The organism is Pontibacterium sinense, assembly GCF_015209595.1.
Taxonomy (GTDB): domain Bacteria; phylum Pseudomonadota; class Gammaproteobacteria; order Pseudomonadales; family Balneatricaceae; genus Pontibacterium; species Pontibacterium sinense.
Window position 1 is genome coordinate 1 of the sequence record NZ_JADEYS010000028.1, and the last position, 54,071, is coordinate 54,071.

Genomic DNA, 54,071 nt, shown 5'->3' on the forward strand with positions numbered 1-54,071 from the left:
GGGTCGTTAGCTCAGTTGGTAGAGCAGTTGGCTTTTAACCAATTGGTCATAGGTTCGAATCCTATACGACCCACCATATTCAGAAAAAGGAGCGCTGCGGTGCTCCTTTTTCGTTTCTGTTTTAAACAAACTTTGTTGTCGTTTTTATCTCTATCCAGTCATTTTGCAGTGACCTGACTATGGTATAATCAGGCCAGCGGCCAGATGCCTTTGCGTCTGGAGTTTCAATACAGCCTATATAAAAAGAAACAGTTACTTACATGTTGAGCAAGCAGGAAATCTCCGACCGTATTCTGGTGCAAGAACACTTTGCGAAAGAACATCTTCCAACCGGTCATGATCGCAAAGAGATCGAAGAGTACAAAGAGCAGATTAAAAAACTGTTAAAAGAGAAGGATGCGTGTCTAGTCGCGCATTACTACACAGACGGCTTGATTCAGGAGTTGGCCGATGAAACAGGCGGATGTGTGTCTGATTCATTGGAGATGGCTCGTTTTGGTAGCGCTCATGAGGCAAGTACGCTGATTGTTGCGGGTGTCCGCTTCATGGGAGAAACAGCGAAAATCCTGAGCCCTGAGAAGCGCATCTTGATGCCGACGCTGGAAGCGACCTGCTCGTTGGATATCGGTTGTCCTATCGATGAATTCTCGGCCTTCTGTGACGCCCATCCTGATCATGAAGTGGTTGTGTATGCGAATACATCGGCGGCGGTGAAAGCGCGTGCTGACTGGGTCGTGACCTCTAGTATTGCGCTGCAGGTAGTTGAGCATCTGGCGGATGAAGGTAAGAAAATTATCTGGGCGCCAGACAAGCATCTGGGTGGTTATGTCCAGAAGCAGACCGGTATCGAAATGCTGATGTGGGATGGTGCCTGCATTGTGCATGAGGAGTTCAAAGCGAAGGGTATTCTGGAGCTGAAAAGCGTATATCCAGATGCTGCTGTTTTGGTGCACCCTGAATCCCCTGATTCTGTTGTTGAAATTGCCGATGCTGTTGGTTCAACTTCACAGTTGATTCAGGCGGCACGGGATTTGCCAAACCAGAAGTTTATTGTGGCCACCGATCGCGCGATTTTCTACAAGATGCAGCAAGCGGCTCCTGGTAAGGAGTTTATGGAAGCGCCAACGGGTGGTTCCGGGGCAACATGTCGCAGCTGTGCGCATTGTCCGTGGATGGCATTGAACGGATTGGATAATATCCTGCAATGTCTCCAGCAGGGGCAGGAAGAAGTGATTGTGGATGCTGCATTGATTGAAGACGCGCGCCGTCCTCTGCAGCGCATGCTAGATTTCTCCGCAGAATTGAATAAATAAACCGCTCTGGTAGCCGCTGTTGGCTATGGAAAATAAAAAGCCGCATTTAGATGCGGCTTTTTTTGTGGCAGAAAGTTATGAATGTCACATGACGCGTCGCATCTGTTGCCGCAGGTATTTTGCTTCCACTTCGAGGGTTTCCAAGCGGGCTCTTTCTTCGCTGCTCAGCTGAGGTGTGCGTAGTGCAAACTTCACCTGCCGGATGGCAAGGTCGATGTTGCCGGTTAGCATGAAGTACTCGATGCGGGCCATATGCACATCCAGTGTGTTTCCTGCGAGTCCCTGAACTTCCGCCAGGTTGTACCAAACGTTAACGTCAGTTGGACGTTGTGCGGCAAGTTGTTTGTAGACTGCAATTGCATGGCTGTTCTGGCCTTGGTGCAGCAATAGCTCCGCATATATTGCGTTGGTCGGATAGTTGTCAGGGAACAGTTTCAGAACGGATCTTAGCTGTTGTGACGCTTTATCATAGTGCTTTTGCGCGATGCTCAGCTCGGCCTTTGCCAATCGGACAGGAAGCTTTTGCAAGAAGGCTTTGCTCATTCCTGAGAATGCACGCTCAGCAACGTCGAACTTTTCTGCGTTTATTGCCGCCATCACTGTAGCGTAACGTAATGAATCGCTATCCTGACTTTTGCGTTGATCGGCCAGATTCGCTAAAAGCTGGTCGGCATTTTTGGAGTAATGGGCGATGATTCGAGACTGCACTAAATCATAATCGATAGCGTCTGCTCTTTTTTTCGGCGAAGGCAGATTCGCTGCCCGGTTAAGTGAGTCGGCTACGCGAGACTCTGTGACCGGATGGGTGAGCAGGAATTCTGGCGGTTTCTGGCCGTAGCGGGCATTGGCCTGGAGGCGAGAGAACATGTTGGGCATCGCTTTAGGGTCGAAGCCGGCTTCTGCCAGTGTCTGCATGCCGATATAGTCCGCCTCGCGTTCATTTTGGCGACTAAATGCCAGGCTCGAGGCTTGAGAGGCTGCAACCGTAGAGGATATGGCTGCTACCCCGCCTTGGCTATCTGCGGCGGCAACCAGCAGGCTGCCCAGCAATGCCGCAAGCATAAAGGGCCGGTTGCGTTTCTGATGGTCGACGTTCGCTGCATAGTGTCGTTGGCTTAAATGAGCCAGCTCGTGTGCGATAACGGAAGCGAGTTCATCTTCGCTTTGAGCGGCCTCCACCAAGCCGGTGTGGAGGCCAACAATACCACCGGGTACTGCAAATGCGTTCAGTGTCGGGTTGTCTAACACGACCAGTTCTAAGCGGCGATCAGTCAGTTGGCTGTGCTCAGTAACATCCCAAAGCAGGTCTTCCAGATACGCGACTACAATCGGATCTTCGTAGAGTTGAGCTGAACCACGTAGCATCCTCACCCAGGTTCGTCCCAGCATATATTCTTCTTGTGGTGTCGTAGAAAACCCACTTTCGCTGATTGAGGGCAGTCCAGAGTTGGCTGCGTATAGTGAATTAGTCTGAGATAACAGCATTAAAGATGTCATCAACGGGAGAAAAAAGCGATAAATATGCATGGGTTAGAATCCGTCTGAAAACGCGCTGCTAATACTGAATAAATTGTTATATAGTGCTGGGCCTGTGAATTCTACTCAACCCAGTACGCGGTAAAGATACGTTAATGACTAAACCTGTAATTGATGACACGCTGGACGCTTCAGGAATGAACTGTCCGTTGCCGCTTTTGAAAGCAAAACAGGCACTTAACCGATTAAATGTAGGGCAAGTGCTAAAGGTAATCGCGACTGATGCGGGTTCAATCCGTGACTTTAAAGCATACACTGATCAATCGGACCACGTGATGTTGGAATCGTTCACTGATCATGAGCCCTATGTTTATATTATCCGTCGCGGATAATTGTTTAATCTGAGAGTTGAGAGTAAAGATGCGTAAGATCTTCAGCAAGTGGATAGACCGCTATTTTTCCGACGAAGAGGCGGTTTTGCTATTTGTCCTGCTGGGGGGTGCTTTGCTGATCATCCTGACGCTGGGGCAGATGCTGACGCCGGTGTTTGCGGGGCTGATTTTAGCCTTTCTTATGCAGGGGGCCGTGAGCTGGCTGGAGTCGCGCAAGCTTTCCCACATATTGTCGGTATCGTTAGTTTTTATGCTGTTTGTCAGCGTCACGCTTGCATTGTTGTTGTTTGTCTTGCCGTTGGTTTGGCGTCAGGCGGGGAATCTCTTTAATGAATTGCCGCGTATCTTGTCTGAGGTTCAGCAGCTCGCATTGTTGTTGCCGAAGCAGTACCCAGACATGATTTCAGTCGCGCAGGTTAATGAGTTGATCAATTCTGCAGCTGCCGAGCTATCAAAAGTGGGGCAGTGGGTTGTAACTTTCTCTTTGAATTCTATTGGCAGTGTTGTTGCGCTGTTGATCTATTTTGTGCTCGTCCCCATTCTGGTGTTCTTCTTTTTGAAGGACGGCAAAGCGCTGTCATCCTGGTGGGCGTCTTTGCTGCCTGCGAAGCGAGAGATGATGACCAAAGTATGGGACGAGATGGACGATCAGATTGCCAATTATATTCGGGGCAAGGTGATAGAGATCTTAATCGTTGGTGTTGCAACCTATGTGGCATTTGCTGTGTTGGGCATCAACTATGCGGCATTGCTGGCTATCATGGTCGGATTGTCAGTCTTGATTCCCTATATTGGTGCGGCGTTAGTCACGTTGCCCGTTGCCTTGATTGCGTTCTTCCAATGGGGCTGGACCAATGAATTTATGGTCCTCATGGCGGCTTACGGCATTATTCAGGCGTTGGACGGCAATGTGCTGGTACCGTTGTTGTTCTCTGAGGCTGTTAACCTGCATCCAGTCTCTATTATTATTGCTGTCTTGTTGTTTGGTGGTTTATGGGGGTTCTGGGGGGTGTTTTTTGCGATCCCGCTAGCAACGTTGATTAAGGCAATACTCAGTGCTTGGCCAAAAGCACCTAAATTGTCGCAGGATGTGCCAGAGAGTTAATCTGCTGGCACGGAATGAGCCTGTAATTTGTGTTGGGTTACAGGCTTTTCACTGCTTCCAGTACTTCGTCAACATGGCCTTTTACTTTCACCGTACGCCATTCCTTACGCAGTACGCCTTCCTTATCGATCAGGAAAGTTGAGCGATCAATACCCATATATTCGCGTCCGTAGTTTTTCTTTAGCTTAATAACGTCAAAAAGATTGCAGAGTGTTTCATCTGGGTCGCTGATCAGTTCAAATGGAAAAGACTGCTTCGCTTTGAAGTTTTCATGGGCGCGCATACCATCGCGGGACACGCCAAAGATAACAGTATCAAGCTCGCTGAATTCTGCGTACAGGTCCCGAAAATTCTGGCCTTCAGTGGTGCAGCCGGGTGTGCTGTCTTTTGGATAAAAGTAGATAATTACATTTTTTTGGCGCAGTTCAGACAACGTAACAGTCTGTTCGCTGGTGGCGTTAGCGGTGAAATCTGGTACGGCTTGATCAAGTGCTACTGTGCTCATCTGCTTTCCCTATATTTTCAAATGGTTGGATGGCTACTCAAGAGTGTAGAAAATCGTATAGAATATCCAACCCTAATACGATGACAAGTGCGATCTGGATTTAAGTAGAGAGCAGATGTACTTGTTGTGGCGGCCGGTAACGGTCGTTACTATAACCTCTCTTACCTTATGGAGATAAAGATGATTACTGGCAGCATTGTTGCTCTTGTTACCCCGATGACATCCAATGGAGATATTGATTGGGACGCCCTGGATAAGGTCGTCGATCTCCATCTGGATAAGGGGACAGGCGCAATCGTCGCGGTGGGTACCACCGGCGAATCAGCAACGCTTGATTGTGACGAGCACTGCCAGGTAATTAAACGGGTGATTAAACGCGTTGCTGGCAAGATCCCTGTAATTGCAGGTACGGGTGCAAACTCGACCTCTGAGGCGATTGAGCTGACCCGTGAAGCGAAAGAAGCGGGTGCTGATGCCTGCCTGTTGGTGACGCCTTATTACAACAAGCCACCTCAGGAAGGTCTTTACCAGCATCACAAAGCGATTGCAGAAGCCGTTGATATCCCACAGATCCTGTATAACGTACCAGGCCGCACTGCGTGCGATATGTTGCCTGAGACGGTGTGCCGTTTGGCTGAGATCCCAAATATTGTGGGTATCAAAGAAGCGACCGGCGATCTGCAGCGTGCGAAAGAGCTGATTGACGCTGTCCCTGCCGATTTTGCAGTGTATTCCGGTGATGACGCGACTGCGCCGGAACTGATGTTACTGGGTGGTGTCGGAAATATCTCCGTGACCGCAAACGTGGCTCCGGGTGAGATGGCAGAACTGTGTCGTCTGGCGATGGCAGGTGATGCCGAGCAGACGCGTGATCTGCAGAACAAATTGATGCCACTACACAACAGCATGTTTGTTGAAGCTAACCCAATTCCTGTGAAGTGGGCGATGGCTGAAATGGGCCTGATGCAGCAGGGAATTCGACTGCCGCTGGTTGAGTTGAGCGATCAGTACCACGAAGAGGTACGCGGTGCGCTGCGTACTACCGGTATCATCTAAACGGCCATAACGATTATGAAAAAGGCAGTATCTCTGACGATTTTAGCCTGTGCCCTGCAAGCGGGGTGCAGTGTTGTGGAGAATAATCCGATCTATGGTGACAGCGGAATTATCCGTGACCGTAGCCAGGATTATGAAAAGGCCAGTGAAGGAAAAGCGTTGGAGGTGCCGCCTCATTTGCGTACCCGCGAAACCTCACAGGGCATGGCAATTCCTGATATCAGTCAGGTTGCTACGCAAAGAAATGGTGATTTCGAAATTCCGCGTCCGGAGTTTTTCTATACTGAGGCCTCCAGCGATAAGGTGAGCTTGTCGCGCGATGGTGCTGAAAAGCTGATTGTTGTTGAATCTCCAATCAACGAAGTGTGGCCGAAGCTGAAGGACTTTTGGGCGTATAACGGTATCGAGCTGGAAAAGGCCGATGCAAGAAACGCGCAAATGGAAACTGTCTGGATTGAGAATAACGATAGCCAGCTGAGTTTCGTGGATAGTTGGATTAAACGTCTGACTTTCCAAGACGTTGAAGGGCCTGCGAAAGATAAGCTGCGCTTGGAGTTGCGTCCTGATAAAGGCGATCTGACACGTACATCGATCAGCATGAAGCATGTACGTTTTGCTCAGAGTGACGAGATAGGGCAGATTGACTGGGAGCAGTCCGGACGCGATGTCGGTTACAAATCCGACATGATGTACGAGATGCTGCGATATCTGAGCAAGGCATCAGACAAAGAAGATGCGCCAACCCTGACCAAACTGGGGCAGGACACTGGCGGTCGTACTGAGCTGGGTCGCGATTCTCGTGGCAACCCCGTACTGAAAGTTGAAGATTCTACTGATAAAGCATGGGATTCGGTTGCAGCGGCGATGGCAACAGATCGTTTTGATCTGGGAACCGTCGACAAAGATGCGGGCATGTTCTATTTCTCGTATACCACCAGTATTCCGGTAGATGAAACTGAAAAGATGGGTTTCTTCGAATGGCTGCACTCGGATAAGGGGTCTATCTCCTTTAAGGCAACCGCACTGGGTGAGGCGTTAGGCGCAGGCCCGGATGAGAATGCTAAGAAGATCCGTTACACCTCTAAGACGCTGAGTGAAGACGATAGAGAACGTTTGAGCCAGATGAGCCAGGAAGAAATTGAGCAAGAAGCCCTGCAAAAAGAAGAGGGATTCAAGATCTGGTTCGCGGGTAAAGTCATCTACGTGTTTAATAATCAGGTCGACGGACCTGAAGGCACGTTCAACGAGCAAACCGAAGCGTACGATTTCGTCGGTCGCTATCAGCTTAAGTTGAATCGGGCTCGTAGCGGGGTTTATCTGACAGTGCTGACCGAGGACGGCTTATCCGCGCCGGCTCAGGTTGCTGAAGAAATATTGTGGGATGTGAAGGATAACCTGCCGAGAGGTTGATTTTCTTTACATATACCTGCAATTAATAAGGGGCCTTTTGGCCCCTTATTTGTCTCTGATAACGGGCGATATCAAAATAAGAAGGAACACCGATGAAAGCTGTAATTCTGGATTTAGAAAGTCTTGAGGATCTTGATCTGGGACCGATTCAGTCTGAAGTCAGTCAGCTGGATCTGCACATGGCCACCACTTTGGAGCAGGTTGAGGAGCGAATCGCCGGGTATGACATTGTTATTACCAACAAGGTGAAGATTGATCGTGCTGCGATGGATGCAACGCCCGACCTGAAACTGATCTGTGTGGTGGCGACCGGCACGAACAATATCGATCTGCTTGCTGCGGCTGAAAAATCGATCCCTGTGTGCAACTGTGTTGCTTACGGTGTTGATTCAGTTGCTCAGCATGTTCTGTCGATGATGTTGGCGTTACATACCAATATTATTCAGTATGATCGTGCGGTTAAAGCGGGAGACTGGGGTAAGGCAAGTCAGTTTTGCATGCTGGGTTTTCCTATACGAGAACTGTCTGGTCGTACACTGGGGATTGTGGGTTATGGCAACCTGGGTAGTGCGGTAGCGGAATTGGCTAAAGCATTTGGCATGAAGGTGGTGATTGCTCAGCGCCCGGGTGGGGAGCCTCAGGCCGGACGTATGCTGATGGATCAGTTTCTGGCAGAGGTTGATGTGCTGAGTTTGCATTGCCCGCTGACAGACGAAACCCTTAACCTGATTGATTCAGCGGCGTTGGCAAAGATGAAGCCGGGCAGTGTGTTAATCAATGCGGCGCGCGGCGGAGTGGTGAACGAGCAGGCATTGGCAGATGCATTGCGCTCTGGTCATCTGGCGGGAGCCGCAACGGATGTGTTGACGCAGGAGCCGCCTGTAAACGGTAATATTCTGCTGGCTGACGATATTCCAAATCTTATCATTACGCCTCACTCCGCGTGGGGAAGTCGTGAGGCGCGTCAGCGTATTATCGATCAGACCGTCGAAAATATTCAGGCATTCAAATCCGGGCAAAGCGTACGTGCCGTGAACGCATGATGTGATGGGTCCCGGTGTCGTCTTTAGAACGGCACCGGGGCGGTAAAGTCTTGCCAGTCTCCGCTGACCGGATGATTGAACCCGAGCTGTTCCGCATGAAGCAGCAAACGGTGGCTGAGGGCCTGTGCATCATCAGGCGCGTAAAAGCGGTCTCCGATGATTGGATGGCCTAAGAACTGCATATGAACACGCAGTTGATGGGAACGACCGGTAATCGGAGTGAGTTGCACCCGGCTGCCATTCGGCTCGTCCCTTAGTTTTTTCCAGCGCGTATGCGCGTTTTTCCCGTATTCGTAATCGACGATCTGCAGCGGGCGGTTATCCCAATCGCAGCGCAGGGGTTCGGTGACTTCACCCGTCTCCTCTTTGAGGGTCCCGTAAACGATCGCTTGATACGATTTTTGCGTGCGTCTCTCTTGAAACTCTGTGCTTAGACGTCGGTGGCTGTCGGCATTCAGGGCAAGCACCATCAGGCCGGAGGTTGCGTAGTCGAGTCGGTGTACGATACGCGCAGTGGGGAATGATTGCTGTACCCGTCGCCATACGCAGTCTTGTTTATCCTCTCCGCGTCCCGGTACGGACAGCAGGTCGGCGGGTTTGTTTACGATAACCAGTTGGTCATCGGAAAATATAATCTCAGGCATCGACGGTGTTACTTCTCTGGCTTCTCAAACAGGGCAAGGGATTCCACATGGGACGTTTGCGGGAACATATCCATCACGCAGAAACGGCTAAAGCGATAGCCCATCGCCACCAGTTCTGCAGCGTCACGCGCCAGTGCAGAAGGGTTGCACGATACGTACAGGATCTGATCGGCTTGATAGTGTTCCAGCTGTTTGATCGCTTCGAGCGCGCCTGTGCGGGGTGGATCCAGTACGATCTTGTTAAAACCTTGGTTGAACCAGCGATGGTGGCGCAGGTCGTTGCTCAGGTTGGCACGGTAAAAGGCGCAGTTCGCTAAGCCATTTGCTTCAGCATTGGCCGCCGCACGCTGTACCATCGTATCGCTACCCTCCACGCCAACCACTTCTCCGGCGTTAAGTGCCAGAGGAAGCGTGAAGTTTCCGATGCCCGAGAACAGGTCGAGAATACGATCGTCAGGTGTTGGCTGTAACCACTCCAGCGCACGGCTAATCATCTGCTCGTTAACACCGGCATTTACTTGCAGAAAATCACCCGGTTCAAAGCTGAGTTTTATATCTTGGTCTGGTAATCGGTAGTGTAGGTCTGCTGCATCCGTATAGGCTAGCGTGTTTTGACCATCATCCAGATACAGGCGGAGGTCCAGTTGATTTGCGGCCAGACTGATAGCGTCTAGCAGGGCGTCCGACGGGCGCTTCTTTATACGCAGCGTAAGAGCACCTTCTTGATCACCCATTGAGATCTCAGCGTGGGTAATATCACGCACCTGACCGGCTTGATCTAGTGCGTTTTGCAGCAGCTGAATCGTCTGGTTGAGCGTATCGTTTAACACCGGGCAGTGGTCTATACGGGTCAGCTTGTTGCTGGCGCGGCGACGAAATCCAACAACAACGGAGTTGTCACGCTGTAGCTGATTCACCCCAAGGCGGGCGCTGCGGCGATATTTAGAGGCGGGTGAATGTAGTGGCGATTCGGTGGCTTCCGGTTGTATTTTGCCCAAACGCTCGAGCTGATCCAGTACGATCCGCTGTTTCTCTTCGATTTGACGCGCGTGTGTCAGGTGTTGCAGGTCACAGCCACCGCATACGCCGTAGTGCTCGCAAATCGGTTCTGCGCGGTCTTCTGACGCCTGAATCACGTTGATGCATTGCGCCTCATCGAAGCGGCGGTGTGTCTTAGTGATACGCGCTTCAACTTCTTCACCGGGCAGGGCCCCGGCAACAAACAGCGTTTTGCCATTGTGGCGGGCGATACCACGCCCTTCGTGGCTGAGCCCCTCAATGGATAGCTGAATTGGAGCGCCATCGAGGGTAACGGGTTTCTTTTTGTTGGCGGAGTGACGCCGAGGTGCAGATCGTTTTCGCATGATTGCTTCACATTACGCAGAGATGCGCGGATTCTATCAGGCTGCCAATATAAAAGGCAGGCAGAAATAGAGATAAACGGTCAGCTCACAAAGCTGTTGAGTGGCGCCAAGGCAATCGCCGGTATAGCCGCCAATCCAGCGGCGAAAGAAATAAGATAACCAGTTACGCATCAGCCAGACAGGGATAATGACTAACCAGATTTTAGGGCCGAGAGGAATCAGACACAGCAATACCGGTATCGCGGCAATCATCAGCTCGCGTCGAGACATTCTGTTTGCGAGTGGCTTGGCTTTGCTTTGTTGATCCTCGCGCACGTAATCGTCGGAATAGATAAGTGTGATTGCGGCAAAGCGGCTGAGGGTATGTGCCAACAACAGCGCTGGAATCAGCTGCTCGATCAGGCTGAGTGTTTGAAACTTCATAAATAATGCAAACACTAAGCCTAAAGCGCCGTAGGTTCCCAGTCGCGAGTCTTTCATGATGGTCAGAATCTGGGTTTTCTTCCAGCCCCCGCCAAATCCATCGCAGACATCAGCCAGCCCGTCTTCATGGAACCCGCCCGTCAGCCAGACCGTTGCAACCATTGATAGAGTGATGGCGATTGCAGGGGGAAATAACATACAGGCAACTAAATATACCAACGCAGCTGTGGCGCCCACGATCAATCCGATCCAAGGGAAGTAACGGCTGGCGTGGTTGAGGTTTGAATCGGAGAACTCAACCCATGACGGAGCGGGTATGCGTGTAAAAAATGTCAGGGCGTTAAAAAACAGATGGACTTCTGGATGCCTGAGATTCATTCGAGCTACCGCTTAGGTGTATAGTGAAGGCCGATAACTTTAGAGCAATCCTCAAGGCAGGTCTATGAAGCAGGAACATCCTTTCGCGCAGTATGTACGTATCCTTGGTAAGGGAAAAACAGGCACTCGCTCGCTGACCCGTGAAGAAGCGGAAGCGGCGATGGGGATGATTCTGGATGGTCAGGCCGAGCCAGAACAGCTGGGCGCTTTTTTGATGCTGTTGCGTGTAAAGGAGGAATCACCTGAAGAGCTGGCGGGTTTCGCCGATGCAACGCGGCAGCGTTATGCTGCTCCGGCTGAGTTGCAGGTAGATTTGGACTGGTCGAGTTATGCAGGTAAGAAACGACGTCATCCCTGGTTTTTGCTAGCAGCTTTGTGTTTGGCGAGTCATGGCTATTGTATCTTTATGCATGGTGCGCGTGGGCATACGCCTGAGCGAATCTACACCGAGGATATGTTGTCACAGTTCGGGTTGAGCGCTTGTGATAGCTGGTTGCGTGTTGATGCAGAGTTGGCGCGTGCAAATTTTGCGTTTATGTCGATTGATCATATGTGTCCGCCTTTAGGGCGAATTATCCAGCTTCGGTCTGTTCTGGGTTTGCGATCTCCAGTGCATACGTTGGCGCGGATGCTGAATCCATTGCATGCCAAGTGCAGTGTTGATGGTGTTTTTCATCCGCCGTATGGCCCAATGCATCAGCAAACGGCACAGCTTTTGGGATTCGAACGAAACTTGACCGTGAAAGGCGATGGCGGTGAGGCAGAAGCGAAGCCGGACGGTGAAAGTATTTTGCAATGGGTGGTTGAGGGTGAGCTGGAAGAGAGCGAATGGCCGCGCATCGTGCCACGTCGTTTTGTTAAGGAGGGTGAGCTCGATCCCACAATGCTTGGGCAGGTCTGGCGCGGGGAGGCTGAGCATGAGTATGGTTTGTTGGCGATCAAATCGACAATCGCTATGTTGTTGAAGTTATTGGGTGAGGTCGGCGATCAGCAGGTATTGTTGGCGCGGGCAGAGAAAATGTGGGATTCACGAACGATCAATCAGTTTTCTGTCGGCTAAAAAATGTACAAACCGGATCGAGATATGCATAATGACGATCCGGTTGTTAATTGTCTGCTTTTTAGTCGAGTTATATGAATCTTATTAGTCGTCGGGGCTTTCTGAAAAGCCTCAGTGGAACGGCGCTGGGTTTGGCCAGCGCATCTGCATTGGGTGCTCGGGCGCCGCTTTTGGCCTCTCCTGAGCGTAAGTTAAGCTTCTATAATCTGCACACGGGTGAAAGCCTGGATGCGACTTATTGGGCTGAAGGCCACTACATTCCGGACGTAATGGCTGAAGTGAATCATCTGTTACGAGATCACCGCAGCGATACCAGCATCGCTATGGATCCGCGATTGTTTGATATGTTGCACCTGCTCCAGCAAGATCTTGGTATCCAGAAGCAGTTCCATGTCATATCAGGATACCGTTCTCCCGAAACCAACGCCAAACTGCGTAAGCAAAGCTCAAGTGTCGCAAAGCGCAGCTATCATATGCTGGGTAAGGCGATCGATATTCGTCTGCCGGGCGTGCCCTTGAAGCAGCTGGGTAGTCAGGCGCGCTCATTGCAAGTGGGTGGCGTGGGGTATTACCAGCGCAGTAACTTTATTCACGTAGATGTTGGCCCGGTTCGCGCCTGGGGCTAATCTTTGATAAAAAACGGGGCCGTTCTGGCCCCGTTTTTTTGTGCATTTCAGTCACCTGTTTCTAGGTGCTATCTATCTGCATTGCTTCCGTCTTATCGAATCTAATCACGGCGTAACTTGTCAGACACCGCGATCGGTGATGGGAAGTTAAATATCACCACGTAACTTGAAAGCAGGAACGTCAATATTGCCGTTGCTTGGATGACATGTGAGGCTTCCTGTCCAATCAACGCAGCGCTTGTTGCGATGTAAGCGATCAGCAGCGAAAACTCGCTAATCTGTCCGAGTCGAAAACCTACCTCCCAGGCCAGGCTCTTAGATTCGCTGATTTTGCTGAGCATAAAGCGGAATACGACCGGTTTCAGTGCAATCACCAGCACTGCGAGAATCACTGACGGCACTATGATCTCGTCGAGTAGCGATAGGTTGAAGCTGGCGCCAATCGAAAAGAAGAACAGAATCAGGAAGAAATCACGCAGCGGTTTCAGGCTCGTCGCAATATATTGTGCGATAGGGCTGGTGGCGATGGATACGCCCGCAACGAATGCACCGATCTCAGCCGACAGGCCGGACATCTGAGCAACCTCTGCCAGACCCAGACACCAGCCGATTGCCAATAGAAAGATATACTCATGAAAGCGATCAAAGCGCTGGATGAGCTTCAGCAAGACATATTTAACAAAGACAAATGCACCGGCAATCAGGGCAGGTAGCGCGGCGAGTGTTTTCAGATAGGTCCCCATACCGTTGTCGCCGGAGTCGCCGCTGTAAAGGAATAGCAGGACCATAATTGCGATAACGTCTTGCAGTAGCAAAAGGCCAACGACCAGCTCCCCGGTATGACGGTGATGCAACACGGTTGTCGGGAGCAGTTTGATACCGATAATCGTGCTGGAGAACATCAGCGCTGCGCCGATGATCGCCGCTTCAGTTTGCGTATAGCCAAATGCGACGCCGATACCATATCCTGTGGCGAAGAAAATAATCGAACTGCCGATGGCCACCAGTGTGGCTTTCTTCAGCATATGGATTAAGTGACTGGGCTGCATATCAAGCCCAAGCAGGAATAGCAGGAAAATAATGCCGATATGGGATATCTCCGACAGCATTTGAGTGTCGCTGACGTATCCCATGCCATAAGGACCTAGAACTGCCCCCAGCACAATATAGGCCACCAATAAGGGTTGGCGTGTGTAGAGAGCGGCGGAGGCTAGAATCGCTGCGCCTGTAAAAATAAGAAAGAACGAAAAGACGAGGTTGTGCTCTTCCATTTATTCCAGAGTCCTTAATAAAGCTGATCACGTTCAAGTCTAACAGATGCTGGGAGCGCCTTTATACAGCAATCTCCGCCCATTGCCGTTTTGACCACACATAGGAAAAAATAGCGGACGATAGGGCACGATGTATCAGTTGTACCAACCAGATGCCTAACAAGCCAAATCCCCAGTATGGGCCGATTAACCATGCCAGAGGCAGGTAAAACATCCATTGCCCTACTGTGCTGATGTAAAGTACTGAGCGGTTCGCTCCGGCGCCTAGCAGTGCTTGTGTTAAGACGATGGCCGCTGTGTCCAGGCAGATGGCGATTGCTGTAATTTGCAGCGGTAGCTCAGCCTGAAGCAGTAATGTGTCAGAGTGGATGAACAGTCCGAGTATGGCATCCGGGAACATCCATAGAGGCAGGCTCAGTAAAATGATTACCCCTAGCGCAGTTTTTATCGTATCCCAGCCCCATTGGCAGGCCTCTTCGGCGTTATTTTCGCCAAGTGAATGGCTGACCAGCGAGGTTGATGCAATACCGAAACCGACGCCGGGCAGGATCAGAAATAGCGCCAGATTAATCAATACATGGGCAATCGCCTGATCTTCTGTGCCCAGTTGGCCGATGATCCAGAACAGGGTGCAGATGCCGGCTGCAAAGAAAAACTGTTGCAGAGAGTGCGGTATGGATAGTGAAAGCAATTTGCCTATCGATGCAGGTCCCCGTCGATATTTCAGGAAACCATAGGGACGTGCGCTGCGCCACATAAGTACGCCATTCAGCAGGCAACCAAGGGTGAGGGCGATCGCTGTACCCAGTCCCGCTCCTGCTGCGCCCATCTCAGGTAATCCCAGTTTGCCGAAAATCAGGCCATAGCTAATGGCAACATTTAAAACGTGCATGACCAGCAAGGAGATAAGGTAAGTGCCGGGTTGTTTAATGCCGTTCCACCATCCGCGGAAAGATAGGTTGATGCCCACGGCCAGCATCGCCATCGTTCGGTAGTCAAAATATGACTGGCCGATGTCCTGAACCTCAGGGTCATCACTGATCAGCGCGATGATATCTGCGGAATGGCTGATGTAGATAAGACTGAGCGGTAGCGCAAAAAGTACAGATACAATCAGGCCCCAGTTGACCGGGCGGGCCATCTCTGCGAGTCGTCCCTGGCCACGTCGGCGTGCCACCATTGCCTGGACACCGGAAGAAAGCCCAAGAATAAGGCTCACGGCTACAAAGTTTGCGTAGCTACCGACACCTACGCCAGCCAGTGCCGCTTCTCCCAGACTGCCGACCATGGCGGCATCAACAAGGTTCAGAATGCTTTGTGACAGCATGCCGCCAATAATGGGCAGGCCAAGCATTAGAATGGTCTTGTAGCGTTGAGTTGCGGTCATTTTTGGAGGGTAGCCGGGTAAAAACCGCCAGTGTATCAGAAATCATCGTTGGTAGATTCTGGTTAATAGCTGACCAATTTACTCAGAATTAGAATCGGTGTATGCTTCAGCCACATAAGAGTACGCAAAAAGTTAAGTAACAGGATTAAGTATGAGCATCACGGTCACCGAAAGCGCTGAAAATTATCTGGCGGAACTGTTAGCTAAGCAGGAAGTTGAAGGTATTGCAGTACGGATGTTTGTAACCCAGCCGGGTACACCGTATGCAGAATCCTGTCTGGCCTATTGCCGCCCGGATGAGATCGTCGAAGATGACGAAATCATGGAGCTGAGCAAGTTTCGCGTTTATATCGAAAATAATAGTGTCGCCTATCTGGAAGATGGTCTGGTTGATTTTGCAGAAGACCGCATGGGAGGCCAGCTAACGATCAAAGCACCTAACTCAAAAGTGCCGATGGTTTCAGCTGACAGTCCAATGAATGAGCAAATCAATTACATTCTTTATGCTGATATCAATCCGGGTCTTGCTTCCCACGGTGGTGAAGTAAAGCTGGTTGAGTTGGTCGAAGAAGAGCAAGGTACAATCGCGATACTGCAATTTGGTGGTGGTTGCCAGGGTTGCAGTGCTGTCGATATGACATTGAAAGATGGTGTTGAAAAAACACTGGTTGAGCGTGTCGCCGGGTTGATAGGTGTACGCGATGTGACCGACCACTCGGTCACAGACAACGCATACTACAAATAATACAGAACTGGGGCGTAACAGCCCCTTTTTTGATTATGTCTTCTGCCTAATGTTGCTATATATTGAAAGCAGCTCCATTCATCTAAGAACCTGATTTTTTTATATCTATTGGTTGTAATTGCCGGATGGCACCCCCATCTAGCCAGTAACAGGTTTTTAAGTTCGTGTTTATAGCATCTGCCTCAGCAGGTGCCAGTTTCTGAGAGGGTAAGCTCATCATGGCGCAAACAGATGATAACAATGCACAGGTAACCACAGAGCTTCCGGTTCTTCCGTTGCGCGATGTGGTGGTTTACCCGCATATGGTAATACCGCTTTTTGTAGGTCGCGAAAAATCGATTCAGGCTCTGGAAGTTGCAATGAGCCAGGAAAAAGAGATTCTGTTGGTTGCGCAGAAGAACGCATCTGACGATGACCCGGCTGCGGATGAGCTGTTTGATGTAGGTACCGTGGCCAGCGTGCTGCAGATGCTCAAACTTCCTGATGGCACCGTGAAAGTGCTGGTGGAAGGCGATTACCGTGCGACGATCAAGTCGTTGAACGACGACCAAGAATATTTCATGGCAGAGACCGAGTCTCTGGCGATTGAAGATGTAACTGAAGCTGAAGCGGAACTGTATAAGCGTACGATGCTGGAACAGTTCGAACGTTTTGTGCAGGTGAACAAAAAGATTCCATCTGAAGTACTGGCGTCACTGCAGAATATCGACGATGCGGGCCGCTTGGCAGATACTATTGCGGCACACATGTCGCTGAAGCTGGAAGAAAAACAGAAAATTCTAGAGATGCTCAGCAATCGAGAGCGTCTTGAGCATCTGATGGCACTGATGGAAGGTGAAATCGACCTGGTTGAGGTCGAGAAGCGTATCCGTGGTCGTGTTAAGAAACAGATGGAAAAGAGCCAGCGCGAGTACTACCTGAATGAGCAGATGAAGGCTATTCAGAAAGAACTGGGCGATATGGACGAGACCGGTTCCAATGACATGGAGCAGCTCAAACAGCGTATCGAAGAAGCGGGCATGCCGCAGGAAGCGCTGGATAAAACCATGAGCGAATACAACAAGCTGAAGATGATGTCTCCGATGTCAGCTGAGGCAACCGTTGTCCGTGGTTATATCGATTGGATGCTGCTGATTCCATGGACTAAGCGCTCTAAAGTACGTCATGACATGAAGCGTGCGGAAAAGATCCTGAACGAAGACCACTACGGTCTGGAAGAGGTGAAAGACCGCATTCTGGAGTACTTGGCTGTTCAGCGCCGAGTGAAGAAGCTTAAAGGTCCGATTTTGTGTCTGGTTGGGCCTCCGGGTGTGGGTAAAACCTCACTGGGTCGTTCAATTGCACGTGCAACCAACCGTAAGTATGTACGTATGGCTTTGGGTGGTGTGCGTGATGAAGCGGAAATCCGTGGTCACCGTCGTACTTACATCGGCTCTATGCCTGGTAAGCTTGTGCAGAAGATGTCTAAAGTGGGTGTGAAAAACCCGCTGTTCCTGCTCGATGAGATCGACAAGATGGGTATGGATCATCGCGGTGATCCTGCGTCTGCACTGCTGGAAGTACTTGATCCGGAACAGAACAACACATTCAACGATCACTATCTGGAAGTCGATTATGATCTGTCTGATGTGATGTTTGTGTGTACCTCGAACTCTATGAATATTCCGGGTCCGTTGCTGGATCGAATGGAATTAATTCGTATTCCAGGCTACACCGAAGACGAAAAGCTGAATATTGCACGTAAATATCTGATTCCTAAGCAGCTTAAGAATAACGGTCTGAAGGAAAAAGAGGTTACAATCGAAGATTCTGCGGTTGAGGGACTGATTCGTTACTACACGCGTGAAGCGGGTGTGCGTGGCCTCGAACGTGAAATTGCTAAATTGTGTCGTAAAGTCGTTAAGAAGTTAGCTCTGGCAGACAAAGATGAGCTGCCAGTTGTTATTGGTCAGGATCAGCTCGAAGACTATTCCGGTGTTAAGAAGCACAAATTCGGAATGGCCGAAGAGGAAGATCTGGTAGGCCATGTAACAGGTCTTGCGTGGACACAGGTTGGTGGCGATATTCTGAGTATCGAAGGCGCGGTTGTACCGGGTAAAGGCCGACAAGTCACAACGGGTAGCCTGGGCGACGTGATGAAAGAGTCGATTCAGGCAGCCCTGACCGTTGTGCGTAATCGTGCTGATACGCTGGGTATTAAGCCGGACTTCCATGAGAAGAACGATATTCATATCCATGTGCCAGAAGGTGCGACACCTAAAGATGGTCCAAGTGCGGGTATTGGCATGTGCACGGCGCTGGTATCTGTACTCACAAATATTCCGGTACGCTCTGATGTGGCGATGACGGGTGAAATTACGTTGCGTGGACAAGTTCTGCCGATTGGCGGACTGAAGGAAAAACTGTTGGCGGCACACCGTGGTGGTATCAAGACCGTGGTTATTCCTGAAGAAAATGAACGTGATTTGAAAGAAATTCCGGCCAATATCAAAGCAGATCTTGATATTAAGCCGGTTAGATGGATCGACGAGGTTCTGGAGATTGCGCTTAAGTATCAGCCGGAACCTTTGCAGGGTGAAGCAGAAGAAGATGTTTCTGGCAAGAAGAAATCAGCAAAAAATGAGCATGGGCAAATAAAGGCACATTAGGTAAATCAAGGGGTAGAAAGGCGTTGAAGCTTGTTGACACCCCTTTCTGCCTGTTGGTATAAAATGCCAAGACCATCTTGCTGGACTGGATTTTTTAGATATAACAACTAGATCTTTTCGATAAAGGGGAACAATGTGAATAAGTCTGAACTGATCGACGCGATTGCGGCTTCTGCTGACATCTCTAAAGCTGCTGCGGGTCGTGCTCTGGACGCTACTCTGGAAGCTGTAACTGGTGCTCTGCAGGAAGGAGATTCTGTTGCGCTGGTAGGTTTTGGTACTTTTGCTGTGAAAGAGCGTGCTGCGCGTACGGGTCGTAACCCTCAGACCGGTAAGCCAATCGAGATTGCTGCAGCTACACTGCCTACCTTCAAACCAGGTAAGGCTCTGAAAGACGCAGTAAACAAGTAAAACCCGGTAGCGTCGGGGTTTTACTATAGGTTCGGACCAGAAAAGGCACATTGCTATTCTGACCGCTCCGCCAATGTTCTCGTGGAAGGGGGCATCAAGGAATGCAGAGGTACTACAAATTGTGTATTACACCCTGCGTTCCTTTAAACCGGTTGGTATCATTGCGACATTTGCCGGTTTCAAAATTGTAGAAAAGGCGCATTCCTGTTTTAGGGGTGCGCCTTTTTTGTTTGTTACATGATTTGCCAGGATTCTTAAAGCACCATGCTGCAATCGATTCGGAATAACTCTCAAGGCATTATCGCAAAGGTGATTGTTGGCCTGATCGCTGTTACTTTTGCTCTGTTCGGTGTTGAGTCACTTGTTAGCCTGACAAGTGGCAGCAATGCGCCAGCGACAGTCAACGGAGAAGAGGTCAGTGAGCGACAGTTGCTGCAGGGCGTAGAGCTACAGCGTCGCCAGCTACTTAATCAAATGGGAGAGAACGCCGATCCAACTCTGTTGGACGATAACGTTATCAGCAAAATGGTGCTGGACGGTTTGATCGAACAGGCGGTGCTGACTCAGGCTGCAGGTGCTCAGGACATGGTGTTTAGTGATCGTATGATCGACCAGATGCTGGTCAGCACACCAAGCTTTCAGGTAGACGGAAAATTTGACCGTGTACAGTTTGAGTCCGTGCTGCGTAACGCCGGCCTGTCTCCGCTGATGTATCGCGATCTGGTGCGCAAAGAGAAAGTGGTTGAGCAGCTGCGTACCGGTTACCTGTTGTCTTCGTTCTCTCTGGAATCTGATCTGACACGTGTTATAGAGCTAGATCAGCAGACTCGAGATCTGAGCTACTTCGAGCTGGATGCAGATAAAGTACAGGCAGGTATCCAGATTGATGAGCAGGATGCTAAGCAGTACTTTGATGATAACCGCGCGTCATACAAGACTGAAGAGCAGGTGGTTGTAGAATACCTGTTGCTGGATAAAGTCAAAATGCTGGACGAAGTGAAGGTCGATGACGACGAGATTCAGCAGAAATATCAGGCGTTGGTTGATAACTTCGAAGGACAGGAGGAGCGTCAGGCGTCTCATATCCTGATCGAAATCTCCGATAGCCGCGATGCCGGTGATGCAGAAACAAAAGCGCAAGATATCGCCCAGCGGATCGCAGCAGGTGAAGACTTCGCCGAGCTGGCAAAAGCAGAATCCGACGATCCGGGTTCAGCTGAAAATGGCGGTGATCTGGGCTTCAACGGCAAAGGGCTGTTTGTACCGGAATTCGATGAAGCATTGTTTGCCCTGGAGAAAGGACAGGTTTCAGAGCCTGTGCTCACTGATTTCGGTTATCACATTATCAAGCTGATCGATGTGAAAGCGACTGAGGCGCCTAGCTTCGAGCAGGCTCAGAACGATATTAAATTTGATCTGATGCGTGAAAAGGTGGAGGCAATCTATGTTGATCGCATGGAGCGTCTGGCTGATCTGAGTTTCTCTTCAGGTGATCTGGTTGAGCCGGCGGAAGCGCTGGAGCTGGAAATCGTCACCAGCGAACCGTTTACGCGTCTGGGTGGTGAAGATGATATTACCAGTAACAACCGCGTTGTTGCTGCTGTGTTTGGAGATGAGCTGCTGAAAGAAGGCGTGAACAGTACACCGCTGGAGCTGGATTCTTCTCGGGCAGTTGTTGTGCGTGTTAAAGAACATCTGAAACCACGCGAGCAGGCTTACGACGAGGTATCAGAGCAAGTGAATGCAGAATTGCTGAAGGTGCGTGTATCTGACGCGTTGGATGCGAAAGTAGCTGATATTCTGGTCGCGTTGAACGGTGGGCAGACTCTAGCCTCTCAGGCTGACGACAGTGAAGTTAAATCCCTGCCGGGCGTGAATCGTGCTCAGCGTGATCTGCCAGCAGAAGTGTTGCAGGAAGCGTTTAAAGTGCCTCATCCAGCTGAAGGCGGCGCTTCGTACGCATCTGTTGTGTTGGGTGACGGCGGTCGTGCGGTACTGGCCGTAACTGGCGTGCAGCAGGGTGCTGCGGGCGAGATGGGCGAAGAGGAGCGTACAACGATGCGCGCTGTACTTGGTTCGCGTAATGGTCAGTACGACTATCAAGACCTGCTGACTGAACTGAACGCTAAAGCTGAGGTTGAGCGTCTCTAATTCGCCAACCTGAACACGCTTGAATAGAAACCGGTTCGTGCTGAAAAGTGCGAACCGGTTTTTTTATGCGTGAGCGATGCCTTGGTAGTGGTTCGAAAGTAGTACTCATTCCCGCCTGACTGATAACGGATAAATGGCAGAAAGCAGCCATGCTTAATATACGTACCTTGTTAGCTGATATGCGTCAGTGGGAGATGATTCCATGCCTGTTGCCAAAATAGACCTTCTGGAAAGCTGCTCAGCGGAAGAGAAAGAACGATTGGGTCAGGAACTGATTGATACCATCTGTCGAACCATTACGGTTCCCAGAGACAGAGTAAAGGTCATCATCCATGATCAGGTAATCAGCCAGCGTGACGGAGGAGGGATGACGTTTATTCAGGGTTAACGCAGCCCTAAATGTCTGAGAAGATCGGCCGATAAAACAGATTCAAACTGCATGGTTGAGCAGGATGCGAAACCGTCTGCTAGTATGTCTCAGACCCTATTACGGAATGCGTGTAACTTATGGATTTTGCATCACTTATCGGTATTGTTTCCGGTCTTGCGCTGATTGTCTCTGCAATTATATTGGGTGGTAGCGCAGATGTTTTTGTAAACGTACCAGGTCTCATGATTGTGGCCGGTGGTACGATTGCCGCAACGTTTCTCACCGTTTCTTTCAAAGACGTACTCAAAGCCTTTAGAGCCGCGTATATCGTTTTCTCTAGCGATAAAACAAACGCCCAGAAGATGATTCAGACGATGTTGGAGCTGAGCCGTATCAGCCACCGTCACGGTTTGGTGAAATTGGGTGACGTTAAAACCAGTTCCAACGTTTTGAAGCGAGCCTGTAATCTGCTGGCGGAGGCTGCATCTGAGCAAGTCATCAGGAATACGCTACAGAACGAAATTGATTCCCTGATCATGCGGCATCATACGGTTCAGGATATCTTCAAAAAGATGGCTGCGTATGCACCAGCATTCGGCATGCTGGGCACGCTGATTGGTCTGATCCAGATGCTGAGCGAGCTGGATAACCCGGAGACCATCGGTCCATCCATGGCTGTTGCACTTCTAACAACCTTCTATGGCTCTTTGCTTTCCACCATGGTGTTTCTGCCGATTGCCGGAAAGCTGCGCGCCCGTACCTTAGCTGAAGTGGCCAACCTGGAAATTATTCGCGAAGGCTGTATAGGCATCCTCACGAACGACCACTACATGCATGTCTATGAGCAGCTGGCTTCCTATTTGCCTGAAGCGGAGCGTAAACCCGTGCGTATCGGAGGGAATAAATCTGCGTCGGGTGGCAAAGCGGCTCCGGCGGGGGCTGAGGCAAAAGGCAAGGCGAAGTGAAAACTAAGCATCAGTTCCCGGATGAGGGCAGCGAATCAGGCTGGTTGATGACGTATGCGGACTTGATGACACTGCTGTTGGTGTTTTTTGTGCTGCTGTTTTCCATCTCAAGTGTTGAGAAGGACAAGTTTGAACTGGTAGTGAATGCCTTACAGGTTGAGTTTCAAGGAGATCTCTCTGCAAACAGTCTTGTCGATCTTTCGGTGATAGCGCCTGTCACCACCGATATCCCTCAGCCACTGAAAATCGATGTGACAGAAACCTCCATTAAAACGTCTGATGCGGCTGATGGGGATCAAGGAGGGGATAAATCTTCCCCTAACCTGACCACTGCACCAGTAGCGGAAACGGACCTTCAGGATTGGGAGCTCATGGTGCGTGATCTCCAAGAGGCCGTAGATAACCAAAAATTGGCGGAACATGCGACGGTCAGCATGCCCAAGGATGGTGTGGTCAAAATTGTTGTGGATGGATCTGTGTTCTTCGAAGTTGGATCAGCACGCCTGAACAAGCGTATTAACCCATTTGTAAATGTATTGTTGGACACCATGTATCAACATGGACGCTATAGGATGAACATTCAGGGGCATACGGATGATACGCCGATAGATACTGATCAGTTCCCGTCTAACTGGGAGCTGTCAGCTGTGCGTGCCACGACTGTTTTACGCTACCTGGTGCGTGGAGGCGTTCAACCAGAGCGTCTGTCGGCAACAGGATACGGCGATTCCGTTCCATTGGCACCTAACAGCAGTTACGTGAACCGCGCGCGAAATAGACGCATAGAGTTTGTACTAGAGAAGAGCGATGATTGAATTTCAGTATGAATATGAGAGCGGGCGTCGGGCCTATCGCCACGATGTTGTAGACAGTGACGGGTTTCGTTTAACGGTTGCCGGTCATGTCTGTGAGGCGGTTAATCTCTCGGAAAATGGCGTCGCTTATCGTGCGGTGGGGCCTATGGGTGAAGACCTGAAACCCGCTGAGCTGGAGTTCAGTCTGGACGGTGTACCCATTAGCGTGTGTTGCAATCTACAGTGTGTTCGCGTAGACGCAGGTATTCATTGTTGCACGTTCACTGCGATGTCTGAGCGTCAGCATCTGATGTTGTCGCGTTTCATCATGCAGTGTCAGAAAGCCTATATCCGTCGTGAGCGCGGTGTGCGTTAGCGGCGTTAGTCTCCATTCTTAAGTCTTATGCCCATTCGCATTTCTGGCCCATTGATGCATAATGGCTGGATGAAACGTCGCCAATCAAAATCAGAACTGCGTGCCGAACTTGAGAAACAGGTTCAGTCTTATATCGACAAAGGTGGAGAGATCCAGCAGGTTGATATGGGCGAGAGCGGGCTGGAAGATGGGAAGTATGATCCCCGTCGTTTTGGCTTTGAAGCGGGTGCTCAGGCCCGTACACCGCTAAACGGTTTGTTGGCGACGATTGATTCTCGCCGTAAAAGTAAGCCCGAGCCTGCACTGAAAAAGACTAACAAACGCCTGCGCAAGAAAGTGATCTATGATGACTTTGGCGAGCCACTGCGTTGGGTATGGGTTGAAGAATAGCCAACCCACACCCCTCTGACTTAAGCGCCTAGTAGGCCAGCAATCAGGCCGATTAAACCGCCAAAAACACCACCCCATACAACCAGCCAGCCAAGATGCTCGCGAATCATACGCTGGATAATCTCTTTCACCAGCTCAGGTGTTAGTTCGTCCAGACGCTGCTCTACAACCTGTTCTACTTTCTGGCTCATCTCTGCCATAACAGAAGGTTGTTCCAACTCTTCTTTGAGCAGGGCGATAAACTCTTCTTGTTGTGTGATCTCTTCGATAGAGCCTTTTACTTTCTCTACAAAAGGGATACGCAGCGGCTCGATAACGGCCACGCCACCCACCATGCTGAGCATCGAACCCAGTGATGAGCTCTCAATCACTTCGATCAGGTTGTCGAATACCGGGTTGAAATCGACCTGCTCAATCACCGGAGCCAGATGCAGATTAGGCTGAGTGCCGTTCTCTGAGCCGAGGAAACGTTCGATATTTTCCTCAGTAAAGAACTGCTCCATCATCAGCGTTTTGATACCCAGCTTAAAGTCTTCAAAGCGCGCTGGAATTACACCCGAGCCATAGAGCCCTGGTACCTTCTCAAACAGCATGTGCACTGCCAGCCAGTTGGTGATCGCACCGGATGTGGCAAACAGGCCGATAGAAAACAGAATAGGATCTTTGGATATGTAGCCGGCGATCGTAGCGATAATCGCAAGGCCATTGGTAATCAGACTTTTGTTCACGTCAGGCATTCTCAACGCAGTTGATGGAAACGAAAGGATCATAGCAGCGCACAAAAACGCTGTACATTACGGACAGGTCAGGGATTCCAGTTCAGTGATCAGGTGAAGGGCTTCTGTACGAGACGTCCCACAGACTCCCATCTCCGCCTTAAACTCCGCGCAGGCTGAAGGACGGTGCGGCTCGTTAAAGATTGTGCAGAGCATGGCATCGTCCAGATGCTGGCAGCGATCACCCGCAGGTTTCATCAGGGCGCTTATGCTCGGTGCAATGCAGCAGGCACCACAGCCCATACGGCAATCCATCTATTTATGCCTCTTAAACCGGAAAGCCAAACATTATAACAGTTTAATGTTGGAGCGCTTCAAACGGTCCATATCTTGCAATTTACCCTCACACATAAATGATCAGATGACTCTAAAAGTGATTGCTGTACTTACGTTGCTGAAATGAACATCGCGTCTGAGCCAGTGCCTGAAGAGATGGGCTATCAGTGGTAATTCATTGCTTTATAAGGTCTTTTGTATGGGAGGGGAGCCTCACGAGCAGGAAAAATTGTAACCAGCGTTAAATCCAATCTAAATGGAACGGGTAATTCGGCAACCTGACCGGTGGGCGAAGGAGGTATCTCTTTGCCGCCAGAAAGGTATCTGAAGGCAACCGGCTTCCGTTTTTACATACTGTCCGCATTTTTGTTTTTGTCCTGACAAAAGCAACGGGGTCGCTTTGTCTCTGAAAAATGAAACGGACATTTTGTTGCTGATTTTAAAGTGGGCGATAGGAGTCCACTCGACTGAAAACAGCGTTGATACAGGGATATTCCGGAGAGTTTTATGATTATTCAGAGCAGCAATGTGCACATGAGCGCCGAACACGAAAAGTTTGAGTCTGTCACGCGTAGCAGCACGTTTGATTCCAGTAGTGAAAAGCTGGATTTCAGCCAGTTTATGAAGGAATCAGGCTTTGGTGGGCTGTTTGCTGGTGCAGGGTCGTTAGCCACCGGGTCAGCAGACGGTGCCAGTGGTGAGGAAGCTGAATCGACAACGCCTTCTATTCTGGTGATGACCGACAACGGCTACGAGTTTAATACCGGAGATTCAGAGGATAAATCTCTGGCTCAGCAGCAAGAGATTACCCGAGACCGCTTGTTTCGTGGATTACTTGAAGCGATCAGCGGCCGCAAGGTACCCATGGCGGATATCAACCAGGATGAATTGGCCACTGTGCCTGAAGAACTGGGTGTAAAAGCGGAGGGTTCACCTGTGGGTGGGCAAGTGAACATGCTGACCATGACGTTCAATGTCACTGAAACCGTTGAAGAGTATGAGTGCAGCAGCTTCAACAGCTGTGGTTCGGTGAAAACCGCAGATGGTCGGGAGATCGACTTTGCATTGGAAATGTCGATGGAGCGCAGTTATTCGTATACCCGTACGGTTGAAGTGACGCAGCAAGTTAGCTTTACCGATCCTCTGGTGATCAACTTTGAAGGCAATGCTGCAGACCTAACCGATGAAAAGTTTAACTTTGATCTGAATGCGGATGGTGAAGATGAGCTGATCAGTTACTTTGCCAACAGCGGTATGCTGGCGCTGGATAAAAATGAAGACGGTGTGATCAATGACGGTACCGAGCTGTTTGGTACGCTGTCAGGTAACGGTTTTGCCGATCTGGCGCAGTATGATGAAGACGGTAACAACTACATCGATGAGGCTGACAGCATCTTCGATGATCTCCAGATCTGGACTAAAACACTCGGTGAGGACAAATTGGAATCCCTGGCAGATCGGGATATAGGTGCCATTTACCTCGGATCCACAGAAACCCCGTTTGATGTGAAAGGTGAAGACAATCAGCAAAATGGTCGGGTCAGGGCCAGTGGCTTCTATCTCACGGAAGCCGGAGATGTGGGAACCGTGCAGCAAGTTGATATGGCGGTCTGACCGTCTGGCGTTCTTATCAGGTTGCCCGCACGTGCTGTTATGCGGGTAATCTGATTAACGTGTTACCGCCTGGGATGATGTTCGCCAGTCGAGCCAGTACGCGTACTCCACCCGATGAGAACGGATCAGCGCCTGTTGAAAGGTCGTGCTTGGGGTCGCATTACATTGCACGCCAGTAAACTCTGGCTCGGTCCATCCAGTGCTACCGCCCATATAGTCACGCGTATATCCCCATGTACCGCAGGCAAGAAGGGTATCGTAACGATCTTCCCGTTCGCACACGACACAGGTCTCAAACTGAACGTTGATGTTCTTCCCCTCCACACCGTATGCATCTGACACGTAAGGCGTGTCGTAGATCGCTACGGTAGATGCGCGGGTAGGGCGACCGCTCCAGGGTTTATCCCGATCATCTTCGGGTGTGAGATGCATACCGTAACCGTGTTCCAACGGCGCATTGTCATAGAAAGGATTATCAAACTCATCAGGAATATCGATCTGAACGGCGCTTTCCCCGTCAAACAGCCGTGCGGTGGTACTACGAACCTGTAACAGACGGTATTGGTCACAGCGCGCCGTGTTATCCCCAGTTAGGTGACCGGTTTTATTCGCAAACAGATGGATCTCCAAACCGACCCCCGTGGCGTTATCACTCGCGATGTATGAGGCGTTGTCACGACTGCTGTGATACCACTCCTTAGAAAACACCAGAATACCGATATTCTCTTGTTGGTAACTGACAGGGCATGCTTTACCGACCAACAGCTCCTCGGCAATAACAGTCGACGGCGAAAGTAACACGCTAGCTGTGGCGGCGGTGATTAAAACAGATCGTAAGTTCTGCATAGCGACACCCCAATTCAGTGATGAATCCTGAACACGTTGCTATGCAGTATAGACAGGACGGTCTATTCAGCCTCATATCTACTTAGGTGCGATTTAGAGATCGTTCAGTGGGCTACGGACAGCATTGCCGCCCCGATTTAATACATGTGTGTAAATATTTGCTCGGCATACTTCCAGATGCCTCGGCCAAGATCTGTGCTCAGCTGTCGGCTGATAAGGATGTGTTAGCGGAGGAGGCGGTTGTTTCAGCTCAGGTGTCCAAACCGGCGGGTGGTATACGTTGCCCTGAATACGGGGATAGCCATGTACAGAGACTGGGCGAAGTGCACTGGCATCACTATCCCGTAGTCGTTGAATAGCAGTTAAACGCCTCTCAGTCCGGGGTATTAACAAAGATCGGGGAAAGTCCCGAGGGTACCCTATTGCCAAAAGTCAGGGACGCGCGTAAAAAGGATGTATTAACGAAAGAAAAAGTGAACTGACAGGCGTACTCGAGGCCATTGGGAGGCTGAGAACGGTACGTATCTCATATCAGGGTTCACAGGGATTTCAATGGCTTAAAAAGCAAACTCCCTAGGATAAACACCTGCTCAGTTCAACAGGCGGTTATACCGATGACTGCGTCATCCACATAACCGCTTAAGTGTTAGCTACTCCCCCTAATCATACGAAGGGGTAGTGTTGAATAAACTGAGGAAACAATATGTCAACTCTCTGCCATTCATGCTGCGCTCCACTAGAAAAGCCGGAGTTCATAGGCCCTTCAGATATTTACTGTAAATACTGTACTGATGACAGCGGAAAACTTAAACCACGCAAAAGCGTGCAATACGGTATTGCGCAATGGTTAAAATCTTGGCAACCGGGTATCGATGACAACACCGCATTAGACCGGGCTAATCACTTCATGAAAGCTATGCCAGCTTGGAGTGAGAAAAATTAACCATACAAGGCGCACAAGCAAGGACGCAGCAAGCTGCGCCGCTTTTCTTAGCGTTAGAAAGTAGGAGCAAAAAGTTGGGAGCATGGGGGGCAGCAATATTCTCAAATGATACAGCGTCTGATGTAAGAAGCGACTATAGGGATCATATTGGTGACGGTTTATCTTCGGAAGAGGCTACTTCACTTTTAGAGCAGGAGTATTGTCCAGATAGAGATGATCTCGAACAGTATTGCCCATTTTGGCTTGGTCTTGCTGCAGCTCAGTTTCAGGTAGGTCGGCTGACGGATAGAGCAAAAAACGCTGCTTTGGAAATAATCCAAGATGAGCTAGATCTGAAGATCTGGAAAGAAAGCAGCGAAATTAAGAGAAGAAAGACAGCGTTGAACAAGCTTTATGACCAATTAAATGGCCCGCAGAAGAAGCCGGTATCAATCAAAAAAACGTATAAAGCAACATGCGAATGGCCTGTGGGGAGCTTGCTTTCTTATCAACTCATTTCTGGAAAGTATATCGTATTTCGTGTCGGGGCAATTCTCAGTGATAAAGGTGGCGAATACCCTGAAGTTGAAGTGCTTGATTGGATTGGCGGTGAACTTCCAAGGGAAAAGGATGTTCGGTTTAGTCAAATTCTTCGTCACACTATCAGTGGTGGCGGTACGCGATTGTTGGTTTTTCGGTCTAGTGAACGTGAGCTTCCTATAGCTAGATTGGCGTTGATTAGATACGGCAACGGTGATGAGCTGAAATGGTCGCCCCCAATAGTTACCCACTGGAAGGACTTGGACACCGATCTAAATAATGGATATTCGTTGAAGTAAAATTTCTAACAAGTACGGGCACGTTCAGCCACTTCGTGGCTTGGAGATTTCCCCCAATAAGGTAGACACCTTCCATAGACAGGTTTACCCCTAGCGTGGAGGTGTGCCATGGCTAAACGGAAGTATCGACCTATACGGAAAGGCTTCGCCGCGAAGCGGTGAAGCTGGTGGCCAACCCAGTAATACAGTCACTTCTGTGGCGAAAGCGTTAAGGGTTTGTACCGGTCATCGAACTTGGCAGTGCCTGTGCCCGCTTGGAGTGATCTGGCGGTCTCTGAGCATGGCCATAAACCTCAGGAGGAGGTAGTTATGAAAGACATTAATTCTGACTTAAGAAAGTTAGTGCTCGGAAATGGCATTAAAGGGATTTTGTTGCTGATGTTCTTGCACTATGGTTTCTTTTCTTTCCTTATTCATCTCATCGGCTTGGTGACAGACTTCGGGAAGCCTGCGTTTGGTGGGCCATGGGGCGTACTGTTGTTTTCTTGTGGTATGGCCTCAGTCTGGCTTAGATGGCCATGTGGGTCTCGATCTGAAAGTAATATTTGAAACGCCGCATCTTAGTAAACGCCATCAATAACATTTAATCCCTTTCGGGCCTAAATGTTTCTTCGTAGTTAATATCTGAAAATATGAACAAGTATCTAGAATCTACAGACTATATAGATTGGAAAACCCCTGAAGTTTTGGCTCAGGCACGAAGCTTATCTAACGGACTTTCTGCTACTGAAGACGTCGCCAGAGTGTGCTTTGAGTTTGTCCGTGATGAGATCAAACACAGCTGGGATTACGAGATGAACCCTGTGACGTGCAAAGCGTCGGATGTGCTGCAATACGGTACCGGCTTCTGTTATGCCAAGAGCCACTTGTTGGCTGCGTTGCTGCGCGCCAATTCAATTCCTGCGGGTTTATGCTATCAGCGGTTAACGATTACGGATGTGCCTCCCTTTTGCCTGCATGGGCTTAATGCCGTGTATCTTGAGCGACACGGCTGGTATCGCCTTGATGCACGAGGTAATAAGCAGGGTGTGGAGGCAGCATTCTGCCCACCCAAAGAAAAGCTGGCGTTTCCAATTGTCACGCCCGGAGAGGCGGATCTGCCTGAAATCTGGGCTGAGCCTATTGCTGCAATTACGCATGCACTCAAGCAGTTCGATACGTATCAGGCACTTGCCGATAACTTGCCCGATGTTGAGCTGGTCTCTGCCAAGAAATAGTTGGCTGTGTGTCCGAAGAGCTTGACCAGTGTGGCTCGTGTTACCTCTGTCTTGTGACAAAGGTAATTACGAGACACTGATTTAGCCCGCGCAGTGACAGGATATCTCTGCCTCTTTCAGCTACCTCTGCCTATGTCTAAGAGCAAGAGAACTACACAGTTCATATTGGTCCAGTTGATTGAGGTATCATGTCATCAATCCGGTTAATTGAGGGCTGTGGCGATGAGCGAAAGTTGGGATGACTATGCAGATGATTGGGACACCAATCAGGATGTCATCACGTATTCTGAAAAAGCGTATGACTCGTTGTGTCAGCTGATCAGTCTGGATGGTTTAAGGGTGTTGGATTTTGGCTGCGGTACAGGTCTGCTCACTGAACTCATCTCGCGCAAAGCAGGGGCTGTCGTGGGCCTGGATTCTTCAGAGAAGATGATCGAAGTACTTCAGCGCAAGCAGTTACCTGGTGTTGATGCGTTAGCTGTGGAATTGTCGGCGCAAGAGGTCGCGTCGAATCCTCATCTTCATTCGAAATTTGATCTTATTGTCGCGTCGTCGGTCTGTGCTTTTTTGCCGAACTACGAAGATACTTTGTTACTGTTGAAATCTATGCTGACGCCTGATGGACTGTTTGTGCAATGGGATTGGTGTCAATCGGAGGCAGAGCCTGACTTTGGGTTCACCGAAGAGATGATTTCGATGGCATACGGCAAAGCGGGAATGGATGTTCTCAAGATAGACAGACCTTTTGCCCTTGAGGGTAAAGATCGCACGATGTGGGTCATCATGGGCGTAGGTAAGGTTATCGCTTAACCAAGACGAAGATATTTGATGGTTCCAGAGGTTTCGGTGTCTTCTCTAGGCTTGTTTATCCAACTTGGTTTGTGTCACCTCAGCCATTGCTCTATTCGAAGAGTTGTTCGCGAAGGATCGAGCTGGCAGCGCTTAATAGCGGGTTCTCTGCCCGACCTGCAAGGTATGCGAATAACACCTGAACGGTTTGCTGGGCTTCGCTGATAATTTCAATTTCACCGCACTGTTCCGCTTCTTGTGCTGTCTCTGCATGCAGAAGACCGATACCTACGCCGCCTGCGATCAAGGTGCGGGTCACACTTTCCCGATCAATGCTGATTATTCGTTTGGGTCTTATCTGATGTTGCTTAAACAATGTTTCGGCTGCCTGTCCGCAGCAGGAATGTGTGGTTGGGCCGATCCATGGCAGGTCCGCGAGGGCTTGCCAGTCTAAAGGGTTTGAGGTGGAGACCAGTCCGGGTGGTGCTGCGAGATAGATGCCAAACTGAGTGATTTCAATGGTGGCGAGTTCTGAGCCCGGTGTGCCTGCCTCGTTATAAAAACCTGCGTCCAGATGACCGTTGCGGATACCGTTGAGTATTTCAAGAGAAGTACCATGCTGGAGTTCAACGTCGACCTCGGGATAACGTTCAGATAGTACCGTCAGCAAATGACCCAGCTCATCCGAACGGGTACTGCCCCCTGCGCCCAGACGCAGTTTTCCCGTCAGACGTCCTTTGATGCGGGTGGCTTCTTCAAGCAGTTCCCGATGGGCATCCAGTGTCTGTTCCGCTTTGGTCAGCAGTCGTTGACCCTCTGCGGTTAAACTCATCCCGCGCGGAGTGCGGTCAAACAGTGGGATGCCCAGTGTCTCTTCCATCGCTTTAATATGCGCACTGACGGCGGGTTGGCTCAAGCAAAGCTGATCGGAGGCATTGGTGATACTGCCCTCACGCGCCACGGCTACGAACGTTTTGAGCTGATGAATTTCCATTCGATGATCCTGTTTTAGGGGCGTAAGGGCTGATCTTAAGAGTTTAAAGCATACCCAATATCTGCCACCACAGCAGGTCAAAGGGCGTTAGTAGCACCGCGCTTATGGCGAACATGATAAGACAGAGCTTGGTCACGGCTTTGATCGGTAACTGACCGAGTTGTATTGCGGTAATCAGGGGCGGGGCCTGATAGGGCAGAAACACATTGGAAAATGCCAGTACCTGCGTCATCAACACGGTGGTCAGGGGCAAACCTGTCAGACTGGTTAGATCACTAGCAATCGGTGTGAGGATCGCCGGTACATCGGGCAGGTTGGTGACGATCGCGACCAGTGTGGAGATGGCTGTTAGGACAACAATATTCGAGAACGGTTGATCAGCTGAAAACCCAGCCTGTTCGTTCAGGCTTTGCAGCAGGGACTCCCCCAATCCGGTCGCGGAGATGACCGCACCTAACCCCATGATGCCCGCGACAAAGAGCAGTGGGGCATACTTAATATCCTCATTCAGGCAGTTTTTAGACGTAAGCCTGGATGAAGGCCACAGGCAATAGAGTGCAGCAGCCAAGCCGATCCATCCCGGAGAGATGTTGTGAACCCCGTCGGTGAACCAGAGGATGAGGCACAGTCCCAATACGGCACTTAAGCGGCGCTCTTCTGAGGACATTGGGTTGCTGGTATCGGATTGAGACGGTGTGCTTTGTGTAGGGGCGCGATCAGGGAATATCCACAGAATGACGCACACCAGCAGTGCCGCTTTAAGCGCACCTAACACGGGAAAGTGCAGCAGAAGATAATCCCAATACGCGAGATTCTGGCCATATAGGTTTTCCGCCATCCCCGCCAGAATCATATTGGGCGCATTGGACGGAAGGATTGCGAATGCAGGCAGACAGGTACCAAAAGCCGCCGCGGTTAACATGCCGATCCGACCGTTGGAACCCGCAGGGTATCCACTGTGATCGGCCAGTGCGATGATGATGGGCATCAGTAATACGATACGCCCCATTGCAGAGGGCATCAGGAATGCCAGCGCGAGGCCAAAGACCACAATGCCTGAAATGACACTGGAATAACGTGTGCCGATCATTCTTGAGAGTAGGGCTGCGGCGCGCCGTCCTAGTCCTGTGAAGTTGATGGCCGCACCCAGAATCAGTCCGCTAAACAGCAGCCAGAACGTTGATGATTGAAAACCCGAAAATACAGCTTGAGCGGGTGCAATTTCAAAGACCATCGCCACCATAAAGAAGGCGAGTGCGGGCCAGTATTCGGGTACCGCTGCCGTTGCCCATAAGCCGATGCACAAGACCGTCAGTGCTAAAGCAGCGGCCATCTGAAATGGCAAAAACTCAGCGGTTATGAACCCGGTAATAATGGCTGCGGTGACAACTGCGATGATCTGTTGTGAACGCCGGGACAACCGTGACGAGGATGCTTTTATGGATGCGGATATGTCTTCGGGCCGCTCTGTATCCGTTGATACAGGTTGCGATTGGAGTCTATGTTCGCTCATGAAAAAACGTTGCCTCGCGTGTATGCTGTGTCATGAGGCGACAGTACATCCGCGGGTGGCGGGCAATCCAATCGTTTATCCTGAGGGATAGCCTCAGTAAAACGGAAGGGGCGACCCGCGCCACAGATTACGCCTCTTCATCAGCACTGTTCTTCAAGGAAACGATAGGTACTTTTTTATGGAAAATAGACAGTACACCATCAGAACGATGCAGCCGCAGGAAGTGAATATGGCGGTTGAATGGGCGGCGGCGGAAGGCTGGAATCCCGGTTTACATGATGCCGAGTGCTATCGTAAGGCTGATCCAAACGGTTTTCTGGTGGGCCTGTTGGATGATGAACCCATTGCCGTGATCTCCGTGATCAAATACAGCGCAGCGTTTGGTTTTTTGGGCTTTTATATCGTGAAGCCAGAATACCGCGGCAAAGGCTATGGGATTCAGATCTGGAATGCCGGACTGGAATACCTGAAGGGTGCGAATATCGGGCTTGATGGTGTTGTTGAGCAGCAGGATAACTATAAGCAGTCAGGTTTTAAGCTCGCTTATCGTAATATCCGTTACGAAGGCAGTGGTGGCGGTGTTGCGCCAGACAATAGCGGGATTGTTGCGCTATCGACCCTGCCGTTTGAAGTGGTGGAATCCTATGATCGTCCCTTCCTTCCAGCTGACCGTGCTCAGTTTATCCAAGCCTGGGTCAGCCAGCCGGATTGCCTCGCACTGGGTGTGATGCAGGATGGCGAATTGGCCGGTTACGGTGTGATTCGTCAGTGCCGGTCCGGGTATAAAATTGCACCCCTGTATGCCGATACCCCAGCGTTGGCCGAGCAGCTATTTGTCGCACTGAAATCCCGTGTGAGCGCGTCTGATCTGATCTATCTGGATACGCCAGAACGGAATCAGTCGGCTGTCTCACTGGCAGAGCGGCACAATATGACGGTGTCGTTTGAGACTGCCCGCATGTATACGCAGGCGATACCGTCACTGCCGGTTGAGCGGTTGTTCGGAGTCACATCCTTCGAGATTGGGTAAGTGGTTTTGTCCATCGGTGATAGCGCATACCTATAAACTCTATAAGGATAATAGATTTCAATAGTAGCAGTGCCGCGCCTAAGCTTGAGATACAGGGTGAGTGATCCTCTCTGCTCACCGCATCCAACGTGTATCTGGAGCAATCAACATGAGCAAGCAGACTTTGACCACCGCGACGGGTTCTCCAGTCGCGGATGATGACAACAGCATCAGTGTTGGAGAGCGTGGTTCTCTGACGTTTGATAACCACTATACCTTCGAAAAGCTGGCGCATTTTAACCGCGAGCGTATCCCCGAGCGGGTTGTTCATGCGCGGGGGACAGGTGCTTATGGCAAGTTCACCGTATCCCGATCACTGACGGACTACACCATCGCCAGTTTCTTGCAGGAGGTCGGCCAGAGTACCGAGGTGTTTGTTCGGTTCTCTACGGTGGGCGGCGGGCAGGATTCCAGCGATTACGCCCGTGATCCGCGTGGTTTTGCGATCAAGTTTTATACCGATCAGGGCAACTACGATATGGTGGGCAATAACACACCGGTCTTTTTCCTGCGTGATGCCATAAAATTTCCCGATTTTATCCACTCACAGAAGAAGAACCCCCGCACGAATCTGCCCGATCCGGCGGCGATGTTTGAGTTCTGGGCGAACCATCCACAGTCATTGCATCAGATGACGATCCTGATGTCTGATCGTGGTATCCCGGCGTCTTATCGTCATATGCACGGTTTCAGCTCCCATACCTTCAGTTTCTGGAACAGTAAAGGTGAACGGGTCTGGTTCAAGTGGCACTTTAAATCCAATCAGGGGATTCAGACCCTGACCAACGAGGAGGCCGCCGTTACATCACCTATTGGCGCCCAACAGGATCTGGTGGAAGCGATTGATGCGGGTGATTACCCAAGCTGGACGGCCAAAGTGCAGATGATGACGGAAGCTGAGGCGAAGACCTATGCGATTAATCCATTTGATCTGACCAAAGTCTGGCCGCATGCGGATTTCCCATTGATCGAAGTGGGACAGCTGGAGCTGAACCGTAATGTGGAAAACTACTTTGCTGAAACCGAGCAGGCGTGTTTTGCTCCGAGCAATCTGGTGCCGGGGATTGGTGCCTCGCCAGACAAAATGTTGCAAGGCCGACTACTGGCGTACCAGGATGCACATCGTTACCGGGTGGGTGTGAACGCCAATCAGCTGCCGGTGAATGCGGCGAAATGTCCGGTGAATCACTATCAGCGTGATGGGGCGATGGCAGGTATGTGTCCTGCGCATGGCACGGCTGCGGTGCAGACCTCACGGGTGAACTACTATCCGAACGACCAGATCAACGATGGTGCGCCGGTGCCTGATCCTGCGGTAGCGGAACCGCCAATGCCGGTGCTGGAAAGTGCATGGGTTGCACGCCATGGGCTGGCTGATGACGAAGACCACTACACACAGGCCGGTGATCTGTTCCGCTTAATGAATGATTCACAAAAAGATCAGCTGACGACCACCATTGCGGGTGGCTTGATCCACGCGTCTGAATCGGCTCAGCAGCGGATGTTGGCACAATTTGCCAAGGCCGACCCTGATTATGCCGCGCGTATCGTTTCAGCGATGGAATCGATGCGTTAATACAGTCTTTAATGACACATCCGGTGCCTCCACAGAGCAGGGTAATCATGCTGTGCTTTGTGTCGGTGACCGGTTTCACGACTACTTCTTCCAAAATGGTTTGTTGCTTTCCGCTAAAGCGTCGACACGACTAATACCGATATCTTTCAGTTGGTGATGATTCAGCGTAGCCAGCTCACGCCGGGTGCGCCAGTTGGTGCGCCAATGGATCAGGCGTTGTTTCCAGGACTGAACAATCCCTTGGAAATCCTCAGTTCTCTCGTTGTTTTCACGTAAGTATCTATTTTCACAGTTCATCGTTGCCACCTGTCTGAATGGATTGGATACGAACTATTCTTGATAAATTTACGATGGCCGACAAACGAGAAATTATGGCTTATGATTAAGAAAATCTTATCTATCATGATGGTTGAACGGTATGAAACGATTGCCGCCGCTGAAGGCGCTCCATGCATTTCGATATGCCGCAGAAGCGCAGAGTTTTAAGGTTGCTGCTCAGCAGTTGAATGTGACGCAAGCGGCGATCAGTCAGCAGATAAAAACACTGGAAGAGCAGTTAGATGTGAAACTCTTTCAGCGCCTGACGCGAGAAGTGGTGCTCACCCCCGAGGGGATGAAGTTGCTGCCGTATGTGAGCAAAGCGTTTATGACGTTGGAAGAGGGCGTCATGGATTTAGCGCAAGATCCAAACCCCAATCGACTGACACTCAGCGCGTTACCCTCGTTTGCTGGCCGTTGGTTGGTGCCGCGTTTGGGGCAGTATCAACAGCAGATGCCGGATGTTGCCCTGAATTTGTTGCCTAGTATTGATCTGATCAATTTTGAGCGAGGGGAGCCTGATCTGGCGATCCGTTTTGGGCGTGGGGAGTATCCGGGGTTGACCGTAAAACCGTTGCTAAAAGAATATCTGCTGCCGGTATGCCATCCTTCACTGATCGATCTGGAGCAGCCCATCCCGCCTCAATTAGCCGAACTGCCATTATTGGCCGATGATTGCCCGGATATTGATGACGCCTGGAGCGAGTTTCAGCGATTGATTGGTACACCGTTCCGACATGAATCCACCCAGTTACATGTGACCGATGCGGCGATGCTGGTGGAAGCGTTGTTATGCGGACAAGGCTTTGGCATTTTGCGCTTCAGTCTGGCGTATGACCTGCTTGAGCGGGGGCAGCTGGTCTGCCCGGTGCCGATCTATCTGTCGTCGGCATTTGATTATTATCTGGTGGCACCTGAGGCTCATTTTCAGCGACCAAAGGTAAAACGGTTTGAGTCTTGGTTGAGTGAAGAGATTAAAGTGATTGAGGAGAGCTGGTGTCGATTTAGTCGTATGCATCCAGCACTCGCTCAGTAAAACGCGAGTTCCAATGCGATACGATAGATCTTGGCAGTGAATAAGACTGCACTTCTTGAGCCAAACGTTCCGCCGAGATCGGGGAATGAGCTATCTTTTTAAGTAACGTTCTTCGGTCAAGCCGCAGTCCTATAGCCGTTGTGGGCTTGGTGTTTTATCCATTCTTTCAGGAGACGCGCCATGACAGGCGTATATTCAAGGCTTTTACGTATTCCACTGATTATTGGTTGTCTCTTTGCATCTACGGCTTTTGCGCAAGATCAGAATTGGGCACTCACACTCTATCAAACAGTACTAACTGACGATCCAATAGAAGATGTATTGCTGGGACAGGCTGATTACGACAGCAACTTTCAGCTGACCGCTTTGGCGCTGAGCAAAACCATACCCGTTGACGATACCCGCTACGATCTTGAGTGGGAGTTACAGGCAGTTAAGCACACGAGCGGTCAGGGTCATGAAGAATTCAATGCATTGCTGGCCGCGCGATGGTATCCGTTTCCTTGGGACGGTTACCTGAACACTGATGTTGCTGTTGGCTTTGGATTGTCTTATGCGACGGAGGTGCCCGAGTTCGAAATTGCGAATAAGGATGATGCAGAGGACTTGCTGGCCTACATATTGGTGGAACTTGAGTTCAAACCCCAAAGTTGGGAAAGCTGGAGTCTGGTGGTGCGAAGCCATCATCGTTCCGGCGTGTTCGGTCTGTTCAATGGTGTTGAGGGCGCATCCAATTCGTTAGGCTTGGGGATGAAATACCGATTCTGAACGGGTAAAAGTGATCGACTTTTTCGAGCCTTTGGGGCGAGTTGTCCGCAAAATACTTAGTCAATCACCGGATAGATGGGCAATAATACGCGCCTTACTTTTTTACAGGTTTCGATATGCTCTCCTACCGTCACAGTTTTCACGCTGGCAATCACGCTGATGTTCTAAAACACACTGTTCAGGCTTTGATTATCGAAGCGCTGAAAGAGAAGGATAAACCCTTTGTTTATCACGATACTCATTCGGGCGGTGGTCGTTATGATCTGGCATCTGAGCATGCAGAAAAAACCGGCGAGAGTGTAGAAGGGATCGGTCGCTTGTGGGAAGAAACCTGCCCGCCTGTAATGGCGCCGTATCTGAAAGCGGTGAAGGCAGTCAACCCGAACGGTCGTCTGCGTTACTATCCGGGTAGCCCTGCATTGGCGGGTGCGATGTGCCGTGAACATGATCGGTTAGTGTTAACCGAGCTGCACCCAAATGACTTCCCGCGTTTGTTGCAAACTTTCCGTGGTGATCGTCGGGTGAAGATGTTCAACGAAGAAGGTTACCAGCGCCTGAAGGCAAGCTTGCCGCCGAAAGAGCGCCGGGGTGTGGTACTGATCGATCCGCCGTATGAACAGAAATCCGAATACGCAGATCTTGTGCAGGGTATCCGTGAAGCGGCTAAGCGCTGGGCGACGGGTACGTATGCGATCTGGTATCCGGTGGTACAGCGGCATGAAGTGCGCTCACTGGAATCCAAGATGAAAGGCACCAATATCCGTAAGATTCTGCGAATTGAAATGTGTGTGCTGCCGGACAGCAAAGAGTATGGCATGACCGGGTCAGGCATGATTGTGATCAACCCGCCGTGGAAGTTGGAAAAGCAGATGAAAGAACTGCTGCCGTGGTTAACCGAAAAGCTGGGGCAGTCGCCTGAAGCGAGCTTCAAAGTTGATTGGTTGGTACCCGAGTAAGGTTTCAGCCGTTTGTCCGCAATGATCAGTTAGAGGGATGTATATGATCGGGCAGTGTTTATGTGAAGGGGTTCAGTTTCAGATTGAAGGTGACACGCCCAACTTTTATCAGTGTCACTGCTCAATGTGCCGCAAAGCCACGGGATCGTCGGCTAACGCAGCGACCTTTGTAAACGAGTCTGCATTTAGTTGGTTACAAGGGCAGGATCTGGTGCGTTCTTTTAAAAAAGACACCGGTTATCGTGCAGACTTTTGCAGTGTGTGCGGCAGCCCAGTCCCCAATCAGTTGCGGGGCACGGACAAGTATTGGATACCCGCAGGCCTTTTAGATGGGTTTGATGGCAGTGTGGTAGTCGCCCATCTGCATACCGCTTCCAAAGCGGAGTGGGATCAGATCGCAGGTGAGGGCCAGCACTATGATGAGATGCCTTCGCTGGATGAGCTTAACGGGCAGTTACAGCGAGACAGCTAAGGGATCGCGTGTAAGCGATAGAAAAATGGCCGGATAATCCGGCCATTTTTATGGGTGTGTGAAATCAGTCAGTGACGGTTTACATCTTACCCACAGAGAAGAAGTTGGTTTCACCGGAGCTGTCGTCGACACCGTCGTTGTCGGTGACCGCGTAACCTTTACCGGATGCATCCACTGTAAAGCCTTCGATCTTATCGGTTACGTAGCCATTCAGTGCTTTCAGATCTGGAATAAAGTCACGTACCAGCTCTTTCTTCACAACCGGCAGCTCGCCACCCAGCGGTGCTGGTTTCAGCTCGCTCTGTTCAACCTTGTACAGACGTTTGATCTTTGCGTCTTCACCGATCTGGTTATCACGCTCGATGATGTAAACCTCATCGTCGTATGCAGTGATCTCCGACAGACCCACCCAACCTTTGTTTGCGGCTTCCGTTGGGTAGCGCACTGCGCCCCAGGTATTAGTCTTCAGGTTGTAAGACACCAGTTTAACGGTGTTTTCCGGATCATCTTTCCACTGACGCTGAATCGCAATCCACAGGGAATCACCGATCAGCGTGATACCTTCAGCGCCGAAACGTTTTTCGTGCTTCAGCAAGGCGTCCGGGAAGTTGAGGGTACGATCGATCACACCGTTGGCATTTACGTGATAGATGGCGTGAGGCACCTTCTTCTTGGTTTTACCTTCAGACGCCAGCCAGAAACCCCCTTTACCGTCTTGTGTAATCCCTTCCAGATCCAGTTTTTCCGCCGCGTTGCCATCACGTGTGACCGGTGTTGCTTTCACGATTTTTGCAGGCGTCTGGTTCGCATCGATGGTGAAGATGCTTGGTTGCTTGGAGTAGAAGCTGTCGTTGACCGCGTACAGCAGACCCGGTTTTTTAGCATCGGCCGTCATGCCGGATAGTGCACCCCAGCCAATCGGTTCGCCCACGTCGTTACGACCGGATTTGATCTGCGGGTATGCCGCTGCATCGTCATCCAGCTTGTAAACCATCACGTGTGAACGTGGACCTTTGTCTTCAACCAGGTCTTTTTCGTTGGCGCTGACCAGCAGGTTACGGGATGGAATCGTTACTGCGGATTCAGGTGCAATGCCGGATGGCAGCAGCTGGACGAATTCTGGCGCAGCGCCGGTGTCGCGGTATACACCAATGGCACCGCCACGTTCGGACAGGACAAAGATGTAAGTGTCTTTGCCGAAGGTGCCAATCGCCAGACCTTCTGGCTCGTTACCTTTTTTACCGGAGCGTTTCTCCGGGTAGTGACCAGCCATGATGATCTGATGTTCGAAGGCTTCAGCGGATTCGTACAGGACACGGCCATCTTTATGGAAGATGGTGAAACCACGTGCACCGCCGTTAAAATCGCCTTCGTTTGCCGTAACAAAGCGATCGTTGTCCAGCCACTTCACCGAGTCCGGCTCACGCAGACGGTTTTCCTGCGTTTTGTTGAAGGTCAGGGTACGGTCTTTTTTCAGATCGACGTTTTTCAGATCAACTGAACCGGCAGAGAAGTGGTTGATCACTTTGGCCGTTTTCGCATCAACCACCACCAGATGGTTGTTTTCCTGCAAGGTCACAACGATTTCGTTGTTGTCGTTGAAATCGACAAACTCCGGTTCCGGGTCATCGGCGCCAATCTCGGCCAGACCGGTCATCTCAACACGGCGCATGTCGTCGCAATCCGGCTTGCCATCTTCCAGCGGTGCAATCACCAGAAAACCGGCAGGCAGTTGTGGCAGTTCGCCGTCGTTCAGGTCTTCGTCACGTTCGTTTTCGATCGCCACCGCAACGTATTTACCGTCTTTGGATACGGCGATAGAGTCTGGTTGTCCGCCCAGATCACAACGCTTTTCGATCTCCTTGTCGTCCAGATCAATGGCCGCCAGAAAACCGGTTGGTGTTACATAACTGGTGGATGTGTTCACACCGGTCAGGACGTAATCGTCTGCAATCGCCACTGAGGTAGGCTCACCTTCCAGTTTCAGATGGCCCGCAGGCTTAGGCTCGTCAGCATCGCTGATATCCACGAAACCCAACCCTTCGAGTGGGCTGTCCGAGTACACCAGTGTTTTACCATCTTCCGATACAGCAATAATTTCTGCAGAGGTCTCTTGCTGACGCTCAACGCCTGCAGGTAGGTTCTTTGCTGTTGAGAAGCTCGCAATTCGGTTAAACGCATCAGCCTGAGCGCCTGTTGCAACGGCTGCGACCATCACTGCCAGTGCACTGCGGCGGAATGTACGATCAAACATCGGGTGGACTCCGTGAATACCATCAATATGAAAGGGGCCTTAAAACTAGCCGCCGCATATGACGGCGCTGTTACTTACACGCTGAAAGGTCGAAATTTATGAATGTTCTTTCATCAGGGGCTCCAGAAAATCAGAGGGCATTTACACAACTTAACACCGTCTTTACGCATCTTAGTTAAGATCGAAACTAAAATGGCGTCTTTGTTCAATGTTAAGGATAGAGACGATGAGTGTGCAGAATACGCTGGCGCTGCGCCGATGGGCAACGCCGCTGACCATTGTGACGTCGGTGCTGGTGGGTATCTCCGGTGTGATGATGTTTTTCCATTTGGGTGAAGGGCTGATCAAAGGGATGCACGAATGGATAGGTCTGCTGATGGTAGCGGCGGTTGTCACGCATATCGTGGTGCACGTAAAGCCTTTTAAGCGACACTTTTCTCAGCGTGCGGCGCTGTCGGTGATGTTTGCGGTGTTGTTGGTCAGCGCTTCATTACTGGATTTTGGAGGTGGTGGTAGTCCGATGATGGCGGTTATCCACAGTGTCGAAGGCGCACCGATTACCTCGCTGGCGGAGTTGCAGCAGGTCAGTACGCAAGTGTTGATTGATAAACTGGCGGCCGCGGGTTTTACGACTGTGTCTGAGGAGATGTCCTTAAACCACATTGCCGAGCAAAGTCAGGTACATCCCAAAGAGCTGATCGGAATTGTATTTTCTGAGTAAGCCTCGTGGTTTATTTTCGGCGGGTTATTGAGGCCTCGGCTAGAATTTAAAAAGCATCGTTTTCAGATAGTCGCTCGTCGTCAACAACGGTCAGGTGGTGCCCCTGATCTTTTGAGCAATGTGGGCGGTGCAGTTCATGGCAGTAACTTATTCAACTGCAATCCTTCCAGCTTGAAGTGCTTCATCGCTCAGGTTGAAGGGAGGTTTAATCATGACAGAGATAAAGGCACGATCACTGAGTGGTGAACTCGTCACCCTCAGTGGTGAAAGACTAGAAACACTTCAAACACAGATTCGAGGGGAGGTTATCGGGACAGATCATGCGCAATATGATGATGCGCGTCAGATCTGGAATGCGATGATCGACCGCCATCCCGCAATGATTATTCGATGCACCGGCACAGCGGATGTTGTGCAGGCGGTGCGTTTTGCGCGTGAGCAAAATCTGCTGATATCCGTCAAGGGGGCGGGTCACAACATTGCCGGTAAGTCGCTCTGTGACGAAGCCGTGTTGATTGATCTCAGCGCAATCAACTACGTGCGGGCTGATCCGGAGCAGGGGGTACTCATCGCAGGCCCCGGTGCAACCTTGGGTGATGTCGATCATGAGGCACAGCAGTATGGCCTGGCGGTGCCCGTAGGCATCAATTCTACGACCGGGGTGGGTGGTTTAACGCTCGGGGGTGGTTTTGGCTGGATCAGCCGTTCCCATGGCCTCTCCATAGATAATCTACTTAGCGCAGAAGTGGTGACGGCGGCTGGTGAGCGTCTAAAATGTGATGCCAGTCATCATCCCGATCTTTTTTGGGCCATTCGGGGCGGTGGCGGTAATTTCGGTATCGTCACATCGTTTGAATTCCGAATGCATCCAGTGGGGCCGATGGTGATGTCTGGGCCAGCGGTGTATCCCTTTGATCAGGCGTTTTCCGTGCTGCAGGCCTATCGCGCCTTCTGTGAAAAAAGCCCGGATGAGTTAACCACGTGGGCGGTGATCCGCGATGCGCCTCCATTACCTTTTCTTGATGCCCAATATCACGGGCAGCGGGTTTTGATCATTGTGGCGCTCTATAACGGTCCGATGGATGAAGGCGAGAAAATGATCGCTCCGATACGGCATTTGGGACAACCCATTGCTGATGGATTTGCACCTCATCCTTTTGCGGCGTTCCAGCAGGCCTTTGATCCATTGCTCACCCCGGGGAGCCGCAACTATTGGAAGTCCCATAACTTTGCGGCGCTTGGTGATGAATTGATCGAAACGCTGGTGGACTATGGCGGTAAGCTGCCCAGCTCACAATCAGAGATCTTTGTTGCTCAGCTCGGTGGTGCGATCAATCGGGTCGCTTCAGATGCTACGGCCTACCCTCATCGGGATGTCGAATACGTGATGAACGTGCATACCCGGTGGGATGACACCCATCAGGACCGTGATTGTATTGGGTGGGCGCGTGAGTTTTTTGATGCCACTAAACGCTTCGCAACCGGCGGGGTTTATGTGAACTTTATCAGTGAAGATGAAGAGCGGGTTGATGGTGCGTATGGCGAGAACTACGCCCGTCTGGCGAAGGTGAAATCAGACTATGATCCGGACAACTTCTTCCGTGTAAATCAAAATATCAGACCGGGCTAATGGGCTGATTCTCGTCTCTATCTATGTGACCGGCCGGAAAAATTACGGTCGGTCACTTATCAAAACTCTATTTATGCATGACAGTTTTGTCACAATTTTGTGAAACTTGTTTGGTATAACTGAACATTGTCTGACGAAATAGTCTGGTCTGAGTTGTTTTATGCATTCGATATCTTGGTTGTCCCTTAGTTGGTGTCTGATCCCCGTGCTGTTGATCAGTACGGTATATTTTTATTGGAACGGTAAACCCACTGAAGTGCTGCTGTCCGCCGCGCGGATGGCGTTGCAGTTGGTAGCGGTGGGGTACGTGTTGGTGATGTTGTTTGAGCAACCCTCACCCTGGATTACCGGACTGGTCCTGACGGTGATGATTTCCGCGGCATCCTGGATTGCAATTCGACCCGTCAGACATCAGCCGGGTTTTTTGCGACCAGCGTTTATCGCGCTTTTGGTTGCGGTCGGATTTCATCTGGTGATTGCGCTTAAATTGGTGCTGGGTGTTGAAACCTGGTACGAACCAAGCGTGATGATTCCGTTGGCGGGCATGTTCTATGCGAACAGCATGAATGCGATCAGCTTGGCTGCTGAGCGTTATTATTCGGGTTTGAAGGAAGGAAAAGATGAAAATGCCGCGCGGATGGCGGCGTTCCATGCCGCGATGATCCCGCAAGTGAACAGTTTGCTGGCGGTGGGACTGGTGGCGTTGCCGGGCATGATGACCGGTCAGATTCTCTCCGGTGTATCTCCGCTGATTGCGGTGCGCTATCAGATCATGATTATGACGATGGCGTTAGGTGCCAGCGGTCTGGGGGCTGCGCTGATGCTTTGGCAGCTAGGGCGTAACAAGATCAGTGTAAGTATCAAGCAAGCCGTAGGTCGCTAACTACGAGCGAACGACCTGTCCGCGATACATTCTGACGGACTTGCTTCGGGTTGACTGAGAGGGTGTTTCCTCTTGGATCACTTTCGTTATCTTTTGGCCTCGATACACTTGCGTAACTGTACGTGTTTTGGGGATGGATTCTGGGGCGGTGATCTCGATTGGTTTACCGGGGTCATGGTCACTAGTCGGTGGGATAGGTAGATTCTCTATGCCAACTGATTCGGGGGAATCTGATGCTGGAGATGTGTTGGGGGCTTCAACGGCTAACGCTTCAGCGCTTGGCGGATCGGCTAGATCTTGCAGATAGTATTGAAAACCAAGTTGATCCAGCAGGGCGGTTGCATCATTGGGCAGCAGCGTTTCCGGGATAGGGAATATCAGATCGGGCGTGTAGGAGTATCGGGCATCGTCGAGCAAGGACAGGGCTGATAATGCCTGAAAGTTATATTCGCCCCCATAGGCTGCACCGATCAGATGCCCGCGATGGATGACCAGTTGACCCGAGCGGTTTTCCTGTGTGGCGATAAATAGGGTGCCGGTGTCTCCTGCGTGGCAATGCTCAAAGAGTTCCAGCCACAAGGAGTAGAGAGGGGAGTCTTTACGTATACCAACTTTCATATCCACGGTGATACCTCTTTGAGCGACGTGCTTAGGCACAGGGGTTGGGGAATCAGGCCATTTGAACCTTGAAACGGTGTCCAGACTTGGTCCGCGTCGACAACCAAATCGGATAGCGACAGGCAGAGGTTGTGTTGCTCAGCCACGATGTTATCTACCACCAGAATCTTTTTTGTCATCTCCGTTCCTCTGTTGAATCCCTGTTAGGACAAGGCAAGTTTCAGGCCATTTCGACCAGTGCCTTGTGAAGGATGTGTATGTGGAGGATTGAACGAGCCCGGTGGGGAATACATCGTTATCAGTGCACACTTGTGGAAGTGTGATTGAGGTGTCTGATCTGTATTGGTGCGCGGATTATGGAAAAGGTTTTTGTCATACCTTGTCGCGAGAGCTATCAAAGGCGTTGTAAGGGTCCCGGCCTGTGACATCCCTATCGGCGGCCGGGAGAGGTGGTACTCGTGGAATAAACTGGGGGTATAAACGGTGTGGAGGTATCAGACGACAAGATCGACTTGCTGAACGGTGCCGGAGCTACCATCTTCCCTCAGGAAAAAGCTCGAACTACGTACAACGCCCTGCAGTTCGTTATCGTCGTTTTTAATCTCAAACGGGGTCTGTACAGCGCCGAGATAGATAGCTCCAATCTCTTTATCCGCGAGGGAGAAGTACTGATCGTCTCCGCTGCTGGTTTTGACCCAGATTTTCAGTTCCGTATAGGCGGCGTCGCCTTCATCGATAAATCCGTTGCCGTCATCATCGTAGGCGCGCAGATCGGCGAAGCCGTTGCCACTCTGAGTGCCGAATAACTCGTTGCCATTATTAACGCGACCATCACCGTTATGGTCCATCATCAGAAAACCGCTGCCTTCACCGGTAAAACTGATCTGATCCTGTTTGCCGTCTGAGTTGATATCCAGTCCAAATTTCTCGTTGGTCAAGTCGGCGGCGGGCGCGTTGAAGTTGATGATTAAGGGATCTTGCAGCTGTGCGCCAGCCGTGATGGTGGTGGATTCACGGGTGGCGAAACTGTGGCTCATCTCCATCATCAGATCGATGTTAATCGTCTGACCGTCAGCCGTGTGGATTTCACCTTGGGCGCTGTAGGACGTGCGTTCGAACTCGCTGTAGGCCACCGTGTGCTGGTAACGCATGCCCACCTCTTCGCCAACACGAGGCGGCTCGAAGTTCTCTAGATCAATACTGAAATCCATGGTTTGTACTGCACCAATCTGAATCTGATTCGCCTGTGCGAAGCCTTCGCTCAGCGCGCGACCATCGGTCAGTTCAATCGGTTTGCCGGTAATGCTGGAGAGAATCGCCGCCGTCAGTTTTAAATTCGGATCAGTCATCTCCGGCATTGGGGGAGTCTCTGCTGGCAACAGTCGATCGATCAGGGTGATTGGGCGAGGTGTCTGTGACTCTGTAAGGTCTATCACCGGCCCGTTAAAACCGAGCTGACTCATCGGCTGTCGTGTGGATTGACTGATGCTCAGGTTTTGGTTGTTACTAAACTGGCTTTGATGAGTTGAGACCTGCACATTGCCGAGGCCTTTTGCAAGTTCGAGTGCTTCTTCGGAGAGACTGGTTTTATCTCCGGCAGTCATCTGTTGAGACCGGACAGAACCGTCCCGTTGGAAGCGCTGTACTTCGAGGCTTTCATATTCCGTATGCGTCTGCTCTTTAGCATGGCTGGTGCTAAAGCTGACATTGGTATTGGCGATAATCATTATGCCGTTTCCTGAGTAGATGTTTACAGGCTATCGGCAACTCGTGGTGGTTTTTTAGTCAGTTATACATGAGCAATACTCATGTTAAACATAAGGGAATATGTCTTGCGCCTGAATATAAAAGGGATTAGCGCACGGAGGAGACTATCGCATGATAGTTATGTCAACGAGGGAAGGGCCTTACCGGCCCCATCTCTTGTTGTACTACAGCAGTACTGCTTGAGCGTCAGCCCGCTTCCTGTGTGGGTTGATGATTAGCGATCAACTCAGTCTGCTGGCGGTTGGGTAGCGGTGCATAGTGGCTTAATGCCATTGTGAACTGACCTTCACCCCCGGTCAGTGCTTTGAGGCGTGACTGGTATCCATCCATTTCAGAAAGCGGTAATTGAGCGCTGATTTCCACCTGCTGCTGCGGTAATACCGCGGTGCCGTTGATCAGGCCTCGTTTGGCCGAGATATCTCCGGTAATGTCGCCCACGTTGTTGCTGGGGGTGATGATATTCACGTCCACAATGGGTTCCAGCAGAATGGGGTGGGCTTGATGAATGGCATCGAGAAAGGCTTTTTTACCGGCCGCGACAAAGGCGATCTCCTTCGAATCGACCGAATGGTGTTTGCCGTCGTACACCGTCACTTCAATGTCTTGCAGAGGAAATCCAGCTAAAGCGCCGCTGCCGAGTACCTGTCGCACACCTTTTTCGACCGCAGGGATAAATTGTCCAGGAATCGCACCACCCACGACCTTGTTTACAAACCGAAAGCCGCTGTCTCTGGGCAGCGGTGTGATGCGTAGCGAGACTTCGCCAAATTGTCCGGCACCGCCGGTTTGTTTTTTATGACGGTGGTGGCCTTCGGCTGGCGCGGTAATGGTTTCTCGATACGCGATGCTGGGTGGGCGGGTTTCAATCTCCAGGTTGTACTGGGACTGCATACGATCAAGGATGATTTTCAGATGCAGTTCTCCAGCCCCATACATAACCGTTTCGTTCTGGGCGATACGATGTTCGATCTTAATGCCAGGGTCTTCTGAGGCCAGCTTGTGCAATGCATCCGAAAGTTTTTGCTCGTCGCCGCGGCGGGTGGGCGTAATCGCCAGTCCGCACATCGGTTGAGGGCGTTCGACCATTCTCAGGTGATAATCGTCTTCCTCATGGTTGTCGTGTAGCAGGGCGTTAAACTCCAGATCGTCTATTTTAGCGACAGCACATAGGTCACCGGGGATAGCGCTGGTGATCTCGCTGTGTTCTTTACCCTGCAGTTTCATCAGGTGAGCGACTTTAAAGGGTTTTCTGCTATCACCAATAAACAACTGGCTCCCTGTGTTAATCGTACCCTGATAGATACGAAACAGACCCACCCGGCCTAAATAGGGGTCAACAGAGATTTTAAACACGTGCGCAATGACGTGAGCGTTAGGATCGGGTTTGACCCTGACCTCCGGGGCGTCAGGGCCTTCCCCTTTTAGGAATTGAGGTGGATTTGTTTCAAGAGGGCTGGGCATCAGTCGGGTAAGGATCTCCAGCAGCTGAGGAATACCCGCACCGGACTGCGCGGAGACAAAGCAGACCGGGATCAGGTGTCCGTCACGCAGGGCTTGTTCAAATGGGATATGGAGTTGTTCGGCAGTGAGTTCTTCGCCTTGCTCCAGATACAGTTGCATCAGTTCTTCATCGATCTCGACCACCTGATCAACCAGTGTGTCATGTGCCTCCTGTACATCTGAAAATGCCGTTGTGGCATCCGTGTGTTCGAAAAAACAGTCAATCACCGATTGTCCGTCTGCTGCGGGTAAGTTCAGCGGTAAGCATTCGCTGCCAAACCGGGCCTGAATATCTTCCAGCAAGGCGGATGCATTGGTCGCTGGGCCGTCTGTTTTATTCACAATGATTAAACAGGGCCGATCCGCTTCCCGGCTTTTTTCTATCATCAGCTGGGTGACTTGTTCGATGCCGGTATGGGCATTAATCACGACGGCTATGCTGTCTGCCGCGGGTAAAATGCTCAGTGTGCGTCCCATGAGCTCGGGGTATCCGGGTGTATCGAGCAGGTTCACGTGATGTTCGCTGTGGTCAAAGCTACACAGGGTGACATCAATCGAGTGTTGCAAGGCTTTTTCCTGCGGAGAGTAATCAGATAGGGTGGTGCCGCATTCAATATTGCCGGGTATGCTCAGTGCACCGGAGTGATATAGCAGGCTTTCGATGAGCGTGGTTTTACCGCAACCGGTGTGGCCGACAATAGCCACGTTGCGGATGTTCTCTGTGCTGAAGCGGGGCATGGAATACCTCCAGGATTCTGGTCAGATTCACAATGCCTGCGGTTAATTGGTGTGGAGCAGTTTCATCCTGAAGCTGCGCAGGGCCCATGCGCAGGTCGAAAATCTGGGATGATCTTATATCTAGTATTGGGGAGAAAGTGACGAAGGGCCAGATCAGATTTTCTCAATCTTATCCCCCGTATGGATCAGGCCGCTTTTGGTTATTTTTGCGCAGAAGCCTCCGTATCCGAGCATCGCCGCGACAGCACCCTCACCGAGTGCCGATTCCATGCGTGAACAGGGGTGGCAATGGGCGGTGGCGATGAACTCGGCCTCACCGATTCGAAACGGCTGGTGGCGCAGGGCATAGAGGTTGATACCTGATACCAGCAAGTTACGTCTTAGTAGCTCAACCGGCACGTGATCCCGTCCCATAAATTGAGCGATCAGGTTCAAGTGCTCCGCACTGATCAGGGTGACCTGACGGGCTGAACCGGGGCTTCCCTGACAGCGCCGGTCACCCTCCAGCCCCAATCCTTCCAGAGCTAAGACCTGCTCGACTGTCTGTATCGGTTCTTTGCGGGCCGGGCGTAATCCTATCCATTCCAGTGTGCCCGCAGGCAGGTTCTCAGTGAACCGGGCGATCAGTCGGCCTTGGCTGTTCATAACACTACATCCTGAATACGAAGGGGGTACCTAATGCTAGTACAAACGAGTCAGTAAAAAACAGTCTGTGGCCACGCCTGAATACGGTGATCAACTAAGATTCAGAGTAATCAACGGTATGTAATGCCGCCCAACAAAGAGGATTCAGGTCATGGCAACACAGAATGAAAGCCGAGTACGCATTGTGATTATTCCCGGCAGTGTACGTCCCGGAAACTTTACTGCAAAAGCGGTCGCGCTGGTGGCAGATGAGATCACACGATACGGTGATATTGAGCTTGAAGTGATCAATATGGATGCACTCGAATTACCCCTGCCGGGACGGGAGGGTGATCTTGTCGCCTTAAAGCAGTTCCGCGACACCGTGTCTGCGGCCACTGGCGTTATTTTTGCCACACCGGAGTACCACGGGACGTTTAGTGCACTGACGAAACTGGCCATTGAAAATCTGGGTTTTCCGTCGGTGATGGCAGGCAAACCGGTCGCTCTGCTCGGGGTTGCTGCTGGGGCGATAGGGGCGATTAAGTCGTTGGAGCAGCTGCGGGGTGTGTGTTCGCATGTTGGGGCGATTGTACTTCCTGCACCGGTATCCGTCGCGGGTGTGCAGGGTGTGTTTGATGAGCAAGGGCAGTGCACCGATGAGATGATTGATAAGCGGATCAGACATGTCGCCACCAATCTGATCGATTACATCAACGACCACATCTGTCCGGGGATTGGTCTGGAAGAGATCGTTCGTACGTCGGACCATTAGACCGGGGCTCGCGCGGCTTGGGTGCCACGTGAATGCGACACTAGGCATCTTTGTACGCAGCTATACTTTGATGGGTGAGTAGCTGTGCTCCAGTGTCGCCAGATGCCGGTTTCTTATTGGGGTGAGCTCAACCTTCTGCATATCAACTGACCAGGCTGTAGAGGTCAAGACGAAGAGGACAGATGTTATGCAATCTATACGACACGTGGGCACCTCTGTGGTGATGGCGCTGTTGCTGATTATGATGGCTCCGCTCATGCACGCGGGTGACCAAAAGTCAGAACCATCGCTCTATAACCGGTTAGGTGGGGCCTACGCGATAGCCTCGGTGGTGGATGACTTTATTGAACGTCTTCTGGTGAATGATGTACTGAATGCCAATCCGGCTATTAAATCCTCCAGAGATCGTGTTCCTAAGGCGGGTCTTAAGTTTCATGTCACCATGATGGTGAGTGAAGTAACCGGCGGGCCTGAGAAGTACACCGGTCGTACCATGAAAGATTCCCATGTTCATCTCAACATCACATCGCAGGAATGGGATGCGATGGTGGCGGATTTCAAAGTCACACTGGCGAAATTTGAAGTCCCGGAGAAAGAGCAGCAGGAGCTGATAGCCATTGTGGCAACAACCAAAGCGGACATAGTGATGTCTGCTAATTAGTGCCTTTCATCCGATAATCGGCACATGCTGCTGTTATGCAGTATGTGTCGATCTCCTTGAATCAAATTCAAAACGTCACTCTCTTGTCGCAAACTGCATGTAAAAAACGTGTCTCTCAATGATCATTCTGGTAGAATCCCGCGTTTCGAATTTCCGGGCTTTCCATGTGATGGGTGGCCTTTCTGATCTAGAGATAACAGGACAGTTTGCAATGAGTCTTGCTGATAAAGTACTGGCAGTAAATAACGATCTGCCAATCCGTACCGATGCACCGGTACACAGTGGTAAAGTCCGTTCCGTTTACTGGCTGACGAAAGAAGACAGCCGTCGCCTGATCAAAGAGAAAGGCTACAACGTTCACGAAGATGCAGAATTGGCAGTGATGGTCATCAGTGACCGTATCTCCGCATTCGAATGCATCTGGACCGGTGAAGGTGGCATGCAGGGCGTACCGGGTAAAGGTGCCGCACTGAACGCGATCTCCAACCACTGGTTCAAACTGTTCCGTGAACAGGGTCTGGCTGATAGCCACATTCTGGACATCCCACATCCGTTGGTTTGGGTTGTGCAGAAAGCGAAGCCGGTTATGATCGAAGCGATCTGCCGTCAGTACATCACGGGTTCTATGTGGCGTTCATACGCTAAAGGCGAGCGTGAGTTCTGTGGTATCGAAATCGCAGACGACCTGAACAAAGATCAGAAGCTGCCTGAGCTGCTGATCACTCCGTCCACCAAAGGTATCCTGAAAGATATCCCAGGTGTACCTGAAGTCGACGACGTGAACATCACACGTAACGACATCGTGAACAACTTTGAAGCGTTCCAGTTCCGTAGCGAAGCAGACATTGATCTGTACGAAAAGCTGCTGAAAGAAGGCTTTGATGTGATCAGCGCTGAACTGGAGAAGATCGATCAGGTCTTCGTTGATACCAAGTTCGAATTTGGTTACGTAACCGACGCAGATGGTAACGAAAACCTGATCTACATGGATGAAGTCGGTACGCCTGACTCTTCCCGTATTTGGGATGGTGCATCTTACCGTGACGGTAAAGTGATCGAGAACTCCAAAGAAGTTTTCCGTCAGGAACTGCTGAGCCACTTCCCTGATTCAGATATTCTGGTCAACAAAGATCGCATGGAAGAGCGTTACGCTCTGGCACGCGACAACGAGCTGCCTGCAGCACTGATCCAGAAAGTATCTGATACCTATGTAGGTATCGCTGAAAAGATCACAGGCGAGAAACTGACTCTGTCTGAGAATCCAAAAGCAGAGATCGTTGAGATCCTGCGTGAGCAGTACGGCCTGGTCGACTAAGCCAAACCGCTCGCATAAAAAAGCGCCCGATTCGTACAGAATCCGGCGCTTTTTTTGTGCCTGAGTATTGGGGGGAGTGTGCTGGTTTGAACCTGTAGGAGGTATTTGTATTGGTATTTCTATCACCTGTAGGGTCGGATTTATCCGACCGGCATCTTAATCACCGACGATGACGACGATGACGACGATGACGACGATGACGACGAAGCGGCTCTACAACTGAATCGTAGATACCATCTCTCCATATGTGCCTCAAGTGATTGATTAGGTCATTTGAGGTACATATTCAGTTTGCTGTTTC

Annotated in this window: 54 protein-coding genes and 1 tRNA gene; 36 read left to right on the forward strand and 19 right to left on the reverse strand. The window is 50.8% G+C overall.

From position 1 onward, the window contains the following. Positions 1–76, forward strand: a tRNA-Lys gene (locus tag IOQ59_RS19485). A 184-nt stretch (positions 77–260) separates the two neighbouring features. After that, positions 261–1,313 carry a quinolinate synthase NadA gene (gene nadA / locus IOQ59_RS19490; RefSeq protein WP_193955147.1) on the forward strand — a complete coding sequence of 351 codons (1,053 nt, stop codon included), beginning with the start codon at positions 261–263 and terminating at the stop codon, positions 1,311–1,313. Positions 1,314–1,397: 84 nt separating this feature from the next. On the opposite strand, the gene IOQ59_RS19495 is transcribed toward nadA, so the two are convergent. Continuing rightward, entirely contained in the window at positions 1,398–2,702 is a 1,305-nt protein-coding gene (locus tag IOQ59_RS19495; RefSeq protein WP_193955148.1) for a M48 family metalloprotease, read from the reverse strand. Positions 2,703–2,944: 242 nt separating this feature from the next. Here IOQ59_RS19495 and IOQ59_RS19500 point away from each other — a divergent pair, with 242 nt between their 5' ends. After that, positions 2,945–3,181 carry a sulfurtransferase TusA family protein gene (locus tag IOQ59_RS19500; RefSeq protein ID WP_193955149.1) on the forward strand — a complete coding sequence of 79 codons (237 nt, stop codon included), beginning with the start codon at positions 2,945–2,947 and terminating at the stop codon, positions 3,179–3,181. A gap of 28 nt (positions 3,182–3,209) precedes the next feature. Beyond that, complete coding sequence (locus IOQ59_RS19505; protein WP_193955150.1) at positions 3,210–4,286, forward strand: AI-2E family transporter; 1,077 nt, start codon at positions 3,210–3,212, stop codon at positions 4,284–4,286. 37 nt (positions 4,287–4,323) lie between these two features. Here IOQ59_RS19505 and IOQ59_RS19510 read toward each other — a convergent pair whose 3' ends face one another. After that, positions 4,324–4,791: a peroxiredoxin gene (locus tag IOQ59_RS19510; RefSeq protein ID WP_193955151.1), complete on the reverse strand. Its 468-nt coding sequence runs from the start codon at positions 4,789–4,791 to the stop codon at positions 4,324–4,326. Positions 4,792–4,971: 180 nt separating this feature from the next. Here IOQ59_RS19510 and dapA point away from each other — a divergent pair, with 180 nt between their 5' ends. The 3 genes from dapA to IOQ59_RS19525 all read left to right on the forward strand — a co-directional run bounded on the left by dapA (position 4,972) and on the right by IOQ59_RS19525 (position 8,300). Then, positions 4,972–5,847: a 4-hydroxy-tetrahydrodipicolinate synthase gene (gene dapA, locus IOQ59_RS19515; RefSeq protein ID WP_193955152.1), complete on the forward strand. Its 876-nt coding sequence runs from the start codon at positions 4,972–4,974 to the stop codon at positions 5,845–5,847. Positions 5,848–5,862: 15 nt separating this feature from the next. Beyond that, on the forward strand, positions 5,863–7,257 hold the full coding sequence (locus IOQ59_RS19520) for an NlpB/DapX family lipoprotein (RefSeq protein ID WP_193955153.1): 1,395 nt from the start codon (positions 5,863–5,865) through the stop codon (positions 7,255–7,257). Between the two features lie 92 nt (positions 7,258–7,349). Next, complete coding sequence (locus IOQ59_RS19525; protein ID WP_193955154.1) at positions 7,350–8,300, forward strand: 2-hydroxyacid dehydrogenase; 951 nt, start codon at positions 7,350–7,352, stop codon at positions 8,298–8,300. Between the two features lie 23 nt (positions 8,301–8,323). On the opposite strand, the gene IOQ59_RS19530 is transcribed toward IOQ59_RS19525, so the two are convergent. From IOQ59_RS19530 to IOQ59_RS19540, 3 genes are read right to left on the reverse strand one after another with little or no spacing between them, the layout of a single operon-like run. After that, a complete protein-coding gene (locus IOQ59_RS19530; protein ID WP_193955155.1) occupies positions 8,324–8,944 on the reverse strand; it encodes an RluA family pseudouridine synthase in 621 nt (206 codons plus the stop codon). Between the two features lie 8 nt (positions 8,945–8,952). Then, on the reverse strand, positions 8,953–10,308 hold the full coding sequence (gene rlmD, locus IOQ59_RS19535) for a 23S rRNA (uracil(1939)-C(5))-methyltransferase RlmD (RefSeq protein ID WP_193955156.1): 1,356 nt from the start codon (positions 10,306–10,308) through the stop codon (positions 8,953–8,955). A 36-nt stretch (positions 10,309–10,344) separates the two neighbouring features. Next, the gene (locus IOQ59_RS19540) at positions 10,345–11,109 is read right to left on the reverse strand and encodes an adenosylcobinamide-GDP ribazoletransferase (protein WP_193955157.1); all 765 of its coding nucleotides are present in this window, start codon (positions 11,107–11,109) and stop codon (positions 10,345–10,347) included. Positions 11,110–11,173: 64 nt separating this feature from the next. Between IOQ59_RS19540 and IOQ59_RS19545 the strand changes: the two genes are divergently transcribed. Beyond that, positions 11,174–12,169, forward strand: a complete 996-nt coding sequence (locus tag IOQ59_RS19545; protein WP_193955158.1) for a glycosyl transferase family protein — start codon at positions 11,174–11,176, stop codon at positions 12,167–12,169. Between the two features lie 74 nt (positions 12,170–12,243). Further along, entirely contained in the window at positions 12,244–12,795 is a 552-nt protein-coding gene (gene mepK, locus IOQ59_RS19550) for a peptidoglycan L,D-endopeptidase MepK (protein WP_193955159.1), read from the forward strand. A gap of 101 nt (positions 12,796–12,896) precedes the next feature. Here mepK and IOQ59_RS19555 read toward each other — a convergent pair whose 3' ends face one another. Further along, on the reverse strand, positions 12,897–14,066 hold the full coding sequence (locus IOQ59_RS19555) for a cation:proton antiporter domain-containing protein (RefSeq protein ID WP_193955160.1): 1,170 nt from the start codon (positions 14,064–14,066) through the stop codon (positions 12,897–12,899). A 61-nt stretch (positions 14,067–14,127) separates the two neighbouring features. Further along, complete coding sequence (locus IOQ59_RS19560) at positions 14,128–15,453, reverse strand: MATE family efflux transporter (protein ID WP_193955161.1); 1,326 nt, start codon at positions 15,451–15,453, stop codon at positions 14,128–14,130. 151 nt (positions 15,454–15,604) lie between these two features. On the opposite strand from IOQ59_RS19560, the gene nfuA reads away from it, so the two are divergent. The 9 genes from nfuA to IOQ59_RS19605 all read left to right on the forward strand — a co-directional run bounded on the left by nfuA (position 15,605) and on the right by IOQ59_RS19605 (position 24,303). Continuing rightward, positions 15,605–16,198, forward strand: coding sequence for a Fe-S biogenesis protein NfuA (gene nfuA, locus IOQ59_RS19565; RefSeq protein WP_193955162.1), 594 nt, complete (start codon positions 15,605–15,607; stop codon positions 16,196–16,198). A gap of 218 nt (positions 16,199–16,416) precedes the next feature. Beyond that, positions 16,417–18,846 carry an endopeptidase La gene (gene lon / locus IOQ59_RS19570; protein ID WP_193955163.1) on the forward strand — a complete coding sequence of 810 codons (2,430 nt, stop codon included), beginning with the start codon at positions 16,417–16,419 and terminating at the stop codon, positions 18,844–18,846. 135 nt (positions 18,847–18,981) lie between these two features. Next, positions 18,982–19,257, forward strand: coding sequence for an HU family DNA-binding protein (locus IOQ59_RS19575; protein WP_193955164.1), 276 nt, complete (start codon positions 18,982–18,984; stop codon positions 19,255–19,257). 264 nt (positions 19,258–19,521) lie between these two features. Beyond that, positions 19,522–21,408: a SurA N-terminal domain-containing protein gene (locus IOQ59_RS19580; protein WP_193955165.1), complete on the forward strand. Its 1,887-nt coding sequence runs from the start codon at positions 19,522–19,524 to the stop codon at positions 21,406–21,408. A 202-nt stretch (positions 21,409–21,610) separates the two neighbouring features. Beyond that, positions 21,611–21,796, forward strand: a complete 186-nt coding sequence (locus tag IOQ59_RS19585) for a tautomerase family protein (RefSeq protein ID WP_193955166.1) — start codon at positions 21,611–21,613, stop codon at positions 21,794–21,796. 119 nt (positions 21,797–21,915) lie between these two features. Beyond that, positions 21,916–22,743 carry a motility protein A gene (locus tag IOQ59_RS19590; protein WP_193955167.1) on the forward strand — a complete coding sequence of 276 codons (828 nt, stop codon included), beginning with the start codon at positions 21,916–21,918 and terminating at the stop codon, positions 22,741–22,743. Further along, the gene (locus tag IOQ59_RS21675; RefSeq protein ID WP_193955168.1) at positions 22,740–23,558 is read left to right on the forward strand and encodes a flagellar motor protein MotB; all 819 of its coding nucleotides are present in this window, start codon (positions 22,740–22,742) and stop codon (positions 23,556–23,558) included. The genes IOQ59_RS19590 and IOQ59_RS21675 overlap by 4 nt, the downstream gene beginning before the upstream one ends. Continuing rightward, on the forward strand, positions 23,551–23,913 hold the full coding sequence (locus tag IOQ59_RS19600) for a hypothetical protein (protein ID WP_193955169.1): 363 nt from the start codon (positions 23,551–23,553) through the stop codon (positions 23,911–23,913). Before IOQ59_RS21675 ends, IOQ59_RS19600 begins: the two co-directional genes overlap by 8 nt. A 69-nt stretch (positions 23,914–23,982) precedes the next feature. Further along, positions 23,983–24,303, forward strand: coding sequence for a hypothetical protein (locus tag IOQ59_RS19605; RefSeq protein WP_193955199.1), 321 nt, complete (start codon positions 23,983–23,985; stop codon positions 24,301–24,303). 20 nt (positions 24,304–24,323) lie between these two features. Here IOQ59_RS19605 and IOQ59_RS19610 read toward each other — a convergent pair whose 3' ends face one another. Beyond that, entirely contained in the window at positions 24,324–25,031 is a 708-nt protein-coding gene (locus tag IOQ59_RS19610; protein WP_193955170.1) for a DUF445 domain-containing protein, read from the reverse strand. A 66-nt stretch (positions 25,032–25,097) separates the two neighbouring features. After that, a complete protein-coding gene (locus tag IOQ59_RS19615) occupies positions 25,098–25,334 on the reverse strand; it encodes a YkgJ family cysteine cluster protein (protein ID WP_193955171.1) in 237 nt (78 codons plus the stop codon). Between the two features lie 528 nt (positions 25,335–25,862). Here IOQ59_RS19615 and IOQ59_RS19620 point away from each other — a divergent pair. Next, positions 25,863–26,969, forward strand: a complete 1,107-nt coding sequence (locus IOQ59_RS19620) for an SPM autocatalytic domain-containing protein (protein ID WP_193955172.1) — start codon at positions 25,863–25,865, stop codon at positions 26,967–26,969. A gap of 54 nt (positions 26,970–27,023) precedes the next feature. Here the strand turns inward: IOQ59_RS19620 and IOQ59_RS19625 are convergent, their stop codons facing one another. Further along, positions 27,024–27,815, reverse strand: a complete 792-nt coding sequence (locus IOQ59_RS19625) for a hypothetical protein (protein WP_193955173.1) — start codon at positions 27,813–27,815, stop codon at positions 27,024–27,026. Between the two features lie 703 nt (positions 27,816–28,518). Here IOQ59_RS19625 and IOQ59_RS21680 point away from each other — a divergent pair. The 5 genes from IOQ59_RS21680 (at position 28,519) to IOQ59_RS19650 (ending at position 31,603) form a co-directional block, all read left to right on the forward strand. After that, the gene (locus IOQ59_RS21680) at positions 28,519–28,758 is read left to right on the forward strand and encodes a zinc ribbon domain-containing protein (protein WP_193955174.1); all 240 of its coding nucleotides are present in this window, start codon (positions 28,519–28,521) and stop codon (positions 28,756–28,758) included. Positions 28,759–28,832: 74 nt separating this feature from the next. Then, entirely contained in the window at positions 28,833–29,576 is a 744-nt protein-coding gene (locus tag IOQ59_RS19635; RefSeq protein WP_193955175.1) for a hypothetical protein, read from the forward strand. Between the two features lie 309 nt (positions 29,577–29,885). Next, positions 29,886–30,125 (forward strand): hypothetical protein, encoded by a 240-nt coding sequence (locus IOQ59_RS19640; RefSeq protein ID WP_193955176.1) that lies wholly within the window; start codon positions 29,886–29,888, stop codon positions 30,123–30,125. 83 nt (positions 30,126–30,208) lie between these two features. Next, entirely contained in the window at positions 30,209–30,793 is a 585-nt protein-coding gene (locus IOQ59_RS19645) for a transglutaminase-like domain-containing protein (RefSeq protein ID WP_193955177.1), read from the forward strand. A gap of 222 nt (positions 30,794–31,015) precedes the next feature. Beyond that, complete coding sequence (locus tag IOQ59_RS19650; RefSeq protein WP_193955178.1) at positions 31,016–31,603, forward strand: class I SAM-dependent DNA methyltransferase; 588 nt, start codon at positions 31,016–31,018, stop codon at positions 31,601–31,603. A 91-nt stretch (positions 31,604–31,694) separates the two neighbouring features. Here IOQ59_RS19650 and IOQ59_RS19655 read toward each other — a convergent pair whose 3' ends face one another. Further along, a complete protein-coding gene (locus tag IOQ59_RS19655) occupies positions 31,695–32,576 on the reverse strand; it encodes a LysR family transcriptional regulator (RefSeq protein ID WP_193955179.1) in 882 nt (293 codons plus the stop codon). A gap of 43 nt (positions 32,577–32,619) precedes the next feature. Beyond that, a complete protein-coding gene (locus IOQ59_RS19660) occupies positions 32,620–34,089 on the reverse strand; it encodes an SLC13 family permease (protein WP_193955180.1) in 1,470 nt (489 codons plus the stop codon). A 178-nt stretch (positions 34,090–34,267) separates the two neighbouring features. Here IOQ59_RS19660 and IOQ59_RS19665 point away from each other — a divergent pair, with 178 nt between their 5' ends. Both IOQ59_RS19665 and IOQ59_RS19670 read left to right on the forward strand, forming a co-directional pair. Beyond that, positions 34,268–35,119, forward strand: coding sequence for a GNAT family N-acetyltransferase (locus IOQ59_RS19665; protein WP_193955181.1), 852 nt, complete (start codon positions 34,268–34,270; stop codon positions 35,117–35,119). A 148-nt stretch (positions 35,120–35,267) separates the two neighbouring features. Continuing rightward, a complete protein-coding gene (locus IOQ59_RS19670) occupies positions 35,268–36,734 on the forward strand; it encodes a catalase (RefSeq protein ID WP_193955182.1) in 1,467 nt (488 codons plus the stop codon). Positions 36,735–36,815: 81 nt separating this feature from the next. On the opposite strand, the gene IOQ59_RS19675 is transcribed toward IOQ59_RS19670, so the two are convergent. Then, positions 36,816–37,031 carry a DUF1127 domain-containing protein gene (locus IOQ59_RS19675; protein WP_193955183.1) on the reverse strand — a complete coding sequence of 72 codons (216 nt, stop codon included), beginning with the start codon at positions 37,029–37,031 and terminating at the stop codon, positions 36,816–36,818. Positions 37,032–37,152: 121 nt separating this feature from the next. On the opposite strand from IOQ59_RS19675, the gene IOQ59_RS19680 reads away from it, so the two are divergent. The 4 genes from IOQ59_RS19680 to IOQ59_RS19695 all read left to right on the forward strand — a co-directional run bounded on the left by IOQ59_RS19680 (position 37,153) and on the right by IOQ59_RS19695 (position 40,284). Next, complete coding sequence (locus tag IOQ59_RS19680) at positions 37,153–38,088, forward strand: LysR substrate-binding domain-containing protein (RefSeq protein ID WP_193955184.1); 936 nt, start codon at positions 37,153–37,155, stop codon at positions 38,086–38,088. Positions 38,089–38,268: 180 nt separating this feature from the next. After that, positions 38,269–38,856 carry a hypothetical protein gene (locus IOQ59_RS19685; RefSeq protein ID WP_193955185.1) on the forward strand — a complete coding sequence of 196 codons (588 nt, stop codon included), beginning with the start codon at positions 38,269–38,271 and terminating at the stop codon, positions 38,854–38,856. 116 nt (positions 38,857–38,972) lie between these two features. Continuing rightward, positions 38,973–39,812: a 23S rRNA (adenine(2030)-N(6))-methyltransferase RlmJ gene (locus IOQ59_RS19690; RefSeq protein ID WP_193955186.1), complete on the forward strand. Its 840-nt coding sequence runs from the start codon at positions 38,973–38,975 to the stop codon at positions 39,810–39,812. 43 nt (positions 39,813–39,855) lie between these two features. Further along, a complete protein-coding gene (locus tag IOQ59_RS19695) occupies positions 39,856–40,284 on the forward strand; it encodes a GFA family protein (protein ID WP_193955187.1) in 429 nt (142 codons plus the stop codon). A 79-nt stretch (positions 40,285–40,363) separates the two neighbouring features. Here the strand turns inward: IOQ59_RS19695 and IOQ59_RS19700 are convergent, their stop codons facing one another. After that, positions 40,364–42,538, reverse strand: a complete 2,175-nt coding sequence (locus IOQ59_RS19700; protein ID WP_193955188.1) for an esterase-like activity of phytase family protein — start codon at positions 42,536–42,538, stop codon at positions 40,364–40,366. 226 nt (positions 42,539–42,764) lie between these two features. On the opposite strand from IOQ59_RS19700, the gene IOQ59_RS19705 reads away from it, so the two are divergent. The 3 genes from IOQ59_RS19705 (at position 42,765) to IOQ59_RS19715 (ending at position 45,772) form a co-directional block, all read left to right on the forward strand. After that, on the forward strand, positions 42,765–43,259 hold the full coding sequence (locus IOQ59_RS19705; RefSeq protein ID WP_193955189.1) for a DUF4405 domain-containing protein: 495 nt from the start codon (positions 42,765–42,767) through the stop codon (positions 43,257–43,259). Positions 43,260–43,470: 211 nt separating this feature from the next. Continuing rightward, the gene (locus IOQ59_RS19710) at positions 43,471–44,889 is read left to right on the forward strand and encodes an FAD-binding oxidoreductase (RefSeq protein WP_193955190.1); all 1,419 of its coding nucleotides are present in this window, start codon (positions 43,471–43,473) and stop codon (positions 44,887–44,889) included. 160 nt (positions 44,890–45,049) lie between these two features. Further along, entirely contained in the window at positions 45,050–45,772 is a 723-nt protein-coding gene (locus tag IOQ59_RS19715; protein WP_193955191.1) for an ABC transporter permease, read from the forward strand. Here IOQ59_RS19715 and IOQ59_RS19720 read toward each other — a convergent pair whose 3' ends face one another. The 5 genes from IOQ59_RS19720 to IOQ59_RS19740 form a co-directional block, all read right to left on the reverse strand. Next, positions 45,773–46,390 (reverse strand): DUF4388 domain-containing protein, encoded by a 618-nt coding sequence (locus tag IOQ59_RS19720; RefSeq protein ID WP_193955192.1) that lies wholly within the window; start codon positions 46,388–46,390, stop codon positions 45,773–45,775. It abuts the gene before it with no gap. Then, the gene (locus tag IOQ59_RS19725) at positions 46,387–46,569 is read right to left on the reverse strand and encodes a hypothetical protein (protein WP_193955193.1); all 183 of its coding nucleotides are present in this window, start codon (positions 46,567–46,569) and stop codon (positions 46,387–46,389) included. The genes IOQ59_RS19720 and IOQ59_RS19725 overlap by 4 nt, the downstream gene beginning before the upstream one ends. A gap of 315 nt (positions 46,570–46,884) precedes the next feature. After that, the gene (locus IOQ59_RS19730) at positions 46,885–48,117 is read right to left on the reverse strand and encodes an SPM autocatalytic domain-containing protein (RefSeq protein ID WP_193955194.1); all 1,233 of its coding nucleotides are present in this window, start codon (positions 48,115–48,117) and stop codon (positions 46,885–46,887) included. Positions 48,118–48,343: 226 nt separating this feature from the next. Then, positions 48,344–50,395 carry an elongation factor G gene (gene fusA / locus IOQ59_RS19735; RefSeq protein ID WP_193955195.1) on the reverse strand — a complete coding sequence of 684 codons (2,052 nt, stop codon included), beginning with the start codon at positions 50,393–50,395 and terminating at the stop codon, positions 48,344–48,346. 153 nt (positions 50,396–50,548) lie between these two features. Next, a complete protein-coding gene (locus IOQ59_RS19740) occupies positions 50,549–51,040 on the reverse strand; it encodes an MOSC domain-containing protein (RefSeq protein WP_193955196.1) in 492 nt (163 codons plus the stop codon). Positions 51,041–51,191: 151 nt separating this feature from the next. Here IOQ59_RS19740 and IOQ59_RS19745 point away from each other — a divergent pair, with 151 nt between their 5' ends. The 3 genes from IOQ59_RS19745 to IOQ59_RS19755 all read left to right on the forward strand — a co-directional run bounded on the left by IOQ59_RS19745 (position 51,192) and on the right by IOQ59_RS19755 (position 53,770). Then, positions 51,192–51,794, forward strand: a complete 603-nt coding sequence (locus tag IOQ59_RS19745; RefSeq protein ID WP_193955197.1) for an NADPH-dependent FMN reductase — start codon at positions 51,192–51,194, stop codon at positions 51,792–51,794. Positions 51,795–51,981: 187 nt separating this feature from the next. Then, positions 51,982–52,455, forward strand: coding sequence for a group I truncated hemoglobin (locus IOQ59_RS19750; protein WP_228051039.1), 474 nt, complete (start codon positions 51,982–51,984; stop codon positions 52,453–52,455). 211 nt (positions 52,456–52,666) lie between these two features. Beyond that, complete coding sequence (locus IOQ59_RS19755) at positions 52,667–53,770, forward strand: phosphoribosylaminoimidazolesuccinocarboxamide synthase (protein WP_193955198.1); 1,104 nt, start codon at positions 52,667–52,669, stop codon at positions 53,768–53,770. The last annotated feature ends 301 nt before the right edge of the window (positions 53,771–54,071 follow it).

Bases quoted from the DNA above. Each gene is read 5' to 3' on its own strand.
- nadA (WP_193955147.1), top strand. From the start codon at position 261: ATGTTGAGCAAGCAGGAAATCTCCGACCGTATTCTGGTGCAAGAACAC.
- IOQ59_RS19495 (WP_193955148.1), bottom strand. From the start codon at position 2,702: ATGCTGGGACGAACCTGGGTGAGGATGCTACGTGGTTCAGCTCAACTC.
- IOQ59_RS19500 (WP_193955149.1), top strand. From the start codon at position 2,945: ATGACTAAACCTGTAATTGATGACACGCTGGACGCTTCAGGAATGAAC.
- IOQ59_RS19505 (WP_193955150.1), top strand. From the start codon at position 3,210: ATGCGTAAGATCTTCAGCAAGTGGATAGACCGCTATTTTTCCGACGAA.
- IOQ59_RS19510 (WP_193955151.1), bottom strand. From the start codon at position 4,791: ATGAGCACAGTAGCACTTGATCAAGCCGTACCAGATTTCACCGCTAAC.
- dapA (WP_193955152.1), top strand. From the start codon at position 4,972: ATGATTACTGGCAGCATTGTTGCTCTTGTTACCCCGATGACATCCAAT.
- IOQ59_RS19520 (WP_193955153.1), top strand. From the start codon at position 5,863: ATGAAAAAGGCAGTATCTCTGACGATTTTAGCCTGTGCCCTGCAAGCG.
- IOQ59_RS19525 (WP_193955154.1), top strand. From the start codon at position 7,350: ATGAAAGCTGTAATTCTGGATTTAGAAAGTCTTGAGGATCTTGATCTG.
- IOQ59_RS19530 (WP_193955155.1), bottom strand. From the start codon at position 8,944: ATGCCTGAGATTATATTTTCCGATGACCAACTGGTTATCGTAAACAAA.
- rlmD (WP_193955156.1), bottom strand. From the start codon at position 10,308: ATGCGAAAACGATCTGCACCTCGGCGTCACTCCGCCAACAAAAAGAAA.
- IOQ59_RS19540 (WP_193955157.1), bottom strand. From the start codon at position 11,109: ATGAATCTCAGGCATCCAGAAGTCCATCTGTTTTTTAACGCCCTGACA.
- IOQ59_RS19545 (WP_193955158.1), top strand. From the start codon at position 11,174: ATGAAGCAGGAACATCCTTTCGCGCAGTATGTACGTATCCTTGGTAAG.
- mepK (WP_193955159.1), top strand. From the start codon at position 12,244: ATGAATCTTATTAGTCGTCGGGGCTTTCTGAAAAGCCTCAGTGGAACG.
- IOQ59_RS19555 (WP_193955160.1), bottom strand. From the start codon at position 14,066: ATGGAAGAGCACAACCTCGTCTTTTCGTTCTTTCTTATTTTTACAGGC.
- IOQ59_RS19560 (WP_193955161.1), bottom strand. From the start codon at position 15,453: ATGACCGCAACTCAACGCTACAAGACCATTCTAATGCTTGGCCTGCCC.
- nfuA (WP_193955162.1), top strand. From the start codon at position 15,605: ATGAGCATCACGGTCACCGAAAGCGCTGAAAATTATCTGGCGGAACTG.
- lon (WP_193955163.1), top strand. From the start codon at position 16,417: ATGGCGCAAACAGATGATAACAATGCACAGGTAACCACAGAGCTTCCG.
- IOQ59_RS19580 (WP_193955165.1), top strand. From the start codon at position 19,522: ATGCTGCAATCGATTCGGAATAACTCTCAAGGCATTATCGCAAAGGTG.
- IOQ59_RS19585 (WP_193955166.1), top strand. From the start codon at position 21,611: ATGCCTGTTGCCAAAATAGACCTTCTGGAAAGCTGCTCAGCGGAAGAG.
- IOQ59_RS19590 (WP_193955167.1), top strand. From the start codon at position 21,916: ATGGATTTTGCATCACTTATCGGTATTGTTTCCGGTCTTGCGCTGATT.
- IOQ59_RS19600 (WP_193955169.1), top strand. From the start codon at position 23,551: ATGATTGAATTTCAGTATGAATATGAGAGCGGGCGTCGGGCCTATCGC.
- IOQ59_RS19605 (WP_193955199.1), top strand. From the start codon at position 23,983: ATGAAACGTCGCCAATCAAAATCAGAACTGCGTGCCGAACTTGAGAAA.
- IOQ59_RS19615 (WP_193955171.1), bottom strand. From the start codon at position 25,334: ATGGATTGCCGTATGGGCTGTGGTGCCTGCTGCATTGCACCGAGCATA.
- IOQ59_RS19620 (WP_193955172.1), top strand. From the start codon at position 25,863: ATGATTATTCAGAGCAGCAATGTGCACATGAGCGCCGAACACGAAAAG.
- IOQ59_RS19625 (WP_193955173.1), bottom strand. From the start codon at position 27,815: ATGCAGAACTTACGATCTGTTTTAATCACCGCCGCCACAGCTAGCGTG.
- IOQ59_RS21680 (WP_193955174.1), top strand. From the start codon at position 28,519: ATGTCAACTCTCTGCCATTCATGCTGCGCTCCACTAGAAAAGCCGGAG.
- IOQ59_RS19640 (WP_193955176.1), top strand. From the start codon at position 29,886: ATGAAAGACATTAATTCTGACTTAAGAAAGTTAGTGCTCGGAAATGGC.
- IOQ59_RS19645 (WP_193955177.1), top strand. From the start codon at position 30,209: ATGAACAAGTATCTAGAATCTACAGACTATATAGATTGGAAAACCCCT.
- IOQ59_RS19650 (WP_193955178.1), top strand. From the start codon at position 31,016: ATGAGCGAAAGTTGGGATGACTATGCAGATGATTGGGACACCAATCAG.
- IOQ59_RS19655 (WP_193955179.1), bottom strand. From the start codon at position 32,576: ATGGAAATTCATCAGCTCAAAACGTTCGTAGCCGTGGCGCGTGAGGGC.
- IOQ59_RS19660 (WP_193955180.1), bottom strand. From the start codon at position 34,089: ATGAGCGAACATAGACTCCAATCGCAACCTGTATCAACGGATACAGAG.
- IOQ59_RS19665 (WP_193955181.1), top strand. From the start codon at position 34,268: ATGGAAAATAGACAGTACACCATCAGAACGATGCAGCCGCAGGAAGTG.
- IOQ59_RS19670 (WP_193955182.1), top strand. From the start codon at position 35,268: ATGAGCAAGCAGACTTTGACCACCGCGACGGGTTCTCCAGTCGCGGAT.
- IOQ59_RS19675 (WP_193955183.1), bottom strand. From the start codon at position 37,031: ATGAACTGTGAAAATAGATACTTACGTGAAAACAACGAGAGAACTGAG.
- IOQ59_RS19680 (WP_193955184.1), top strand. From the start codon at position 37,153: ATGAAACGATTGCCGCCGCTGAAGGCGCTCCATGCATTTCGATATGCC.
- IOQ59_RS19685 (WP_193955185.1), top strand. From the start codon at position 38,269: ATGACAGGCGTATATTCAAGGCTTTTACGTATTCCACTGATTATTGGT.
- IOQ59_RS19690 (WP_193955186.1), top strand. From the start codon at position 38,973: ATGCTCTCCTACCGTCACAGTTTTCACGCTGGCAATCACGCTGATGTT.
- IOQ59_RS19695 (WP_193955187.1), top strand. From the start codon at position 39,856: ATGATCGGGCAGTGTTTATGTGAAGGGGTTCAGTTTCAGATTGAAGGT.
- IOQ59_RS19700 (WP_193955188.1), bottom strand. From the start codon at position 42,538: ATGTTTGATCGTACATTCCGCCGCAGTGCACTGGCAGTGATGGTCGCA.
- IOQ59_RS19705 (WP_193955189.1), top strand. From the start codon at position 42,765: ATGAGTGTGCAGAATACGCTGGCGCTGCGCCGATGGGCAACGCCGCTG.
- IOQ59_RS19710 (WP_193955190.1), top strand. From the start codon at position 43,471: ATGACAGAGATAAAGGCACGATCACTGAGTGGTGAACTCGTCACCCTC.
- IOQ59_RS19715 (WP_193955191.1), top strand. From the start codon at position 45,050: ATGCATTCGATATCTTGGTTGTCCCTTAGTTGGTGTCTGATCCCCGTG.
- IOQ59_RS19720 (WP_193955192.1), bottom strand. From the start codon at position 46,390: ATGAAAGTTGGTATACGTAAAGACTCCCCTCTCTACTCCTTGTGGCTG.
- IOQ59_RS19725 (WP_193955193.1), bottom strand. From the start codon at position 46,569: ATGACAAAAAAGATTCTGGTGGTAGATAACATCGTGGCTGAGCAACAC.
- IOQ59_RS19730 (WP_193955194.1), bottom strand. From the start codon at position 48,117: ATGATTATCGCCAATACCAATGTCAGCTTTAGCACCAGCCATGCTAAA.
- fusA (WP_193955195.1), bottom strand. From the start codon at position 50,395: ATGCCCCGCTTCAGCACAGAGAACATCCGCAACGTGGCTATTGTCGGC.
- IOQ59_RS19740 (WP_193955196.1), bottom strand. From the start codon at position 51,040: ATGAACAGCCAAGGCCGACTGATCGCCCGGTTCACTGAGAACCTGCCT.
- IOQ59_RS19745 (WP_193955197.1), top strand. From the start codon at position 51,192: ATGGCAACACAGAATGAAAGCCGAGTACGCATTGTGATTATTCCCGGC.
- IOQ59_RS19750 (WP_228051039.1), top strand. From the start codon at position 51,982: ATGCAATCTATACGACACGTGGGCACCTCTGTGGTGATGGCGCTGTTG.
- IOQ59_RS19755 (WP_193955198.1), top strand. From the start codon at position 52,667: ATGAGTCTTGCTGATAAAGTACTGGCAGTAAATAACGATCTGCCAATC.